This window comes from Bradyrhizobium sp. Ken01, assembly GCF_055807355.1.
Window position 1 is genome coordinate 1 of sequence record NZ_JBVVPC010000047.1, and the last position, 57,007, is coordinate 57,007.

Below are 57,007 nucleotides of genomic sequence, written 5' to 3' on the forward strand. Positions count from 1 at the left end.
ACAGAAGCAGGTTCCCGGCGAGAGGATGCCGCAAAAAGGGATTGACTAACCAAGGCCCGTTACAGAAGCCCGGATGAGCGAAGCGACATCCGGCAAGGCCAGAGCTTGGGTGAAGCCCCGGATATCGCTTCGCTCATCCGAGCTACGGCAGTCTCAGACCGGCGTCGGCTCGTCATGCACCGGATAGTCCGTATAGCCCTTCTCCTCGCCGCCGTAGAACGTCGCACGGTTGTACGGGGTGAGAGGGTAATCGTGCTGCAGGCGACGCGGCAAATCGGGGTTGGAAATGAAGATGCGGCCGAAGGCGATGAGGTCGGCATGCCCCTCCGCGATCGCGGCGTTCGCGGTCTCGCCGGTAAATCCGCCGGCGGTCATCAGCACGCCGCTATAGAGCGGACGGAACAGCAGCATTGCCGACGGCACGTTCTGCCAGTTGACTTCGGCGCGCCCCGAGCCGCTGGAGCGGGGTTCGATGAAATGCAGATAGGCAAGACCGAGTTTGTCGAGCGCCTTGACCACGTGCGTGTAGAGCGGCATCGGATCGGGCTCGCCGGAATCATTGGCGATGCCGTGGGGCGACAGCCGCACGCCGACGCGGCTCGCGCCCCAGACGTCGATCGCGGCCTCGGTCACTTCGAGCAGAAGCCGCGCGCGGTTCTCGATCGAGCCGCCATATTGATCGGTGCGCTGGTTGCTGCTTGATTGCAGGAATTGCTCGAGCAGATAGCCGTTGGCGCCGTGGATCTCGACGCCGTCGAAGCCGGCGGCCAGCGCGTTCTTCGCGCCCTGCCTGAAGGCCTCGACAATGCCCTTGACCTCGTCCGTGTCCAGCGCGCGCGGCGTCTCGTAGTCGGAGATCTTGCCGTCGGCGGTCATTGCCTTCATGCCTTCGGCCCTGATCGGGATCGCCGAGGCCGAGACCGGCAGCTCCCCGCCGTGGAAGGAGGAATGCGAGACGCGGCCCACATGCCAGAGCTGGAGAAAGATGATGCCGCCCTTGGCGTGCACGGCGTCGACAACCTTGCGCCAGCCCGCGATCTGCGTCTCCGAATAGATGCCGGGCGTCGCCGGATTGCCGCGACCATGCGAGAGCACAGGCGAGGCCTCGGCAATGAGCAGGCCGCCCTGGGTGGCGCGCTGACCGTAATATTCGGCGTTGAGCGGCCGCGGCGAAAAGCTCTCGCGCTCGGCCCGCATGCGCGTCAACGGCGCCATCGCGACGCGATGCGCGAGCTTGTACGGACCGACCTGCAACGGTTGAAACAACGCCTTGAATTTCATGCTGGCCCCAAAATGGTCGATGAGAGGCATGGACCATAAGAGAAAGGCTCGCAGCTCGGAAGCTGCATGCGGGGATGGCTGGCCAGCCAAAAGAGGCGACGGAATCAAAAGCCCCGGGGGTGGTCCCGGGGCTCGTTGCTTGCTCAGAACGGCAGGTCAGTATTTCGCAACGACCGCGCCTGGGCCGAACTTGTAGTTCAAGCCGACCCGTGCGATGTGGCCCGTGAAATTCGCGGTTGAGTCAAAGCCGCGCGCCGGGCCGGGGGCGATCGGGAACAGCGGATTGAAGATGGTGTAGTTCTCGCTGCCGAGATCGTAGTAGAGATATTCGAGCTTGACGCTCCAGTTCGACGCAAAACGGTACTCGCCACCGCCGCCGACCGTCCAGCCCACGCGCCAGCTTTCCACTGCGCCGGCGCTACAGATCACATTGAGGCAGGGCGTGCCGCTCCCACCCGTGGGATCCACGATCGACGTCGATGCCTTGACGTGCCCATAGGCAAGACCGCCGGTCGCGTACAGCATCAAGTCGGGCGTGACGGTGGCACCGATCCGGCCGCGCACGGTCCCCAACCAGTCGACCTTCTGATCTTGCGTGGTCATGATCGTCGGGAAGACCGGCAAGGTTCGGGTCACCGTTGAGCTACCCTTGATGTCGGCCGCCGCGATATCGGCTTCGACGCCCCACACCAACGAGCCCGTCTGCACATTGTAGCCGGCCTGCAAGCCGCCCATCACGCCACGCGCGTTTGTTGCGAGCGAGGCAGGGACAAGGCCGCCCGCCAGTGCGACGTCGAGCACGCCGGCGGTGAAGACCGGATCATGCGGCGCGAGATCGTTCGCACCATCGCCCCACCCATATCCGACATTCACGCCGGCGTAGAAGCCCGACCAGTTGTAGGCGACGGGCAGTGGCGAGGCCTTGTACGCCGGCGCACGTGCGGTCATGTCGGCCGCGAGCGCGGGGTACGCCGAGGCGACGCCCAAAGCCACAAACACGATCGGAGCAAAGCGAAGCATTGTCGATATTCCAATTCCGAAGATTGACGGTGACGAGAACTAACCGGCCAACATTCGAAATGGGATAGCAAGTCTTGTAAAATCGCGGACGACGCGCGCTTTCAAACCGCTTGTAGCGTCCGGGCAACAACCTTTGGTCGCCGCAAGCGGACTCGCGTCGCCGCAGGCAAGACTCGACCGCTGAAGTCCGGACGCGATGGCGCGTCAGGCCGTCTTGATCCAGACGGCCTTCACGTTGAGATATTCCTCGACGTGCTGCTTGCCGGATTCGCGGCCGTAGCCGCTCATCTTGTAGCCACCGAAGGGGACGGCCGGGTCCATCGCTTGGTAGCAGTTCACCCACACCGAGCCGGCACGCAGACTCTTCGCGACCGCATGCGCCTTGCTGACGTCCCGCGTCCACAGGCCCGAGCCGAGACCGAACGTGGTGGCGTTGGCGCGCTTGACCAACTCGTCCATGTCCTTGAACGCGATCGCGGAGATGACGGGACCAAAAATCTCCTCCTGCGCGATCCGCATATTGTCCTGAACGCCCGCGAACACTGTTGGCGACACGAAGAAGCCTTTTGCAAGCGCGCCTTCGGTGACGCGGCCACCGCCAGCGAGCGCCCGCGCGCCTTCCTTCTGGCCGATGTCGAGATAGCTGGTGACGCGCTCGAGCTGTTGCTCGGACACCAGTGGTCCGATCTGGGTGTTAGGATCGAGGCCGTTGCCGACCTGCAGTTTCTTGCCGAACTCGGCGACGCGGCCGACGAACTCCTCGTAGATCGACTGCTCGACAAACAACCGGGTGCCGGCGCTGCAGATTTGCCCCGAATTGGCAAACACCGCCATCGCGGCGCCCGGCACGGCCGCATCGAGATCGGCGTCCGCGAACACGATGTCCGGCGACTTGCCGCCGAGTTCGAGCGAGACACGCTTGAGGTTGCCGGCCGAGGCGCGGATGATCGACTGGCCGGTGACATGCGAGCCGGTGAAGGCAACCTTGTCGACGTCGTGGTGCGAGGCAAGCGCCGCGCCCGCAGTCTCGCCATAGCCGGGCACGACGTTGATGACGCCGGGCGGCACGCCCGCTTCCATCGCGAGCTCGGCGATGCGCAGCGAGGTCAGCGGCGCTTCTTCGGCGGGTTTGAGCACGACGGTGCAGCCGGTCGCGATCGCCGGACCGATCTTCCAGATCGTCGCAGTCAGCGGACCGTTCCAGGGAATGATGGCGCCGACGACGCCGATCGGCTCCTTCAGCGTATAGGAGAATATCTCGCCGGGCAGCGAGTTCTCGATGGTCTCCCCGTGAATCGCGGTGGTCTGGCCGGCATAATAGCGCAGCATGCCGACGGCGCGCAGGCGATAGGCGCGGGTACGGCTGAGCGGCGCGCCCATGTCGAGCGTGTCGAGCTGCGACAATTCGTCGAAATTCTTCTCGACGAGGTCGGCAAGCTTCAGGAGCAGGTTCTGCCGCTCGAACGGCTTGACCTTGCTCCACGGCCCTTCGAAGGCGCGGCGAGCGGCAGCAACCGCGCGATCGATATCTTCTTTCTCGCCCTCGGCCACTGTTGCGAGCAGTTCGCCGGTCGCGGGGTTGTGGGTCTCGAAGCGCTTGCCGGAGGCGGCATCGACCCACTTCCCGTCGATCAACATCTGCTTGTAGGACCCATTGGCGAACGGATGGCGCGTGATTGGAATAGCCTGCGACACAGCCATGGCTGAACTCCCTCTCAATTGATGGATTGGTTCGATCTGGGCGGGATCGTTGGTCGATAGAATACTGCGACGCCGGACAGGCGTAAAGGAGAGGCATAAAGTCGGCGCGGAACGAAGACCTCCCATGCCGACTTGTGCAGGGTCGCGCGAGTGCCATGTTATAGCACGACCGAGCCCCCTCCCCGGAGAACGATCGATGCCGCATCCCGCCATCGTCAAAGACAATGTTGCCGTAATCACCGGCGGCGCGTCCGGGATCGGATTCGCCGCGGCTTTGGCGTTCGCGCGCGACGGCATGAAGGTATGTATCGCCGATGTGGATCAGGCGCGGCTGACGGAGGCCGCAACAAGACTGTCATCCATAACGTCTGCCACACATGTGATGACCTTCGCGATCGATGTCAGCAAGGCCGAGAGCGTGGCGGAACTCGAGCGCGCCGTGCGCGAGCGCTTCGGCGACACCGACATCCTCATGAACAATGCGGGCATCCAGCCCGGCAGCACGTTGTTCGGCGAACCTGACAACTGGCAGCGCATCATCAGCGTCAATATGTGGGGCATCATCAACGGCTCGCGCATCTTTGCGCCCAGCATGATCGCGCGCGGCAGGGCGGGGCTCATCATCAACACCGGCTCGAAGCAGGGCATCACCACCCCGCCCGGCGATCCCGCCTACAACGTCTCCAAGGCCGGCGTGAAAGCTTTTACGGAAGCGCTCCAGCACGAACTGCGCAGCACTGCGGGTTGCCGCATCACTGCGCATCTGCTGATTCCCGGCTTCGTCTTCACGAACCTTACCGCGAAGGGCCGGACAGAGAAGCCGGCCGGCGCCTGGACGGCCGAGCAGACCGTGAACTTCATGCTGGCGCGGCTGGAGGCCGGCGATTTCTACATCCTGTGCCCGGACAACGACGTCCCGCGCGCGCTCGACGAAAAGCGCATGCTGTGGGCCGCCGGTGACATCGTGGAGAACCGCCCGCCGCTGTCACGCTGGCATCCGGACCATGCGGATGCATTCGCGAAATTCGTGAAGGGGGAGTAGGCGTTTTTCCTTCTTCCCTTGTGGGAGAAGGTGGCGCGAAGCGCCGGATGAGGGTTGCATCCGCACAGGGGGAGAGGGCGAAGAAACCTACAGCGTCTCTTGCTGATGCCCACAATTCTTGCAGGCGAACTTGATGCGGGTCTGGCCCTTTGGCGCCTGCACCCGGTTCGGGGCGCCGCACTTACCGCAGACGGCCTCGATGCGGGTATCACCCTGCTTGACGACGACGGTTTTCTTTTCCATCGATTCGCGGATCAGGCGCTCGGCCTCCTCACGCAGGGATTGTTTCGACAAAGCTCATCTCCGCCACAAATGCGGGCGAGGCTTATCCCACTTGCGGCGAAATCACAATCCGAAACGGCTACTCAGACCTCGACAATCACGTAGCTGTCCTCGACATGCACCGGAAACGTCTCGGCAACATACGGGCCTTTCTGGAGTTCCTCGCCGCGCTCCACCGCGACCGGATATGACCTTATCTTGACGCGTTTCGGATCGAACCACGACTGCCCATTGCGCATGTCGAACTCCCAGCCATGCCAGGGACAGCGCAGCATCTCGCCGACGCGCGAGCGCTGATAGATGCCGGGCTCGGGCGAGGTCAGCCGCGCAACACAGGCCGCTTTCTCCAGCGGCGCGCCTTCGTGCGGGCAGCGGTTCAGCAGCGCGAAGAACTCGCCATTGACGTGGAACACGACAATGTCGCGGCCGGCGACATCGACGACCTTGTTGCCACCGGGTGGGATCTCCGAGATGGACGCGACGATGTGACGGGCCATACCGTGCAGACCTTCTCAGAACTTGTAGACCGCGCGGGCATTGGTGCTGAAGATCTTGGTCCGCTCAGCTTCCGTCAGCGGCGTCTTGAAGGCGAAACGCGGATCGTCGAAATCCCAGTGCGGATAGTCCGACGAGAACAAGAGACGATCGATGCCGACCCATTCGATCAGCGAGCGCAAATGCCGGGCTTCGTCGGGTTCGTCGATCGGTTGTGTCGTGAACCAGAAATGCTCACGGACGTATTCCGACGGCTTGCGCTTGAGATGCGGCACCTCGCTGCGGAACCGCTCGAAATGCTGGTCCATCCGCCACACCGCGGACGGGATCCAGCCGAAGCCGCCCTCGATGAAGACGAACTTCAATTTTGGAAAGCGCTCCGGCACGCCCTCGATCACGAGACTGGCAAGCTGCGCCGCAATGGTGTGCGCGTTGGACTGGTGCTCCTCGACATAATAGGACGGCCAGCCGCCACCGGTCGGCGCATGCCCGCCATAGCCGCCGACATGGATGCCGAGCGGAAGACCTAGTTCTTGGGCACGCTCGTAGATCGGCCAGTAGCGGCGACGGCCGAGCGGCTCGTTGGCGCGTGGCGAGACGTTGATCTGGACATATTCGCCGATTTTCGCGCAGCGTTCGATCTCGGCAATGGCGAGATCGACGCCATCCTGGCCGACCAGGATCGAAGCCTTCAGGCGCGGGTCGCGATGCGACCAGAACGCCAGCTGCCAGTCGTTGATGGCACGCTGGATCGCGGCGCCGAATTCCAGGTTCTGCTGCGAGAAGATGAAGAGATCGAGCACCTGCAAAATCCCGAACTCGACGTCGAGCGGATCGAGGTGCTGCTTCTGCATGAAGGCGAGGTCCGAGCCGGGCGGCCCGCCCGTCGGCGGCCAGGCATCGCGGCGCGCGATCAACGGCGAGGAGCGCGGATAGGGCGTGGTGAACAGATAGGGCGTGCGCAAATGGCTGCCATATTCCTTTAGATGCTGCTGCCAGCGTTTTGGCAGGAACTCGTTGAGATCGTCGACCGAATGCAGGCTCGGATGGACGTCGCAATCGACGATGCGCAGCCGCGAAGCGGCGTGCTTCTCGTCTTCCCGCAGCGGGCGGTCGATGACCTCACTCATGCGAACCTCCAATGTCAGTTGGCGAGCGACAGCCGCGGAAACGTCTCCAGCGGGTTGTCGACGCACATCTTCGAGATGATGCTGCTCGGCAGGTTCGGCGGGATCGGATCGTCGCCGTCGAACTGCCAGTGCGGATAGTCGGACGCGAACAGGAACATCTTCTCAGAGCCGATCTGGTCGATGATGTCCTCGACGCTTCTGGCGTCGCCCGGCGCGTCGAACGGCTGCATGGTGACGCGAAAATTATCGCGGATGATCGCAGCCGGCTCGCGCTCGACCCAGGGCACCTCGACGCGCACCCCTCGCCAGGTCTTGTTGGCGCGCCACATGAAGGCCGGCAGCCAGCTCACGCCCGATTCTATCAGCACGACCTTGAGGCTCGGAAACTTGCCGAACACGCCCTCATAGATCAGGCTCAAGATCTGCGCCTGAAACGCCTGCGCCTCGACGAAGTAATATTCGTAGCGGTGCGACGGCCAGCCGGCCGAACTCGGCGCCTGCCGATATTGCGTGCCGGCATGGATCGCGAGCGGCAGCTTGTATTTCTCGGCGAGCCGATAGACCGGCCAAAAATGCCGCCGTCCCAAGAGCGTCTCGCCCTGCGCCAGCACGAGGATCGAGACGAAGCGGTGATCGCCGGCGCGGCGCTCGATCTCCTCGATCGCCAGATCCGGGTCCTGCATCGGCACCACGATCGAGGCGCGCAAGCGCGGATCGCGCGACAGCCACTCAGTCGCGATCCAGTCGTTGATCGCCTTGCAGAAGTCGGCCGCCATGTAGGGGTCGAACACGGCCTGCGCACCATACAGCACGTTGAGAATCGCGTGGCTGGCACCTAACTGCTCGAATGCGCCCTTCTGTACCATCGCAAGATCGGAACCAGGCTTTGCGCCGTTCGCCGGACGCCAGTCGGCGCGGCCGCTTAGCGGCATGCCGGGCGGATAGGAGGTGAGATCGAGCCCGTCGATGGCGCGGCTCACGACCTGCTCTTTCCAGTGATCGCTGAGATAGGGCAGTAGCGTCGTGCGCGTGCCACCAACCGCCGGGTGGATGTCGCAGTCGATCCGCGTCGCTGCCATGAGGTTCCTCGCCGAGACCTTGTAAGCACATCTTATTGGCGGCGTTCTTGTGCGCCGCCTGTGAAGACTGCCCCTGCCCGTGCTATTGCGCAAGAGCGCACGCCCGCGGGATCGTCATGGCTCTGTTGCATTTCGCAGGCGCGATATGAGGTGACGAAATGCGCTCCGGCGCCGAAGCAGCGGAGTGCATTGCTCCGCTGCTTCCTTGCGGATTGTCTATGCTTGTCAAGCCGCCTTGGAGACTTCCATCAGCAGACGTTCCGCCTTGGCATCCTCGATGCGGTTCACCATCCGGCTGCTTTCGTGATTGTCGCGGATGGTCTTGGTCAGAGTGACGCAGGTCTGGATCAGCATCACGATTCCCATGGTGAGATAGCCCTTCATCCAGAAATCGATCGGCAGGAAGAAGACGCCAACGGCGACGAGGAAGGCGGAGGCTGCGAAGGACACGTAAGTGAAGGTCACCCAGGCGCCGCTGTGGAGCTGGCCGTTCTGGTTCATGATGGTCTCCTGTTGGTTCGAATGATGATGGATTGGGATCAGACAGTCGGCGTACGCTTGGACCTCAACCGCGCCAGCACGTCGTCCGCGGTCGTCTTGAGCCGGAGGCCAAAACCCTGCTCGGCGAGTTTTTCGGCGGTGGCGAGCGGACCGGTGGCCGCATCGAGTTCGACCAGCGCGTCGTCGGCGGCCTGGGCTTCCATCTGCCGCTCACGAAGACGCCTCAAAGTGCTCTCCGCCTCCGGCAGCGTTGATTCGTAGGGACGTGCCGCCTCGATGCCGCTGCGGCGAAGCGAGCGCACCGCTTCCGAGGCACGGGCGACGCGGCGGCCGCGGTCGAGCTCGGTGATGCGGGCCTGCGCGCTTGCGACGTGCCGCTTCAGCCGGGCAATCTCGCTCGCGAACAAGGCGCGTGCCGTCAGCGCGGCATCGCGATCGGCCTCGAGGCCCGCGATGGCTTCGGCGGCGTCGTTGGCGAGATCCTCGCGGCCGCCATCGAGCGCCGCAACCGCGCGCGTCTCGAGATCGGCGATGCGGGTGACGGTCGCCTCGAGCTTGCGGCCTTCCTGCTGGTCCTGTGCGATCGCCAGCGCCAAGGTCCGTTTGCCGCGCTCGAGGGCGGCGGCCGCGTCGCGCATCTGTTGATCGAGGATCAAAAGGGCTGTCCGGTCTTCCAGCTCCTCGCCGGCGGCGGCCACGCTACCGCGGAAAAGTGTCACAACGGTCTTGAACATCTTAAGCTCCTTGTTATGAGCGTTGCTCACGGATGGTTTGTAGCAAGAAACTTGAACTTCGTTCAAGAAATATTTGAGCAACGCTCAGAAATTTGGTTGCAGATGACTAAGGCATTGGAACGCCGGGAGAAACTTCGATCCGATCTGATCCTGGCGGCGGAACGAATGATCGCCGACAGGGGACTGGCGGGCCTAAAAACCCGCGATCTCGCCAGCGAGATCGGCTGCGCCAACGGCGCGGTCTACAATCTCGTAGCCGATGTGGACGAGCTGATCCTGCGAGTCGGCTCGCGCACGTTGCACCGGCTCGACGAGGCCCTGAGCGCGGCGGAAGGCGCCGGCGAGCCGTCGCCTGAGAGGCTGGTCCGCATCGCCCTCGTCTATTGCGATTTCGCCGCGGAAAATCTCGAACTATGGCGTGCGCTGTTCGAGCACCGCATGGCAGCCGACAAGCCCCTCCCCGACTGGTCCATCGACGACCAGCTGCAGCTGTTCCGCCACGTCTCCAAGCCGCTGGCCGCGCTGTTTCCAAAACGCAGTCGGGAGGAGCTCGGCATCACCGCGCGCAGCCTGTTCTCGGCGGTGCATGGCATGGTGGCGCTGGGACTGGAGCAGAAACTGGTCGCGGTACCGCTGCCGGCGCTCCGGAAGGAAATTGCGGGCCTGGTGCGCGCGATGGTCGACGGACTGATCGCGCGGGCGGCGTAGATGCCGAGAGAACACGGCTCAACTGTCGGCGGCGCCTGACTAAAATTTCACCTGTCGCATCGCATGCGGCGCGCTTAGCGTCGCGAGGATTACGCCTCTCTCCGGAGCTCCAATGCCCCTCCTCATCCGCGGCGGCACCGTCGTCAATCATGATCATTCGCGCCGGGCGGACGTGCTGATCGACGGCGCGACCGTCGTCGCGGTCGGGCAGTCGCTCGATGCGCCCACCGGCAGCGAGATCGTCGATGCCGGCGGCGCCTACGTTATCCCGGGCGGCATCGATCCGCACACCCATCTCGAAATGCCGTTCATGGGCACGGTCACCGCGGACGATTTCGAATCGGGAACCAAGGCGGCGCTGGCCGGTGGCACCACCATGGTGGTGGATTTCTGCCTGCCCGATCCTGGCCAGTCGATGCTCGCGGCCTATCAGGAGTGGCGGCACAAATCCGAGAAGGCGGCTTCCGACTACGGCTTCCACATGGCGGTAACGTCGTGGTCGAAGCAGATCCATGACGAGATGGAGACCGTGGTCAAAACCTACGGCATCAACACCTTCAAGCACTTCATGGCCTACAAGGGCGCGCTGATGGTGAACGACGACGAGCTCTACAACTCGTTCGCTCGCTGCGCCCATCTCGGCGCCATGCCCGTCGTGCATGCGGAGAACGGCGACGTCGTCGCCTTGATGCAGGAGGCGCTGATCGCGCGCGGTGTCACCGGGCCCGAGGGACACGCTTATTCACGACCGCCGGAGGTCGAGGGCGAAGCCACCAACCGCGCCATCATGATCGCCGACATGACGGGGACGCCGATCTACATCGTGCATACCAGCTGCCGCGAAGCGCATGAGGCGATCGCGCGCGCACGTGCGGCGGGCAAGCGCGTCTATGGCGAGCCGTTGATCCAGCATTTGCTGCTGGACGCCGGTGAATATCAGAACAAGGACTGGGATCATTCCGCGCAGCGCGTGATGTCGCCGCCGTTCCGCGACAGGTCGCATCAGGATAGTCTTTGGGCCGGTCTGCAAGCTGGCTCGCTGCAGGTGGTCGCGACCGACCACTGCGCCTTCACCACCGAGCAGAAGCGATTCGGGCTCGGCGATTTCAGAAAGATCCCGAACGGCACCGGCGGCCTCGAAGATCGCCTCGCGCTGCTGTGGACCGCGGGCGTCACCACGGGACGGCTGACGAAGGAAGAGTTCGTCGCGGTGACCTCTGCGAACATCGCCCGCATCCTCAACATCTATCCGCGCAAGGGCGCGGTCGCCGTCGGCTCGGACGCCGACGTCGTGGTTTGGGATCCCAAGGCGAGCAGGACCATTAGCGCGAAACGGCAGATGAGCCGGATCGATTACAACGTGTTCGAGGGCTTTTCCTGCACCGGCGGACCGGCGGCGACGCTGTCGCGCGGCCGAATCGTCTGGAACGATGGCGATCTGCGTGCCGAGGCCGGCGACGGCCATTATGTCGAGCGCCCGGCGTTCTCGCCGGTGCATGTCGCCAATTCCACCTGGAAAGAGCTGACTGCCCCGCGGGCCGTGAGCCGCGGAGCGGTGACGCCGTAGGATTGAGGTGCGCGCAGCGTGCGACGCCGTGAAGCGCGGCCGATGGCATGCGCCTTGCCTCTTTATGGTGCAAATCTCTCAAGAGTGAGCCCCCCATGAGCGCATCATCATTCGAACTAAACCGCCGCAGCGTGCTCGGCGGCTTCGGCCTCGCCGGAATAACGGCCGTTGCGCCGCGTTTCGCCAGGGCGCAAGGGCGCGCCGAGACGCTGCTGGTGGTGCAGGAGCTCGGGCCGAACTCGCTCGACATGCAGGGCGTCGGCTCCAACCAGACCGTGAACGGGCTGTCCTGGAATTGCTACGATCGCCTGCTGAGCTACGCCTCCAAGACGCTCCCCGACGGCACGCTGTCTTACGACCGCGAAAAGCTCGCACCTGAACTCGCCGAGAGCTGGGAGGTTGCCGCCGACGGCATGTCCTGCACTTTCAAATTGCGGAAGGACGCGAAATTCCACGACGGCACGCCGGTCACCGCGAACGACGTCAAATGGTCGTTCGACCGCGCGGTGAAGGTCGGCGGCTTTCCGACCTTCCAGATGTCGGCGGGGTCGCTGGAAAAGCCCGAGCAGTTCGTCGTGGTCGACGACCACACGTTCCGCATCGACTATGTGCGCAAGGACAAGATGCTGCTGTTCAACGTCGCGGTGGTCGTGCCCTTCATCATCAACTCGGAGCTCGCGAAAAAGAACGCGACGGCGGAAGACCCGTGGGCGCTGGCGTGGCTCAGGAACAACGAGGCCGGCGGCGGCGCTTACAGGATCGAGAGCTGGAAGCCGGGCAGCGAGACCGTGCTGGCGCGCTTCGACGATTGGAAGAGCGGGCCTCTCCCGAAGCTCAAGCGCGTGATCGCGCGCGACGTCCCCTCCGCCGGCACCCGCCGCGCCATGCTGGAGCGGGGTGATGCGGATATCTCCAGCGGCTTCGCGCCGCGTGACTTCGAGCAGATCATTCGGGAGGGCAAGGTCAAGGTCTCGGGCGTGCCGATCCCGAATGCGCTCTGGTCCGTCGCGCTCAACGCGGCAAAGCCGCCGTTCGACAATGTGAAGCTGCGCCAAGCCGTCGCCTGGGCGATGCCTTATGAGCAGATCCAGAGCAGCGCGTTCTTCGGACGCGCCGTTCCGATGTATGGCGGAGCGGCGGACGTTTCAAAGCCAGTGTGGCCGCAACCGTTTCCCTACGTCACCGATCTCGACAAGGCCAAGGCGTTGATGAAGGAGGCGGGCTTCGAGTCAGGGCTGGAGACGACGCTGTCACTCGATACCGGCACCGCCACGGTCGGCGAGCCGACGGCCATCCTGATCCAGGAGAGCCTGGCCAAGATCGGAATCAAGGCGGCGATCGACAAGATTCCCGGCGCGAACTGGCGCACGACGCTGAACAAGAAGGAGCTGCCGCTCGCGCTCAACCGCTTCAGCGGCTGGCTCGATTACCCCGAATATTACTTCTACTGGAATTTCCACGGCAACAACTCGATCTTCAACATCTCCTCCTACCAGAACAAGGAGATGGACGCGCTGATCGACAAGGCGCGCTTCACCACGGATGCCGCCGAGTACGACAAGGTCGTTAAGGATTTCATCGCGCTCTGCATGCGCGACGTTCCCGTCATTCCGCTCAACCAGCCGATCCACGACGTCGCCATGCAGAAGGCCATCACCGGCTACGAATTCTGGTTTCATCGCGAGCCTGACTACCGTCAGTTCGCAAAGGGCTAGTTTTGACCCGCGACGCTCACAGGGCGTGAGGCGGCTCGCGCCTGCTCGGACGGGAACCCCCGCGCGAGCCGTGCCTCGCTCGCGTGCAGCATCGCCGTATCGAGCTTGCCCTGCCGCGATCCATCCAGGGCGCAAGTGAAAATCCGGTAGAATTGCGCGCCGTCATAGGCGACCAGCAGCAGGTCGACGCCCGCGTTGATGGCCTCGACCACGGCCTGACAGACGTCGTGCTGGTAGATCGCGCCCATCACCAGATCGTCGGTCATGACGACGCCCTGGTAGCCCCATTTGTCGCGGATGATCCCCTCGACGACACGCCTCGAATGCGAGGCGGCGCGATCGGGATCGACGGCCGTGAGCGTGACATGCCCGACCATGAGCGCGCTGTGCGAATGCGACAGCACCTCCCGGAACGGAAGCCAGTCGGTTGCCTCCAGCTCCTTCACCGGCGTGTCGAGATTGGCGCTGAAATGATGCGTGTCGGCGCGCACGCGCCCGATGCCGGGAAAATGCTTGAGCGTGGCGCCGACGCCGGATTCTTCCAGCCCGCGTACATAAGCGCTCGCGATCGCGGTGACGACGGCTGGATCGGTCGCAATCGCGCGCTGACCGATGAGTGTGTGAAAGTCGAGGCGATTGCGCCGGCCCGGCGGCTTGAGATCGAGCACCGGCGCGAGATTGAGGTTGACGCCGAGCCGGGCGAGGTCACGGCCGTGGATGCGGCCGAACTCGGCCGCTTTGGCTTGCTGGTCATCGGGGGCAAGGCCGGCAAGCGTCGCCAGCGCGGGCAGCTTCGTCAGCGGCGGCGCAAGGTGCCCGACGATGCCACCCTCCTGGTCCGCGGCGACCACCAGCGGCGGCAGGCCGGCGGCTTGCCGCTTGTCCTGGAGCGCCGCGATCTCGGCACGCAGCGCCTCCACGGTCCGGCCCCGGATGTTGTGCCGGGTGACGTAGATACCGCCGATCAAGCCTTGCTCGGCGAGGCGCGCGACCTCCGGGAAGGAAGAATAGCCGACCATGAAGTGAGATCCGAGCCCGCGTGCTTCGGTGGCGCTCGCCCCGAGCACGCCGTGCTTGCGCAGTTCAAATTTCAGGTGCGCCGCCGACATCAGGAGCGGCGGAACGCACCAGAGCATGACGAGCAGCTTGCCCGGGATGCTGCGCCAAAGCCCGCGACGCAGCAGCACGATGAAGATTACGACGCTTGTGACGACAAGTGCGATATTTCCAGCGCCGCGCAGCACGAGCAGATAAGGATCGTTCTTGTTCGCGGCCGCGAACGCGACGGGAGGCGCGGCAAGCCAGAGCAGAATGAGACCGATGCGGTTGAGGGATTGCATGATGCGTCACGTCCAATGTGATGAACGCATCGCACCTATCAAAGCGATCTGCGCCGCGTAAGGACCAAAAGCGCGCCTGCACATAATCTGCAAAAGACTCCTGAACTCGTGCAGACGACAATCCCGCCTTCTGCACAAACGACGTTCAGACTTCGTGATGCCACCCATCACGAAAGGTCATTTGAACATGACGAGCCTGGCTTCGACGATAGCAGCGGACCTCCAGCCGATCAGGCCTTCCTCCATTCTTGCCAAGCTTGGCCTCGCACTGGCACTGGTTGCGCTCGCCGACTGGCTGTTCTATGGCCCGCGTATCGGGCTATCGCTGACGCTCTTTGCGATCGCGACGGCTTGCGTGTCGGTGCTGTTCAATCATGCGGCACTGGACCTGCGACGCGACATCACCAGCATGGCCATTCTCGTCGCCGGTCTCGTGCCGGCGACAGAGGAGTTCAACACGCTGTCCTTCCTGATCCTCGTCGCGGCGCTGCTGATGGCACTTCTGCTCGCAACTAATTCGAGGACGACGGACCTCGCGGACCGCGCCCGGGCGCTACGAAACTTTGTCCTGTTTGGTCCCTTCAGGGTCTTCCCCGAAGCGCTTCAAATCTTCAACATGTCGACACTCACTCGGAGCATCGCACTCTGGCTTCTGCCTGCCGCGCTGAGCACTGTGTTCATCGCACTGTTCGCCGCAGCCAATCCGCTGATCGAGCAATGGGTGTTCCTGCTCAATCCAAAGCTCATCCTCGACTATGTCAGCATCCCGCGTGTGCTGTTCTGGACCATGATGCTGTCGCTGGTCTGGCCGTTCATCCATGTGCGCTGGCGGCGCAGGACGATTGTCACCACGACTATCGCCGATACCCCCGTGCCGCCGCCGCTGCAGTCGCAAGTCTCAGCTGAGTTTCTGGGCCCCTCCACCATCCTGCGCTCGCTGATCCTGTTCAATCTTCTGTTCGCGGCACAATCCATTCTCGACGGCATCTATCTCTGGGGGCATGTCGCGCTGCCGGCCAACATGACCTATGCGGCCTATGCTCATCGCGGCGCCTATCCGCTGATTGCGACCGCGCTGCTCGCCGCCGCCTTCGTGCTGGTGACGATGCGCCCGGGCGGTCCGGCGGAGAAATCGAAGATCATCCGGCCGCTGGTCTATCTCTGGGTGGGACAGAACGTCCTGCTAGTCGCCTCCTCCATCCTTCGCCTCGAACTTTACGTCGACATCTACATGCTGACCTATTGGCGCATCGCAGCCTTCATCTGGATGGGGCTGGTGGCGCTAGGGCTGATCCTGATCGTCGCCCGTATCGTGCTCGGCAGGTCCAACCAATGGCTCGTCGGCGCCAATCTGATCGCGTTAACGATCGCGCTGTATGGCTGCTCGCTGATGAACTTCGATGCGTTCATCGCCGACTATAATCTGAGTCACAGCAACGAGATCTCGGGTAAGGGCTTGAGCATCGACGCCAACTATCTCCTCACACTCGGGCCGCAGGCGCTGCCTGCCATCGGCAAGGTCATCGCTCATCGCCCGGGCGACAACTGCCTTGTGTCGCGGCGCGATCGGCTTGTAGAAGTCCAGCGTCAGGATCTAGCCTGGCGGAGCTGGAGCTTCCGGAGCTGGCGGCTTCAGCGCAGGCTGGACGCGCTGGCGAACGATCAGCCGGTGGGTTGACGAGGCAGCGGAGAGATTCTTGGTGCATCGCATTCTCATCGTCGACGACGAAGGCCATATTCGCGAGGTCATCCGCGTCGCTTTGAAGAAAGCCGGCATGGACGTGATCGAGGCGCGCGACGGCAAGGAGGCGCTGACCCGCTTTGCCGCCGACAGGCCTGACTTGATCGTGCTCGACATCGGCATGCCCGAATTCGACGGCCTCGATGTCTGCCGGGAAATCCGCAAGAGCTCCGACGTGCCGATCCTGTTCCTGTCGGCCCGCGACGAGGAGATCGACCGCATTCTCGGCCTCGAGATCGGCGGCGACGACTACGTGACGAAGCCATTCAGCCCGCGCGAGCTGGTGGCGCGGGTCAACGTCATCCTGCGCCGTCTCAGCCCGCGCAATGGCGAGGCCAAGGCGGGGCCGTCGGCACTCGCGCAAGGCGGCCTGCTGATCGATGCCGAGCAGCATGTCGCGTCGTTCGCCGGCACACCGCTGAAGCTGACCGCGATCGAGTTCGGCATCTTGCGCGCCTTCCTGACCCGGCCGACCTCGGTGTTCAACCGCGAGCAGCTGATGCGGGCGGCCTACCAGCTCAACATCCAGGTCTCCGACCGCACCATCGACAGCCACATCCGCAACATCCGCGCCAAGCTCGCGGCGCTGGCCTGCGACAACGTCATCGAGACCATCCACGGCGTCGGTTTCAAGCTCGGCCGCTGCGAGAAAGAGGCATGAGCGCGGCGCCGGACAAGTGGCGGCCCTCGCTCACCCTCGTGATCTTCACGGTGCTGGCGACCGTCGGCGTGCTGCCGCTGGTCGGCCTGTTCTTCTTCCGTCTCTACGACAACCAGCTGATCCGCCAGACCCAAGCCGAGCTGATCGCGCAGAGCCGCGTGCTCGCGACGATCTATGCGCAGGAAGTCGCAGCAAAGCTCGATAGCGGCCTCACGCTCGGTGCGGAGGTGCCGTCAGGCGTGCTGCCTGATCCGGGCGACCAGGTCACGCCAATCCGGCCCGCGCTCGATCTCACCGCCAACGACCTGCTGCGGCGGCGACCCGAGGCGCTGACGGCGGCCCAGCCGGCGCAACCCGGCTATGTCGAGATCGGCGCAAGACTGACGCCGATCATCCGCGAGACCCAGAAGGTGACGCTGGCGGGCTTTCGCATCCTCGATCCCCAAGGCGTGGTGATCGCGGGGCGGCAGGAGATCGGGCAATCGCTCGCCCACATCGAGGAGGTCGCCGACGCGCTGCACGGCCAATACCGCGCCACGCTACGCAACCGCGTGCCCGACAAGCCGCCGCCGTCGATCTATTCCTTCAGCCGCGGCCTCGGCGTCCACGTGTTTTCGGCAATGCCTGTTATCGTCAACAACCGGGTTGCGGGGGTGATCTACACGACGCGGACCCCAAGCAACATCTTCGACCATCTCTACCAGGAGCGGGCCAAGTTCGTGCTGGCGGGGCTTGCCGTGATTCTCGGCACGATCGCCATTGGCCTCGTATTCTCGCGCACCATCACGCTGCCGATGCGCGAGCTGATCGATCGCGCCACCAGAATAGGCCGCGGCGACCGTGAGGCGTTCAGGCCGCTCCGGCATTACGGTACGCGCGAGTTCGCGCAGCTCTCACACAGCTTCCTCGGCATGGCCGAACAGCTGGCGCGGCGCTCGGACTATATCGCGACATTCTCGGCCCATCTCACCCACGAACTGAAATCGCCGCTGACCTCGATCAAGGGCGCCGCCGAGCTGTTGCAGGATTCGGTTCAGGGCAAAGCGGGCAGCCTGACGCCGGCCGAGCAGGAGACGTTCATCGCCAACATCCTGTCCGACACCCATAGGCTGGAAGCGATGGCGCAGCGGCTGCGCGAACTCGCGCGTGCCGAAAGCCTGCCGCAAAACGAGCGCACGGAATTGGCGCCCGTGATTGCCGACCTCAGGAGCCGGTTTCCCGTGAGCTCAATCGAGGCCAGCGGCAGCCTCGACCTGATGATCGGCATGTCGGCTGAGAAGGCGCTGATCGTGCTGTCGCATCTCGCCGACAATGCGATGCGGCACAAGGCGGGGACCATCAGGCTGGAGGCGATCGACGAGCGCACGACCCTGCGTCTGACGGTAAGCAATGACGGCGAGCCGATCTCGGCGCCGAACCGCGACAGGATCTTCGACGCGTTCTTCACCACCCGCCGCGACCAGGGCGGCACCGGGATGGGGCTGGCGATCGCGCGCGCAGTCATGGCGAGCCATGGCGGCTCGATCAGGCTCAAGCCGACCGATCGGGGCGCAGCGTTCGAGCTGCAGTTTCCAATGGGCTAGATCGCGAACACCCAGGCGGCGACGATGGTGCCGATGGTGACCAGACCGGCGATGGTCCAGCCGGCGGCGTATTCCAGCTCAGGATGACCGGTCGCCCGCATGATCTCTGCCGGATCGGCGGTATGCTTCTCTGCCATGACAGCCTCGCACGTTACTTTCCGCGTCATATGTAAGTCGCATCGGCCGCTATTAGGTTCCATCACGGAAATGCGAGGAATGACGCAGCTTGGTTTGTTCGCCAATCCGCAAGCAGGGCCTGCCGGCCTTCGCTACATCGAAGACTTCGTCGAGGCCGCCGTCGAGCAGGCGCTCATCGGCCGCATCGCAGCATTGCCGCTCCAGCGCTTCCAGTTCGGCGCCTTCGAGGGCAACCGCCGGGTGGCGTCCTTCGGCTATCGCTATGACTATTCGCTGCAGCGGCTGGCCGAGGCCGAGCCGATCCCGGGCTGGGTGCTCCCCTTCGCGCGGCAGGTCGAGGCATGGGCGGGCCTCGCCAGCGGCAGCGTGCGGCAGGTGCTCTGTACCGAATACGAGGCTGGCGTCGGCATCGGCTGGCATCGCGACAAGCCGCATTTCGACAAAGTCCTCGGCCTGTCGCTCGGCTCGTCCTGCAAATTCCGCTTCCGCCGCCGCAGCGGCGACAAATGGGAGCGCCACACGCTCGAAGCCCGGCCGCGCTCGCTTTACATGATGGACGGCGAGGCGCGGTCGCAATGGGAGCACAGCATCCCACCGGTCGAGGCGCGCCGCTATTCCATCACCTTCCGGACGATGAAGCAGGCCTGACAGGCCGGCCAAAACAAAAAGCGCGAAAACAACCCCATGCACAGTAGAACGGCCGTGTCGGTGCGAGGCTCGGCCGCGCGACATAACCGTTTGACACCTCGGGGCAAAACAGCCGCACCGCGCAATGGTGCAAGGCCCGGCGAACTTGCCTTCTAATTCGCGTTTACATGCTAAGCTGGTTCCACGCGCCGCCCGAAGGGAAGCCGCGATAGCAGGTCCAGGGAGGCAAGATGAAAGCCGGTCGATTGATCCTCGTCTGCACCCTCGTTGTCGCTACCGCCTCCGGCGTCGCCGATCTCCGACGCGACGCCCGCAAAAGTCTCGGGCTCGACGGCGCTGGCGCTCGCGGGGGTGATCGCGCCGCTGTCGTCGGTGCTGTCCGGCGCCGAGAAGAAGGCGATGGCGATGCTGTTCGCCGCCAACAGCGACATTCCCTACAAGAAGCCGATCGTGGTGACCGCCGATCGAATCGTCTGTCGCGCCGGCAATGTCGACATCACCGTGCGGAACTGCGAGGTCACCTTCGGCAAGAAGACCAGGACGGTGAACGGCTCCACGGCCAGCGAGATCTTCGCCACCGAAGCCTTGGCCGGCATTCCGCCCGACGGCGCCGCAGGATCGAATTTCGAGAGCCTGACCAAGCTGAGCTGCACGATCGACCCCAATGCCATCCGCCGAAAGGACGGCACCGGGGCGGATTGCACCTTCCAGCCGGGAAATTGATCCACGCGCGGAGACGAGCCGGGAGAACCATGGGTGCCGTGAAATCGCCTCATGACCAGCTAACTAATAAGGCGAATTGAAAAGACGGGCCAAACGCGCGAGCCCATATCGGGCACGCAGGGCCAACACCGACATGAAGAATTTCCTCGCATTTTTTCTGATCCTGGGCGTGACGGCAGCCTCCGCGCACGGCCCCCTACCGATGTGGCCGGCCGCGCCATCCGACGTTGTCCGGGTCGGCCTCACCGACAACGACACCACCGCGGGCGGCACCGCGCGGCTGTGCGAGCAGGTCACCTTCTCGCGCGGCCTGCGCTACGGCGAGAGCGAAGCCAATGTGCTCGATGTCGCCACCGCCACGACCAAGGCGGATACGCCGCGGCCGGTGCTGCTATTCGTGACCGGCGACACCTTCACCGGCGACCGCGCCGCGCCGGAGCTGTCGCGGCAGATCCAGGACCAGGCCATGTGCTTTGCTGCCCGCAACGACATGATCGGCGTGCGCGTCAACTACCGGCTGGCGCCCTCGGCGACGTGGCCGGCGGGTGCGACCGACGTGGCGGCGGCGCTGTCCTGGGTCCACGGCAATATCGACCTGTTCAACGGCGACGCCCGCGAAATCGTTGCGGTCGGCTACGGCGCCGGCGCCTTCCATGTCGCCACCCTGCTGGCCCATCCCGAACTCCAGACCGACCGCGCCGACGTCGCGGCGCTCGTGCTGGTGTCCGGGGTCTACCGCGCCGGCAAGGACGCGAGCGATAGCGAGAAGGCCTATCTCGGCAGCGACGCCAGCCAGTACAACAAGCGTTCGGTCTTCCCCGGCATCCTCAATGTCGACATCCCGATCGTGCTGGCCTGGGCGGCGGATGATTCCGCCGGCATCACGACGCAGGGCGAAACCCTGAAGAAGACGCTCTGCGGCGCCGGCCATTGTCCGCGTAGCGCACTGCTGCGCAGCCGCGACGGCATCGCAAGCGCCTTCGGCCTCGACGGCTCCGGCGACAGCCTCGCCGAGCCGACGCTGCTGCTGGTGCATCAACTCGAGGCGCGGGGCTTGCCGTAGCGGCCGGTTGGTGGCGGTACGCTAACGACACAGACCTTTTGCTGGGCTACCCCTCTCCCCCGCCCTCCCCCTCAAGGGGGGAGGGAGCGCGTGGCTTCTCTGTACGCTCATCGTTATGAAGCCAATGAGTCAAAATGCACTCGCCACAAGCAAGGTGTGTTCCCTCCCCCCTTGTGGGGGAGGGTTAGGGAGAGGGGTGCCACACGGCACGCTCTCTCGATTGTCGGCGCGTCAGCACGCTTGCCCCTTTCCTCGGGCAGACAGCTGCGTTGCAGAAGAGGCCGTTCAAGCCACAGCTTCGACAAACGCTTGACCTAGATCAACTCGCCTTGCTGCGGATCGAGCCGACCTCGTTGGGGGCCAACGACAAGGTGTTGAGTATGGGCGTCACCGGCAGAATGCTGTTCGTTTCGATGATCGCGTTCGCGTCGCTCGGCGCGATGTCCGAGCAACGCGCCGATCAACCCACCGCGGGCAACGAAATCCGCATCGGCAATGTCATGCCGTATTCGGGACCGCTCTCGGAGTTCGGCGCCATCGGCCAGGCGGAAGCGGCCTATTTCGACATGGTCAACGCGCGCGGCGGCATCAACGGCCGCAAGATCCGTTTCATCACCCGCGACGACAATTCCGACCCGACGACCGCGCTGGAGCTGACCCGCAATCTTGTCGAGAAGGACGACGTGCATCTGATGTTCGGCTCGTTCGGCACGCCGGGCAATCTCGCCGCGCGCTGGTATCTGAACGCGAAGAAAATTCCGCAACTGTTCGTCGCCTCCGGAGACGAGGAGCTGAGCCAGGCCAAGGCGTTTCCCTGGACCATGGGCTGGCAGCCGTCGTACCGGTCGGAGGGGCGCATCTACGCCAACTATCTCCAGGCCTATTATCCCAGGAAGAAGATCGTGGTGCTCTGGCAGAACGACCAGTTCGGGCGTGCGCTTCTCAAGGGCATGGAGGAAGGACTTGGCGATCTGAACCGTCTCGTCCTCGTCGACATCGCCTTCGACATCAATGACGAGCATCTCGACGGGCACGTCTCGATCCTCAAGCGGGCCGGCGCCGATATTTTCGTCTTTCTCGGCGTACCGTCGACGGCGTCCAAGGTGATCAAGCTGGCGGCGGCAATGAAATGGCGCCCGGTCTTCATCGTCAATGACGCCTCGGCCTCGATCGCCAATGCGATGGCGCCCGCAGGCCTGGAGAATTCCTCCGGCGTGATCTCGGCGGCCTTCCTGATGGACCCGAGCGATCCCGCGTGGAAGGACGATCCAGCCATGAAGGACTGGTTCACTTTCATGGACAAGTACCATCACGACGAAAGCACCAACAGCAGCGCTGCACTCTTTGGCTACGCCGCGGCAGAGGCGCTGACGCAGGTGCTGAAGCAGTGCGGCGACGACGTATCGCGCGAGAACATCATGCGTCAGGCGGCTTCGCTGAGGAATTATCAGCCCTCGGTCGCCCTGCCCAACATCAGGATGAACACCTCGGCAAACAGCTACCTGCCGATCAGGCAGATGCGGCTGGTCCAGTTCGACGGCCGCTCCTGGCAACCCTTCGGCGACGTGATCGAGACGGCCTTCACGGAAGGCGCGGCGCGGTGAGGTGACTGACGCCCACCTGCTGCTGGGCTACCCCTCTCCCCCGCCCTCCCCCACAAGGGGGGAGGGAGCCGAGCGGAGTACGGAGCAACGTCGTACCATGATCGACGTCCGCGATCGTTGGACAATGTCGCCACATCAAAAGTGCGTTCCCTCCCCCCTTGTGGGGGAGGGTTAGGGAGAGGGGTGCCACACGGGGACTCTCTCGATCAGAAAAGCCGCTATGTGAGTTCGCTCCTCACGCCGGCTTCAGCGAGGCCAGCGCGTTCTCCAGCAGCGAGCGCACCCGCGCCGCGTCGCCGGATTTGACCACGGCGGGATCGAGATAGAGCTCCAGCCCCGGGGCACGCTCGGTGATGATCCCGCTCCTTTCGGCCGCCGCATCGTTCAGCGCGTCGACCGAATAGGGAATGACTTCGCGGCTGATGCCCTTCATCGTGATCGCGGGCAGCGCGTGGGCGCGGACGATGTCGCTGACCAGCGCGAAGGTCTCGTAGCTCAGCACGATGCCGCCGGGCTCGGCGATCGATTGCAGGCGCGCGGCGAGGTTCGCCTCGGCACCGATGATGGTGTAGTCCATGCGGTCGCTGCTGCCGAAATTGCCGACATTGCAATAGCCCGAATTGATGCCCATGCGGGCCTTGAACGGCAGCTCGATGCCGGAGGCGCGCCATTTCGCATTGAGCTCGGTGAGACGGTGCTGCATGCGCCAGGCCATCTGGAGGCAGGCCTGCGCGTCGGCGCGGTCGCCCTTGGTCTCGGGATCGCCGAAGAAGATCAGCATGGCATCGCCGATGAACTTGTCGATGGTGCCGCCAAATTCGTGGGCGACCGCCGACATCTCGGTGAAATATTCGTTGAGGAGCTGGGTCAGCAACTCCGGCTGGAGCCGCTCCGCCGTCGCGGTGAAGTTCTGGATGTCCGAGAAGAAGATGGTGAGCTTCTTGCGCTCGGTGTGGATGGTGACGTCCTTCTGGCCGGAGAAGATGCTCTTGTAGACCTGCGGCGGGATATAGCGCGAGATCTTCATCGATAGCGAAGCCAGGAAGTCGTTGGCGGATTCGAGCTCCTTGTTCATGCCCTTGATGCGGCTGGCCTGGCGGCGCTGCAGCGAGAGGAACGATAGGCCGCTGCCGGCGGCGATCAGGAAATAGGCCAGCAGGAACTTGAACGAGAAGATGTTGGCGGCGATCGGCTGGGCGATGATCACCTCCTGGATGCCTCTGACGTCACCGACTTTCCAGTCTTTCTTCGGGCTCTCGGGATGGCTGTTGTGGCAGCTGACACAGGCTGGGCCCATCGTGACAGGCGCGATCAGCCGGACCTTGTCGTTGAACAGCGAGGTCTCCGTCTCGACGATCTTCTGCTCGGGGTCGGCGCGCAGGGCTTCCAGCGCGTCTTTCTCGAATTTGTCGAGCTGGTGCGAGGCGCGGTTCTGGAACGGGAAGTCCGAGACGAAACGGTAGGTGATGTTCTCCTGCTGCGCCCCGATTACTCGGCCAAGCTCCAGCGACAGCGTGGCCGGGATCGGGATCGCGCCGGGGACGGATTCGTAGTTGTGAACGACCTTCGTCGAGCCATTTGGATTGGCGAGGATGCGGCCAACCACGTTGGACGCGTAATAGCTGCGGACGCTGGTAATGACCGAATTGAGATCGACGGCCTGCCGACGCAGCGCCGTCTTGCTCAGCTCCGTGAGATCCAGCCACACGGCCAGCGGCAGGGCGAGCAGCAGGAAGGCGATCGCGGCACCAGTCAGGATGCCGCTCTTGCGCTGCTCTTCGGCGACCTCTTGTTTCACTCTTTGGCTCCGTTGTGAGCGTTCTTGTCTTGGACCCGAGGATTTGCGGCACAGAGCCAACAAACGCGCTCCCGCGCAACCCCATTTCATGGTGGTCGCGCCAAGCCGCTTTTCGTTTCATCGCGAATGTTTAAAGATCGGCGTTAATCTGTACTCACTCCGCCGGGAGATCCAGCAAATGACCGAGACCATCCACATCAAGCGCTTCAATGCGCGCTCCGTGATCGTGCCGATGAAACTGCCGCTACAGACCTCGACTGGGGCGGTCGCAAAGGCGCCGCTGGTGCTGATCGACTGCGAGACCGACCTGGGCGCAACCGGCCACGCCTATCTGTTCTCGATCACCCCATCGGCCTTGAAGCCGCTGGCGGCGATGGTCGCGGAAATGTCAGAGCTGCTTGCGGGCGACGAGCTGCTGCCGTTCGAGATCGAGCGCAAGCTGACCCAGCGCTTCACGCTACTGGGGCTCGCTGGCCTGCAGCGGCTGGCGCAATCCGGCATCGATATGGCGGCATGGGACGCGCTGGCGCGCGCACGCGACCTGCCCCTCGCGCGCCTGCTCGGCGGCACACCGAAACCGGTCAGGGCCTACAATTCGAAGGGGCTCGGCATCATGCCGGCGGGTGCCGCGGTGGAGGAAGCCCACAAGTTGCTGGCCGAGGGCTTTCAGGCCGCGAAGATCCGCGTCGGCCGTCCCGATGCGCGGGAAGACCTGAAAGCGGTGCGGGCGGTGCGCAAGGCCGTCGGCGACGACGTGACCTTGATGTGCGACTACAACCAGGCGCTGACGGTCACCGAGGCCATCCGCCGCGGCGAGATGCTCGACGATGAGGGCCTGACCTGGATCGAGGAGCCGATTCGTCACGACGATTATGAGGGCAACGCCCGTATTGCGGACGCGCTGCGCACGCCGGTCCAGATCGGCGAGAATTTCGACAGCGCCTTCGCGATGCAGACCGCGCTCTCAGCGGAAGCCTGCGACTACGTGATGCCCGACGTGCAGCGCATCGGCGGCGTCACCGGCTGGGTCCGCGCCGCCGCGCTGGCGCACGCCGCCGGGATCGAGATGTCGACTCATCTGTTCTCGGAAATCAGCGCGCATCTTTTGTGCGTGACGCCGACCGCGCATTGGCTGGAATATGTCGACTGGGCCGACGCGGTGCTGGCGACCCGTTTGCAGATCAAGGACGGCTTTGCGCTGCCGGGCGAGGAGCCCGGCAACGGGATCGCGTGGAACGAGGCGGCGGTGACGAAGTATCTGGTGAGTTAATCGTTGAAAGCGAGGCCTTTCGCCGGTTCGCCCGGAGCACCGGGCTCGGCAATTCCCGCGCAATTGCCCTGCGGCTTTTGTCCGGCGAGCATGCCGCGGAAGAACGCGAGCGCATCCGGGAAGGCCGCGTGGAGGCCACCATTGTGTGTCGCGCCGGGATAGGTCTTCCAGACCACGTCGTTGCCGGCCGCGCACAGCGCCGCAACTTCGGCATATTGCCGCGTCGGGACCAGCGTGGAATCGGCAAGACCGGTCCCGAGCAGCACTGGCACCTTCAGGCGCACGGCCTTCATGTCCGTGATCGGCGTCAGCCGCGCCATCACATTGGCGATGGGCTCGACATAGACGTTCTCGGCGGTAATGCCGTCCTTGCGCGCGACCTCGCGCATCTCAGGCGTGCAGCTTTCACGCGCCGCCTTCAGGACCGGCCTGCCCTTGTCGGAGACGAGATCGTCGGCCGACGGCGCGCCATCCGGCAACGAGCCGCCGAGCAGCATCAGCGACGTATAGATCGGCGAGGCGATCGCGGTCGTCTGCGGCGGCTTGTAGGGACCATCGGGGAACGTGGACACCAGGCCCGTGGCCACGGTGGCGATCAGCGGCACGTCGGGCGCATAGCTTTCCGCGATCACGGTCGCGCCCATGGCCGCGCCCGAGCCTTGCGATTGTCCTGTGACGAAAACCTTTGAAGCGAGCTTGTCGCGATATTCGGCAAGCGTGGCACGCACGCCATCGAGCACGGAGCGCCCTTCCGCCTCCCAGATCAGATAAGGATGCGGTCCCGCTCCGCCGAGCCCCTGATAATCGGTCGCCACCACCGCAAACCCGTTCTCGAGCCAGCGCTGGATGTAGGTGGCATCGCGCGGCTTGTGCCCGGTCCAGGACGGTGCACAGGAATCCGACACGCCGAGCGTGCCATGCGCCCAGGCAACCAGCGGCCAGCCTCCGGCCGGCTGCTCGCCCTTGGGCAGGTAGACCGTACCGCTCACCGGCACGATACCGGCATGCCAGCGCAGATCCGTCGACGTGTAGAGGATGCGTTCGGCGACAGCGGCGCTCGTGATCTCCGGCTGCGCCAGCATCGGCTCCTTGCGCAGCACCACGCCGGGACTTTCGGGGAGGGCTTGGGACCAGCGATAAAAGCCGGACAGGTCCTGATCGCCGACTTTCGGGCCCACCGGCAGCGACGAATCCGCGTGTGCTTGCGCCATCGCGAGGCCTGTGACGACGGCGAGCGCCATCACGAATTTCGGACTCGGGGTTTTGAACATCGGCGTCTCCAGTTCCCTTGCAGTGTGCCGCATTTTTGTTGGCGGGTTGATTGCCGCAGCAATGCACTTTCCGCGTCGATTATGGAGACGATCGCGCGCGGGTCCAAGTCTATTTCAGGCAAGTCTTTTGCAGACACGTCTTTTCGGACACGTCTGTTCAGAGATGGGCAGATGCCGATCTGCGTAGCTACCAGGTTTCCGCGCCGGGGATTTTCTTGCGCACCGCCCGGCGCTGGATCCAGATGCAACGGCGCACGGCCGTATTGGAGCGGCCGACTGCGGATATTCCTTGGCCGGCCTGCAGCAGTGGCGCCACGCTTTCGCGCAGCGCGCGGCAGCGCTGGAGCTCAGCCTGCCAGTCGATGATGGCTGCGTCGGCCCGCGACGCAATCAGCGCCAGCGCAGCCACGGCAAGACAGCTCACCCGCATCATCTGGTGTTCCTCACTGTGATCCCTCTCCATCCCGCCGGTAGCGGAAGTCGCAATGGCCGGCTCCCTGCATGATCGTCTGCGTCCGCGTGAGCTTGACGTCGGAGCCGAAACCTTCCGCGGCCGCGAAGTCGGCGGTGCAGATCAGGAGAAAGCCGAGTTCGGGCTCGCCAAGCGCCTTGTAGAACTCGGCATAGGCGCAGCGCGTGACGTCGAAGGCGAATGAATCCTGCGACTGTTCGATGATGTCATAGGCGAGCGCGTCGTCGCGAGCGTAGGTTTTGAACGCCGACGACACCGCCTTGCCGAGATCGCTCTCGTTCTTGGCTTTCCAGAATTCCTCGCCGAAATAGCGATAGAGATCGCCGAGGGTGTTGCGCACCAGCGCGTTGGCACGCGCCTCGCCGAGCTCGGCCTGGAGCGCCTTGACGAGGGGCACGAGCACCTGCGCCTGCATCTTTGCTTGCTCGATGACGGAAATGCTCATGGGCGGCCCCGCGTCTGAGACGACGGTAGCACATCGATGTTGCTATAGGAGGTTGTGGCGTGCGGGACCGAGGTCCCGACGAAACGTCCGTCTACGCTCTTCGAGCTACGCCGGACACGCTTCGCCGCAATGACATTGGTGGCTTGCCCAGCCGTAGCTCGCGGCGGCAGCCCGCCTGCGCCCTTTGGGCTTCGGCGTGGCATCCTTCACTCGCTTCGCGAGCGAAGATTGCGGCTTGCCGAGCCGAAGCTCGCGGCAAAAAGTCCGCCTGCGCCCGTTGGGCTTCGGCGCGACATCCTTCTCTCGCTTCGCGAGCGAAGGATGGTGGGCGCGACAGGGATCGAACCTGTGACCCCTACCATGTCAAGGTAGTGCTCTCCCGCTGAGCTACGCGCCCTAGATGTCGTCTAGATCGGGTCGGGTCCCTATAACGGCTCAGGGGAGCCGGTGCAAGGACGGAAGGGGGCCGATTTAGGCCGCCAGCATCTTGTTCACTTCACTGACCAATTCGCGCAAATGCACGGGCTTGGACAGCACCTTGGCGTTCTTGGGGGCGTCCGAATCCGAGTTCAGGGCAACCGCGGCGAAGCCGGTGATGAACATGATCTTGATGTCGGGGTCGAGTTCCGAGGCCCGGCGGGCGAGCTCGATGCCGTCCATCTCCGGCATCACGATGTCGGTGAGCAGCATCTCGAACGGCTCTTCCCGCAGCCGCTGGTAGGCGGCCATGCCGTTATCGTGGGACGAGACCTGAAAACCGGCGTTTTCCAGCGCCTTGACCAGGAAACGGCGCATGTCGTTGTCGTCTTCGGCGAGCAGGATCTTTGGCATGGCGGAAATGTCGAATCCCCAGAGGATATCAGCAGAGGTCACTAAGCCCGACGGAGGGTAAATATGGGGTGAAAATATTTACCCTGAGCCGGCTGTGCTTGCCGGCCCCCTTGTGAACCTGAAAGCAGTTCGAAGCAATCGAGCCGTACCTGCTGGTCCCCATCTCGCTGCCCGCAGGGTTAAGACATGTTCCAGCGCAGATCTCATCTTTTCGCTTGGCAGGATGGTTGCGATTCCGGACAATGACGACACATAAGAGCCGCCTGATCGGCCGAATCAATGCGTTGAGACCGGTGCCGGGGCTTGTTGGATCGTGCGGCGCTAAGGGCGAAGCCTGATACCGAGAGGCAAAGCCTGATTGCCAAGGGACGAAGCCTGACACCAAGGGATGAAGCCTGAGAAGATGACCCGGTTTGACGGCGACAAGTCGCCAGCGTTCGAGATCGTTGAGCCCGCGCAATGGCGCGCGCCGGTTATCTTCAACTCGCCCCATTCGGGCTCGACCTATCCGGACGAATTCCTCAGCGCCTCCAGGATCGACCTGCCGACGCTGCGGCGTTCCGAAGATTCCTTCATGGACGAGCTGATCGGCCATCTCAGCGAGCGCGGCTTTCCGACCGTGCGGGTCAATTTTCCGCGCTCCTATGTCGACGTCAATCGTGAGCCCTATGAGCTCGATCCCCGGATGTTCACCGGGCGCCTGCCGAGCTTTGCCAACACCCGCTCGATGCGGGTCGCCGGCGGGCTCGGCACCATTCCGCGCGTGGTCGGCGACGGCCAGGAGATCTATCGCGAGCGCATCATGGTCGACGACGCGCTGGGACGGATCGAGACGCTATACAAGCCCTATCATCGCGCGCTGCGCCGGCTGATCAACAAGGTGCACCAGATGTTCGGCACCGTGGTCCTGGTCGACTGCCATTCGATGCCCTCGGTCGGCGTCTCCCGCGATGAGCCGCGCCGGCCCGACATCGTGATCGGCGACCGCTACGGCACGAGCTGCACGCCGCTATTGCCCGATCGGGTCGAAGAGACCATGGCCGGGCTTGGCTATTCGATCGGCCGCAACAAGCCCTATGCCGGCGGCTTCATCACCGAGCATTACGGCAACCCGGCCAGTGGCCTGCACGCCGTGCAGCTCGAGCTCAACCGCGCAATCTACATGGACGAACGGCGGCGCGAGCGCAGTCCGCGCTTTTCGCAAGTGGCGTCGGACTTCGGCGTGCTCGCCGACGTGCTGGCGACCACGGTCCCGTTCGGCGATCTCGGCCCGTTCCAGGCCGCGGCGGAATAGGCGCGACGTTTCCTTGGAAGGATTGTGTTGGGTGCGATCAGCGCGAGCGCGTTTCGCGGCGCGCCTTGAAATGAAAGCCGACGCTGAAAGAAATGAGAGGCTGAAAGAAAAAAGGGCCGCTTCTAATGAAGAAGCGGCCCAAGTCTAGGGAGGAAACGCCCAAGGAGGGCAGCAGTAACGCGAGAAGCGCTACCGCACCGCAACAATATGCGGCCGCGACGCACAAAGTGCAAGGGCTTTCGAGCGGTTTCCCATGCAATGAGGACATAGCTCGGTTGCTTCCAGAGAAACCCAGATTCAGTTCCTTTGATAAGGAAATTCAATGGGTTGATAGTCATTTGCATACCAACGAGGCAGATCCGGAACTAAGGTTTCAACTCAATGATCGATATTTGCCCAGCGAGGGTCTTTGACGAGGCGAACGCTTCCCGCATCCAAAATACCAGGGTGCAAAACCAAGACAGCGCTGCACGATCCTTCCGATTTGAGCTAGGCAGGAGTGAGCTTCACCCGACTTTCGCTTTTTGAGGATACGCCGTGACGGTGATCGATTTCTCCGCCTTCATCGGACGGCTCGCCACCGCCTCCGGCGAAACCATCCTGCCATTCTTCCGCACCTCGCTGTCGATCGAGGACAAGAGCAAGACCAAGGATTTCGACCCCGTGACCGAGGCCGACCGCGCCGCGGAAGCGGTGATGCGGCGTCTGATCAAGGCCAACTTTCCCCAGCACGGCATCGTCGGCGAGGAATTCGGCAACGAGCGCGAGGATTCGGACTATGTCTGGGTGCTCGACCCCATCGACGGCACCAAATCCTTCATCGGCGGCTTTCCGATCTGGGGCACGCTGATCGCTCTCCTGCACAAGGGCACCCCGGTGTACGGCATGATGCACCAGCCCTTCATCGGCGAACGCTTTTCCGGCGACAGCGGCTCGGCACACTATAAGGGCCCCTCCGGCGAGCGCCGGCTCCAGGTCCGGCGCTGTGCTTCGCTGTCGGAGGCGACGACCTACACCACCAGCCCGCTGCTGATGAACGAGCGCGACCGCGCCATCTTCGGCCGCATCGAGAAGGGCGCGCGGCTGTCGCGCTATGGCGGCGACTGCTACTCCTATTGCATGCTGGCGGCAGGTCACGTCGATCTCGTGGTCGAGACCGAGCTGAAGCCCTACGACATCGCGGCCCTGATCCCGATCGTGACCGGCGCCGGCGGCGTCGTCACCACCTGGGAAGGCAAGCCGGCGCAGGGCGGCGGCCGCATCGTCGCGGCCGGCGACGCCAGGGTTCACGAAGAAGCACTGAAACTGCTGAACGGATAAGCGATACAGGAGCCTGCATGACCAACCGGCGCACGCTCCTTTTCGCCGCCTTGCTTCTGTTTCCGACACTCGCCTGCGCCCAGAATTTCCCGGCCAGGCCGATCAAGCTGATCGTGCCGTTCCCGGCCGGCGGCCCCAACGACATCATCGCGCGGGTGATCGGCCAGCGCATGTCGGAGCTGTCAGGGCAGCCGGTGCTGATCGACAATCGCGGCGGCCAGGGCGGCGTGCTCGGCACCGATGCCGTCTCCAAGGCTGCACCCGACGGCTACACCATCGCGATCTCCAGCGCCGGCGCGCTGGCGATCAGCCCGAGCATGGAAAGGGTCGCCTACGATACGCTCAACGACCTCACGCCGGTGACTCTGGTCGCAACCGTGCCGGAAATGCTCGTTGTCGCCACCAACGTCCCCGCAAAGGACATCGCGGAATTGATCGCGCTCGCCAAGGCGCAGCCCGGAAAACTCAACTTCGCCTCCTCCGGCCCCGGCAGCCTGCCGCATCTCGCCGGCGAATTGTTCAAGCTGACGGCCAGGATCGACATCGTGCATGTGCCCTATCGCGGCGCGGTGCCCGCCGTGAACGATCTGCTGGGCCAGCAGGTGCAGATGACGTTTCTGGATCTCCCCGTGCTGCTGCCGCAGGTCAAGGCGGGCGCCCTGCGACCGATCGCGGTTGGCTCGGCCGAGCGTTCGCCGACGGCGCCTGACGTGCCGACCACCGCGGAAGCGGGCTTTGCCGATCTGCGCATCGAGAACTGGTACGGCATGGTCGCGCCAAAGGGCACGCCGAAGGAGATCGTCACCGCGCTGCATGATCTGGCCACGAAGGCGATGGCGGATCCCGCGGTGAAGGAAAAGCTCGCCGCCCAAGGGGCAACGCTCGTTGGCGATGAGCCGGAGCATTTTCGCGCCTTGATCGCCGACGAGACCAAGAAATGGGCGAAGGTGATCAAGGACGCTGGCGTGGAGACGGCGAAGTAGTGCAGAACTCACACCGCCGCCGCCCTCAGATGCTCCACCAGCATCTTCGCCGGGCGTGGCAGCGTCTTGAAGCTTCGCGCGCAGATCACGAGTTTGCGGTTGGCCCAGCTATCGCGCAGGCGGACCATGGCAAGCGGCATCAGTTTCGCGCAGCGGCGGGCCGCGGCTTCGGGCACCAGGGCAAGGCCAACGTCGGCGGCGACCATCTGGCAGATCGCATCGAAGTCGCGCAGTCGCGCGCGGTAATGCGGCCGCATGCCGAGCCGCGCGGCGTGTTTCGAAATATGCACCTGAAGCGCGGTGGCGCTGGTGAGCCCCACGAAGTCGCAAGCGCCCGCCTCCTGAAAATCGATCGCGCGGCGGCCGGCGAACGGGCCGCGTCTGGACGTCACCAGCGTCAGGCGATCCTCGCTGAAGGCGAAGCGCTCGATATGATCGGGCAGCGCGTGCTCGGCGGCGAAGCCGAGATCGGCCGCGCCTGCAGTGATCGCAGCCGCGATGTCGGTGCTCTCGCGCTCCTCGATGTCGATGGCGACGTCACGATGCTCGCGCAGGAAGCCGGCGAGCGCCTTCGGCAGATGCTCCGAGAGGCCGGAAGTATTGGCGAGGAAGTGCACACTGGCGCGCACGCCGCTGGCAAAGCCGGCCAGATCGCCGCGCATGGCGTCGATCTGGTGAATGACGAGACGGGCGTGATCGAGCAGGCTCTCGCCGGCCGAGGTCAGCTCAACGCCGCGACGCCCGCGCTTGAGCAGCGCGACGCCGAGCGCATCCTCCAGCCCCTTGATGCGCGCGCTGGCCGAAGCCAGGGCCAGATGCGACCGCTCCGCGCCACGGGTGATGCTGCGCTGGTCGGCGACCGCGATGAACAGTTGGAGGTCGACGAGGTCGAAGCGCATCCCGGTCCCTTCAGCCTTCGTCTCAGACAAAGGCTTTCTCCGTAACCTACAGATTGTGCCGACGCGTGGCATCGGTCAATGTGCAGATATGATCGACCCGCTCCTCATTCTCATCGCCGCCGTTTTCCTGATTGCCGGATTCGTCAAGGGGGTGGTCGGGCTCGGCCTGCCGACGGTCTCCATGGGCCTGCTCGCGGTGAGCATGGCGCCGAGCCGCGCGATCGCCATCGTGATCGTGCCCGCCATCCTCACCAACATCTGGCAGACTTTCGTCGGCCCCCATCTGCGCGACATCCTGAGGCGGCTGTGGCCGCTGATGATCGGCACCGTGATCGGGTGCTGGCTCAATGCCGGCGCGCTCACCGGCCCACATGCGCGCTACGGCACGATCGTGCTCGGCGTCCTCCTGGTCATCTACGCGATCATCGGGCTGAACAAATTCCAGTTCCACGTTGCGCCAAAGAACGAGAAATGGGTCGGCGGCGTGGTCGGTGTGGTCACCGGCGTGATCTCGGCCTCGACCGGCGTGCAGGTGATCCCCTCGATGCCGTTCATGCAGGCGATCGGCATGGAGAAGGACGAGCTGGTGCAGGCGCTCGGCGTGTTTTTCACGACAGCGACACTGGCGCTCGCCTTCAATCTCACCGCGGGCGGATTGCTGACGCCGGCCAATGCGGTGCCGGGCGCCGTCGGCATGGCCTGCGCGTTTGCCGGCATGTATATCGGCCAGACGGTGCGGGCGCGGATGCCGGCGGAAGCGTTTCGCCGCTGGTTCCTGATCGCGATGATCCTGCTCGGCCTCTATCTCGCCGGCAGCGCGGTGCTGAAGGAATTCGCGTAAAGGGCGTTACCGCGTCTCCAGCATGGCGACGCGGATACCGAGATAGATGAAGAGGCCGCCGAGGGCACGGTTGACCCAGGCGACCGCGCCTTCGGAGCTCCGCAAGCGGTGGGCGGCCCTTGCCGCGAACGCCGCCAGCACCAGGCACCACAGCGTTCCCGTGCAGATGAAGATCAGGCCGAGCGTCAGAAAAGCGAGCGGCTTGTGCGCCGAGTCGGCTGCGACGAATTGCGGCAGGAAGGCCAGGAAGAACAGCGCGACCTTGGGATTGAGCGCGTTGGTGAAGACGCCCTGGAGGAAAACCCGCCGCAGCGAGCTTTGCACCGGCTCGTCGATGGCCGAGGCCGGCACCGGGCGCGACCATAGCATCTGAAGCCCGGTCACGACGAGATAGGCTGCTCCGACCAGCTTCAGGATCGAGAACGCGGTCGACGAGGCCATCAGCAGGGCCGAAAGGCCGATCGCTGCGCCCGCGACGTGGAAAAAGCAGCCGCAACTGATGCCCAGCGCGGCCGCGGCGCCACCTCGCCAGCCCAGCTGCATGCTGCGGCCGATCACATAGACCGTATCAGGCCCCGGCGTGATGTTGAGCAGCACGCCTGACAGGACGAAGAGCCAGATTTCGTGAATGCCCAGCATGTGTTACGTGCCTCCGTCGCCCAACCATGGCCCAAGAGGCCGGCTTAGTGGGTTCGCTCGTCCCCGTCCACTGCCGGGATTGCCGAGGATTTACCTCGAATTTGCAATGCGGTTCGTACTTTCGCTCAGCCTCATCTGCTCTATAAGGAACGGGTTCTTTGAACGTGGGATTCGAGGCAACTGCCACGCCGTGGCCGGTCCTCGATCTCTTCCAAGTCTCTTGCAAGTCTCTTGGAGCTCCGGAATATGGAAAGACGTCTGGCTGCCATTGTCTGCGCCGATGTCGCCGGCTATTCGCGCATGATGGGCACCGATGAGGCCGGCACCCATGCCGCCTTCAAGGCCCATCGCAGTGCGATCCATCCCATCATCCTCAATCACGGCGGCCGCGTCGTCAAAAACACCGGCGACGGCTTCCTGCTGGAATTCCCCTCGATCGTCGGCGCCACCGAGGCCGCGATCGCGATGCAGACGCTGATGGCGGAGCGCAATCACCATCTGCCCGCCGATCGCGCCATGCAGTTTCGCCTCGGCATCCACATGGGCGACGTCATCGCCGACGAGGACGAGGTCTTCGGTGACGATGTCAACATTGCCGTCCGCCTCGAATCCGTGGCGAGCCCCGGCGGCTTCGCGATCTCGGCCAAGGCCTACAAGGAGGCCGGCAAGCATCTCACCGTGCCGCTGGTTGATGCCGGCAACCACCGCTTCAAGAACATCAAGGATCCGATCGGGGTCTGGACCTGGACGCCTGAGGGTGCACCGGCGCTTGCGCCCGCGCTGAGGGAGGCATCCGCCCTCTCGCAGCAGTATCGCACCGCGATCGTCGGCGTGCTGCCTTTCGCCAATCTCAGCGACGCACAGGACGAGTATTTCTCCGACGGCCTGACCGAGGATTTGATCCACGCGCTGTCGCTGCAATCCTTCTATCGCGTGCTGAGCCGCAACTCGACCTTCGTGTTCAAGGGTAACAACGTCAGCACTCGCCTGATCGCGCGGGAGATCGACGCCAGCTATCTGATCCAGGGTTCGGTGCGGCGTGCCGGAGCCAAGATCCGCGTCACCGCCGAGCTGATCGCGCCGGAGACCGGCGAGCAGCTCTGGACAGGCCGCTACGACCGCGACATCGGCGATCTCTTCGCGATGCAGGACGAGATCACCACCAACCTGTCCGCCGCCATCGCCACCGAGATCGTCCGGGCCGAGGCCTCGGCGCCGGCGCGGCTCTCGACCGACGTCACCGCCTGGGACCGCTTCCTCAAAGGGCTGTCGCACTATTATCGGCAAACCAAGGAAGACCTGGCTATCGCCGTCGACCTGTTCCGGGAGGCCATCAGGCTCGAGCCCAAGCTGTCGATTGCGCACGCCTATCTCGCCACGATCCAGATCCAGAGCATCCACTTCGGCTGGGTCAAGGGCACGCGCGAGATGTGGGCCGAGGCGATGAAGCTTGCCGAAACCAGCGTTCGGCTCGACCCACGTTCGTCATTTGCGTTCTCGATCCTGTCCTGGACCCACGCGCTGGAGGGCCATTACGAGGCCGCGATGGACGCCGCCAAGCGCGCCGTCGCGCTCAACCCCTACGACAACGGCGCGCGCGGCGTGCTCGGCATCTGCCATTTCGCCATCGGCGAGCACCGCGAGGCGATCGAGTTGTTCTCGATGGCCGCGCAGCGCGACAACAGCGATCCGCGCTACCAATGGGCCGCGCTGAACGCCTTCAGCCATTATCTGCTGGGCCAATATGACGCGACCCTGTCATGGGCCCGGGAACAGCTCTACATCAACCCGAACCATTTGCAGGCGCTGGCGATCCGCGCCGCGGCGCTGGCGCAATTGGGACGCGCCGGCGAGGCGGTCGAGGCGACGCGCGTGCTCATGGCTAACTACCCGACCCTGAATGTCGACCGTCATTTGCGCAATTTCCACTGGAAGCGGCCCGAGGACCTCGCCCATTACCGCACCGGACTCTTGAATGCGGGCGTGCCGCTCGGCAAACTGACCCTGGTCTCGAGCGACGTCAAACCCGTCGTCGAATCCTGAGGGCCAGCCGCGGCCACGCGGCAATGTCCCCTCCGCCTTTGATTGACACGACAGTGAATTCAGCCACACTCCGCTACACGCTGAAGTAGTATAATGTATTGTCGGTTTGTCAGAACTTTCCGCGCTCTATCGCCGCGTCTGTATTTCACGATTCGCCGTTTTCAGGATTTTGGGCCATGCATGACTCCGCTCCGAAGCCCCCCTTCGACCCCTCGATCCAGGTCTCGCCGAACAATCCTTGTCCATTCCTCCGCGGCCTCGTCGGCGAGGGGTTTGTTGACGGCGGAACCGTCCCGCTCGGCACGCTGTCGCAAACGATCGCGAATGCGAGCGGCGAGACCGGGCTGAAGAAGGTCTCGGCCCGCATCCAGGTCCGCGGCGTCGCGCTCATCGCCAACGGTCTCGGTCACATCCTGAAGAGCATATTTTCGGGCGCGCAGCTCGACGCGTTGCGTGGCGGCCCTCTCGACAAGCGCGGTGCCGGCTCGCGCGTCCTCGGCGTCGACGGCAAGGTCGATGAGGACGAGCTCGCGCGATTTGCGAGCTTCGGCCGGAACTACCAGGATCCGAACGGCGGCGGCTCTGAGCCCGGTCTCAACGCCTCGGAAATCGGCGTCTTCATGCGCGACAACCTGAAGCGGGCCGGCAGCGCCGCGCGCTGGTACTACCCCCTGCTGATGAAGTTCGAATGGCCGATCCTCCTGAAGATCGTGGGCAAGGGCGCGGGTGAGGACCGCTATCTCAGCGTGGCCGACGTGCGCACTCTGTTCAACGAGCGGCAATTCCCTGCTCGCATCAACCAGCGGCTCGTCTCGCAGCCGGTGTCGACCTGCCAGCGCGTGGTGCGGGGCGCCTTCAAGGTTGCGGCCCTGCTCGTCGTCCTCGGTCTCGCCTTGCTCGTTGCGGTCGCCGAATTCCCCGACCCGGTGCGTGCCATGCTGCCGCAAAAGGGAATTCTCGTGAATCTCCTGCCGCCGCCCTTGCCCACGATCCCCGAAACGAAGGCGGCCTTTTGGCTCGAACAGAACTGGTCACTGAAGGACAGGCACTGGTTTCACCATGCCAGCCAGGGCACCGCGACCTTCCCGGTGCCCTATGAATGGTTCATGGCCCTGGAGCAGCCGCGCCTGCATCTGTTCTCTCGGCCGGGCATGATGACGGACAGCGCCTATCTCGAGCGCTTCGGGTTCATTCCGAGCCCGCAGTCGATCCAGACCGACGCGACGTCACTGCGGCGCTTCGGCTACGCCAATGTCTACGAGACGACGCAGGTGCCGGACTGGTCGACCAGATGGACGCCGGCGGAGAACGTCGACGGCCTGCCGGTCGGCTTCGCACGGATGACCGGTGTCGTCGATCCCGCGACGGGCCGTCGCGAGGAGGACAAGATCGGGCTGACCTGCGCGGCCTGCCATACCGGCCAGATCCACTACCAGGGCGTGGACGTACGTTTCGACGGCGGCCCGGCCATGACCGACCTGAAGAAGCTCGAGCTCTCCACCGGCCTGTCGATCGCCTACACGCTCTACGTGCCGTTCCGCTTCCAGCGCTTCGCCGATCGCGTGCTCGGCCCCGATGCCAGCAAGACCGACCGCAACGCGCTCAAGCAGAAGCTCAGCGCGATCGGCAACTTCCTGATCGACTGGGCGCAGCTCCAGCAAAAGACGGTCGAAGCCAAGAAGACCTGGAACGGCAGGCAGCAGCAGGACACCGAGGAGGGGTTCGGTCGCCTCGACGCTCTCAATCGCATCGGCAATCAGGTGTTTTCTCAGGATCTCGCGCTGAGCGGGCTCAAGGGATTCGAGAAGAACCTGCACGCCCAGGATGCCCCGGTCAGCTATCCCCCGATCTGGACCGTGCCTTGGTTCAAGTTCGCCCAGTACGACGCCTCGATCGAGCAGCCGCTGATCCGCAACGCCGGCGAAGCCCTCGGCGTGACCGCGCTGCTCAACCTGTCCGACGCCTACCCGGAGGACAGGCTGTGGCGCTCCTCGGTTCATATCAACACGCTCGGCTGGATCGAGGACATGCTCAGGGGGCCAGATCCGTTCAAGACGGCAGATCCCTCCACCGGTCCGAAGTTCGGCGGCCTGCTGGCGCCGAAATGGCCCTCGCAGATCCTCGGCGACAATTGGAGGCTCGATCAGAAGAAGATCGACAATGGCCGCAAGATCTACGCTGAGATGTGTTCCGGATGCCATTTGCCGGCGATCGACACCCCGGCTTTCTGGTCTTCGGGACATTGGGAGCCGAGCGGCGACAGCAAGGTGCTGAACGCGGTGACGATCCCTCTCGACGAGATCAAGACGGATCCCGAACAGTCGCTCGTGCTCAGCAACAGGATCGTCGATTTGCCCGGCTTCCTGAAGGTGAATACGGCCGACCTCCAGAAATGGTGGCAATGCGACGTCTCGACCGCGAGCTCGCCGACCGAGATGGTATATGCGCTCGGGCTGATGACGGTGGTGGATCTCGTCGCCCGCAAATGGATGGACGACGAGAAGACTCCGGACGCCGAGCGGGCGAAATTGTGGAATCTGGCGCGCAAGAACTGCCTCAATCCGGTGGGGGGAGCACGCTATCGGGCACGGCCGCTGAACGGCATCTGGGCCACGGCGCCCTATCTGCACAACGGTTCGGTGCCGTCTCTCTACTGGCTGCTGAAGCCTGCGAGCGAGCGCCCGCAAAAATTCTGCATGGGCCGCCGCGACTATGATCCCATCACCGTCGGCTTTGCGGTCACCGCCGACGAGAAATGCAAGACGGGTGAAACCGAATTCTCGGCGGGCTCGGAGAAGGATCCGATCCAGGGCAACAGCGTGCTCGGCCATTCCTTCGAGCGCAAGCCGGGCGAGGAAAAACGTCCCGGCGTCATCGGTCGCGTGTTCAAGGACGACAACGAGCGCTACGATCTGATCGAGTATCTGAAAACGCTGTAGTCGAGCTCTGTCCCAAGCACGCCGCCCACATCCTGAGGAGCCCGCACAAGCGGGCGTCTCCAAAGATAGCCGCGGGCGAGAGCCGGGCCTTCATGGTTCGAGACGCGCGTTCCGCGCTCCTCACCATGAGGGTCTTGCGAACTAAGCGAGGCGAGGGAGCGCACCTCGCGCGCAGCAGCCATTCACTTCAAATCCTCACTTGAACAGCGGCGTGCCCGGCACGAAGGCGTCGAAGGCTGCCCAGAATTGGGAGCGGTAGCGGTCCTGCTCCTGGAGAATCTCGTGCTTGGCGCCGGCGATCACGAGATGGGACCCGGCGCGCAAATGATAGGCGAACTCCTCGATCGCCGCGATCGAGACCACGGTGTCGCTGGAGGCCGCCAGCATCAGGATCGGCTGACGGATCTCGGACGGGTAGTTTTTGCCCTTGAAGGTGTTCATCGCGCGGAAGGCGGTATCGGCCCACGCAACCGTCGGTGACGCCAGCCCGAGGGTCGGATCCTCCTCCAGGATCGCGGCATTGCGCGCATAGCGCACGGGATCGCTGGTCAGCGGATTGTTGATGAAGGGATTGAGCCCGGTGATCTGGTCGCTGCCGCCGGGAACATAACGGCCGCCCATCCCCAACACGCGCATCGTCTTCAGCAGAGCCCGCGCCGGAAACGAGGTGGCGCGGCCGGGGAGGTCGATCATCGGCGCAGACAGCACCATGCGGTCGAACCAGCGCTTGCCCGCATGCGCCACCCGCAGCATCACCGTGCCGCCCATGGAGTGGGCGAGCGCAAAGAAGGGTGGCGGGCAATCCGGCAGCACCACCTGCTGCACGAAGGTCTCGACGTCGATCTCGAAATCCGCGAAGTCGCGGACATAGCCCTTGCGCGGATCGCGCAGGCGACGCGAGGAGTGGCCCTGCCCGCGCCAGTCGATCATCGCCACCGCAAAGCCGCGGTCACGCAAATCGCGCACGGTCTCGAAATATTTCTCGATCTGCTCGCTGCGTCCGGTGAAGACGCAGACGGTGCCCTTGCGGTTCGCCGGCGGCGCCCAGCGCGCAAAGCGCAGCTCGACGCCATCAGGGGTTTTGATGGTGCCGCTGACGACGTCTTCGGGAACGGGATTGGATGGTATCGAGACCAGCGTCATGATGGGGAGGGCTTGGGCACGAAGTGCTGCAAATCAGGGGGCGGGAGCGCCGAAAAGGCTAAGTATCCGCCCTCTTGAACGCCGTTCTCCTCAACCCATATCACCTTGGTGCAGGCCGCTACCAGTGTTTCGGAACCGGAACATCAGGCTGCACACAGACGAAAGCCCGGCCCGATTGGCGGGCGGGTTACTCAACAGTCGCTCAATGGAGGACTTGACCATGCGTACCTACGACCTCACCCCCTTCTACCGTTCCACCGTCGGCTTCGACCGCCTCTTCAACCTGCTCGACCAGGCCGGTTCGGACGGCAGCCCCGGTTATCCCCCCTACAATATCGAGCGCACCGGCGAGAACGACTACCGCATCACCGTTGCGGTCTCGGGCTTTGCCAAGGATGAGCTCTCCATCGTCGCGAAGGAAAACACGCTGACGATCAAGGGTGAGAAAGTCGCCAACGAGAACTCGAAGGCCGAAGTGCTGTACCGCGGCATCGCCGCGCGTGCCTTCGAGCGCGCCTTCCAGCTTGCCGACTTCGTGCAAGTGAAGAACGCCTCGCTCGAGAACGGGCTGCTTCACGTCGACCTCGTCCGTGAGATTCCCGAAGCGAAGAAGCCCCGCCAGATCGCGATCAACACCGGTGCGCAAGGCGCACAGGTGATCGAGAACTCGGTAGCCGCGTAAATCACGTCGGCCACTTCCAGGTTGCGAAAACGCCCCGGTGCCCCGGGGCGTTTTTTTGTTGGGCTCTCCTCGTCCCGGCGAGAGCCGGGGGAATCCTGCCGCGAGATCGATCAATCGTGCGCGGAAGAAATACCGAACGACGGATCTGCCATACCTTGCCAGAGGGATGGTCTCGGCCGTCGCCGGGACGTCATCGATTGCTGAACGGCCGTGCTGGACTGTTGCGCCGCATCACAGAGCGGTGAATTGGCGTAACGCCGTCGGCCCGCGCGTCGTCCTTTGGCTATCGAACCCAAAACAAGACGGAGAATGATCATGACTTTCTGGCGCAGCTTTTTCGTCGCCATGAGCCTGCTGGCGGCCCCGCTCACCCTTGCTCACGCGCAGACGCCGCAGACCGTGAAGGCCAAGAACGTCGTGCTGGTGCACGGCGCCTGGGCCGACGGCTCGAGCTGGTCGGAGGTGATCCCGATCCTCCAGGCCGCGGGCCTCAACGTGACTGCCGTGCAAAATCCGTTGTCGTCGCTTGCTGACTCCGTCGAGGCGACCAAGCGCGTGCTGGCCGAACAGGATGGTCCGACCGTGCTGGTCGCGCATTCCTGGGGCGGCACCGTGATCAGCCAGGTCGGCACCGACCCGAAGGTCAGCGGCCTCGTCTATGTCGCCGCACGTGCGCCCGATGCCAACGAGGATTTCGTCGCGCTGTCGAAGCAGTTTCCGGCGGGACCGGCACGCGCCGGCGTCGTCGAGCGCGACGGCTACACAAAACTCTCGGAAGACGCCTTCCTGAAGTATTTTGCCAATGGCGTGAAGCCGGAGCAGGCCAAGGAGCTCTACGCCGTGCAATGGCCGACCGCCGCCTCGATCTTCGCCGGTCGCACCACCGAGGCGGCATGGCACTCCAAGCCGAGCTGGTACGCGGTGTCGAAGAACGACTACACCATCAATCCCGATCTCGAACGCTTCCTCGCCAAGCGCATGAACGCAACCACGATCGAACTCGATGCAGGCCACCTCTCGCTGGTGTCGCATCCGAAGGAGGTGGCGAATTTGATCCTGGAAGCGGCGGGGTATGGCCGGAGCTGAGCGGCGGTTGCAGTGATGCAAAAGGCGCCTGAGTGCTCAGGCGCCTTTGCTTTGTTCCACTCTCTCCCCAACGTCGTCCTGGCGAAGGCCAGGACCCATTACCCCAGGGAAGAGTTTGGCGAAAATTCGGAGTTCGGTACTCCCGCGTCATTCAAATGATGCACCTCGCGGTATGGGTCCTGGCCTTCGCCAGGACGACACCGTTGGTGTGATGCGGGCCATCGCATCAAACGCCCGCGCTTAGTCCAGCCCCTGTGCCGCCGGCATCTCCTGCGTAGGCAGGATCGTCGCGGCAGGCTTGACCTGACCCACGGTTGGCGCGGCGGCTTGCGGTGCGACCTCAGCGGGCTTGGACGGCACGGCGGCCGCGGTCTGCGTCACAGGCTGTGCCTGCGGCGCCTGGGCCTGCGGCGTCGCAGGCTCGGCCGGCTTGGCGGCGACGACCGGGGCCTCACGCGGCGGAGCCGCCTTGGGCAGCGGCACGGAGCGGCTGGCGACATGCGGGATCGGGGCCGGTGGGCGGGGCGGGCCACTGCGGACCATGGTCGGCGGCGGCAGCGCGCTTTGCGGACGGTAAGGCGCAACCGTAGGCTGCTCGTAGCCCGGCGCCATGCCGTAGGCGTCGGCAGCCGGCATGAAGCGCAAGATCCTTCCGTCGCGGGCATCGATCACGAGCCGGCCGTCCTCCCCGCGGCGGTCGATCACTGCGATGGTGTAGACACCGCCGCGCAGGCGCGGGATGCCCAGTGGAGAGAAGCCATTTTCGCGCAGCACCGCGTAGACCTCGGTCGATGGCAGCAGCACCGGAGCCGGCCCGCGCTCTTCGTAGCCATAGCCATAGCCGTAGCGCGGCGGCGGCGGCGCGGCCTCCGGCGGCGCATAGGGTCCGTCGAAATCCGAGACTGCGATCATCGCCCCTCGTGCTGGAACCTGCGCTTGAGCCGCGGTCGCAGCCAGCGCCAGCGTGGCGGCGGCCACACATCCTGTGAAAAACTTCATGGTCGAGACGCTCCTGTCAGGCCCCCCGGATGGATCGCACTCTTTCGCTTCTTGTGGCGTGGCGCGTCTTCCAAAGGGTTGATCCGAAGCTTCATTGGGGATTCCGGCGTCGGCAGGGCCGGATCGGGGCGCGTTTGCTTCAAAACCGGGGCCGCGCAACTTTTGGAAAGCGATTGATTGATCCATGGGGAATCGGGACTTGCGCGCGCTTGTGTGATAGACAAAAATTTGGCAAGGTGACGGTTAGGACAGGAAGACTGTCTCAATTTTGCTTGCGGTTCCGGCATAGGGATTGCAACGAAATCGGTGCTTTCGAGCGCCAAGAAGGCAACAGGCAAAGCCGTTCTCGGGGACGAAGAACGCCTTGGCCTGAATTTAAGAAAATGCGGCTCGCGAGCGAACGAGCGGTGACCCAGAAGCGGGTGCCGCGGGACGCCCAAGGTGCGCCGAAGATGGCGGTGAGGCAGCTTGCCGCATGGAGAGGACGAGGACATGAACGGGTCGCAAGTCGAGCGCGGAAACATCGTGGCAGAGCAACTGTCGGCGACGGTCGCCTCGAAAACGGCCGATCCGATTCAGGAACACAATTCACGCCCGCCGGCCGTAGGCCTGTACGATCCGAGCCTGGAGAAGGATTCCTGCGGCGTCGGCTTCATCGCCAACATCAGGGGCCAGAAGTCGCACGAGATCGTCGCGGACGCGCTCAGCATCCTCTGCAACCTCGAGCACCGCGGCGCCGTCGGCGCCGACCCGCGCGCCGGTGACGGCGCCGGCATTCTGGTGCAGATCCCGCATGCTTTCTTCAGCCGCAAGGCGAAGGAGCTCGGCTTCGCGCTGCCCAATCCCGGCGAATACGCCATCGGCGCGCTGTTCATGCCGCGCGACACCGCCTGGCGCAACGTCATCAAGAGCATCATCGCCGACCAGATCAAGGAAGAGGGCCTGACACTGCTCGGCTGGCGCGACGTGCCGACCGACAATTCCTCGCTCGGCGTCACCGTTAAGCCGACCGAGCCCGCCTGCATGCAGGTGTTCATCGGCCGCAACGGCACCGCCAAGACCGAGGACGATTTCGAACGCCGGCTCTACATCCTGCGCAAGTCGATCTCGCAGGCGATCTATCAGCGCCGCGACCGCGGCCTCGCCGGCTATTATCCCTGCTCGATGTCCTGCCGTACCGTAATTTACAAGGGCATGTTCCTCGCCGACCAGCTCGGCAAGTACTATCCCGATCTGCACGAAAAGGACTTCGAGAGCGCGCTCGCGCTCGTTCACCAGCGCTTCTCGACCAACACCTTCCCGGCGTGGTCGCTGGCGCATCCCTACCGCATGATCGCGCATAACGGCGAGATCAACACGCTGCGCGGCAACGTCAACTGGATGGCGGCGCGCCAGGCCTCGGTGAGCTCCGAGCTGTACGGCAAGGACATCAACCGGCTCTGGCCGATCTCCTACGAAGGCCAGTCGGACACCGCCTGCTTCGACAACGCGCTCGAATTCCTGGTGCAGGGCGGCTACTCGCTGCCCCACGCCGTCATGATGATGATTCCGGAGGCGTGGGCCGGCAATCCCTTGATGGATGAGAAGCGCCGCGCCTTCTACGAATATCATGCAGCCCTGATGGAGCCGTGGGACGGCCCCGCCGCGATCGCCTTCACCGACGGCCGCCAGATCGGTGCCACGCTCGATCGCAACGGCCTGCGGCCCGCGCGCTATCTCGTCACCAAGGACGACCGCATCGTGATGGCGTCCGAGATGGGCGTGCTGACGATTCCCGAGGACCAGATCATCACCAAGTGGCGCCTGCAGCCCGGTAAGATGCTGCTGGTCGATCTCGAGCAGGGCCGCCTGATCCCCGACGACGAGATCAAGGCCGAGCTCGCCAGAAGCCATCCCTACACCGAGTGGCTGGAGCGGACCCAGATCGTGCTGGAAGAGCTGCCGAAGGTGCCGACCACCGGCGTGCGCTCCAACCTGTCGCTGCTCGATCGCCAGCAGGCGTTCGGCTACAGCCAGGAAGACATCACCATTCTGATGACGCCGATGGCCTCCACCGGCGAGGAAGCCGCAGGCTCGATGGGCAACGACACGCCGATCTCGGCGCTGTCGGCCAAGGCCAAGCCGCTGTTCACCTACTTCAAGCAGAACTTTGCGCAGGTCACCAATCCGCCGATCGACCCGATCCGCGAGGAGCTGGTGATGAGCCTCGTCTCCATCATCGGACCGCGGCCGAACCTGTTCGACCTGCAAGGCCTTGCCACTACCAAGCGCCTCGAAGCGCGCCAGCCGATCCTGACCGACGCGGACCTCGAAAAGATCCGCTCGATCTCCGAGGTCGCCGAGTCGCACTTCAAGTCGCGCACGCTGGACACCACCTTCCACGCCGGCCTCGGCGCGGCCGGCATGGACCAGGTGCTGGACGAGCTCTGCGCGCGCGCCGAGAGCGCGGTGCGCGAAGGCGTCAACATCATCATCCTGTCCGACCGCATGGTCGGCACCGACCGGGTTCCGATCCCGTCGCTGCTGGCCTGCGCCGCCGTGCATCATCATCTGATCCGTACCGGATTGCGCACGTCTGTCGGCCTCGTCGTCGAATCCGGCGAGCCGCGCGAAGTGCATCACTTCGCCTGTCTGGCCGGTTACGGCGCGGAAGCGATCAATCCGTATCTGGCGTTCGAAACCATCATCGCGATGAAGGACCGCCTGCCCGGTTCGCTCGATGACTACGAGATCGTCAAGCGCTACATCAAGTCGATCGGCAAGGGCCTGCTCAAGGTGATGTCCAAGATGGGCATCTCGACCTACCAGTCCTATTGCGGCGCGCAGATCTTTGACGCCATCGGCCTGAAGGCGGAATTCGTCGGCAAGTTCTTCGCCGGCACGCACACCCGCGTCGAGGGCGTCGGTCTTGGCGAGATTGCCGAAGAGGCGGTGCGCCGTCATGCCGACGCGTTCGGCGATGCGCTCGTCTACAAGACCTCGCTCGATGTCGGCGGCGAATATGCCTATCGCAGCCGCGGCGAGGACCATGCATGGACCGCCGAGTCGGTGGGGCTGCTCCAGCACGCCGCCCGCGGCAATTCGCTGGAACGCTACCGCGCTTTCGCGAAGATCCTCAACGAGCAGTCGGAGCGTCTCCTGACGCTGCGCGGCCTGTTCCGGATCAAGAACGCAGACGAAGAGAAGCGCAAGCCTGTCGCCCTCGACCAGGTCGAGCCGGCCAAGGACATCGTCAAGCGTTTCGCCACCGGCGCGATGAGCTTCGGCTCGATCTCGCGTGAGGCGCACACCACGCTCGCGATCGCCATGAACCGGATCGGCGGCAAGTCGAACACCGGCGAAGGCGGCGAGGAAGCCGACCGCTTCAAGCCGATGCCGAACGGCGACAGCATGCGCTCGGCGATCAAGCAGGTCGCCTCGGGCCGCTTCGGCGTCACCACGGAGTATCTCGTCAACTCCGACATGATGCAGATCAAGATGGCGCAGGGCGCAAAGCCCGGCGAAGGCGGCCAATTGCCCGGCCACAAGGTCGACGCCACCATCGCCAAGGTCCGGCATTCGACGCCTGGCGTCGGCCTGATCTCGCCGCCGCCGCACCACGACATCTACTCGATCGAGGATCTGGCGCAGCTCATCTACGACCTCAAGAACGTCAATCCGGACGGCGCGGTCTCGGTCAAGCTCGTCTCGGAGATCGGCGTCGGCACGGTCGCCGCGGGCGTCGCCAAGGCGCGCGCCGACCATGTCACCATCGCGGGCTTCGAGGGCGGCACCGGCGCTTCGCCGCTGACCTCGATCAAGCACGCGGGGTCACCGTGGGAGATCGGCCTCGCCGAAACCCACCAGACGCTGGTGCGCGAGCGGCTGCGCAGCCGTATCGTGGTCCAGGTCGACGGCGGCTTCCGCACCGGCCGCGACGTCGTGATCGGCGCGCTGCTCGGCGCCGACGAGTTCGGCTTTGCCACCGCGCCGCTAATCGCGGCCGGCTGCATCATGATGCGCAAGTGCCATCTCAACACCTGCCCGGTCGGCGTCGCGACCCAGGACCCCGTCCTGCGCAAGCGCTTCACCGGCCAGCCCGAGCATGTGATCAACTACTTCTTCTTCGTCGCCGAGGAGGTCCGCGAGCTCATGGCCTCGCTCGGCTTCCGCAGCTTCAACGAGATGATCGGCCAGGTGCAGCTGCTCGACCAGACCAAGCTGGTCGCGCACTGGAAGGCCAAGGGCCTCGACTTCTCCAAGCTCTTCGTCAAGCAGAAGGAAGAGAAGGGCCAGAAGATCTATCACTCCGAGCGCCAGAACCATCATCTGGAAGCGGTGCTCGATCGCACGCTGATCGAGCAGGCGACGCCTGCGCTCGACCGCGGTGCGCCGGTGAAGATCGAGGCCAAGATCAACAGCACGAACCGCTCCGCGGGCGCGATGCTGTCGGGTGCGGTCGCCAAGATCTACGGCCATGCCGGCCTGCCGCATGAGACCATCCATGTCAGCCTCAAGGGCACCGCGGGCCAGGCCTTCGGCGCCTGGCTGGCGCAAGGCGTCACCTTCGAGCTCGAAGGCGAAGCCAACGACTATGTCGGCAAGGGCCTCTCGGGCGGCAAGATCATCGTCAAGCCGCCGGCCAACAGCGGCATCGTGCCGGAAGAGAGCATCATCGTCGGCAACACCGTGATGTACGGCGCCATTCAAGGCGAGTGCTACTTCCGCGGCATCGCCGGCGAGCGCTTTGCCGTGCGCAATTCCGGCGCCGTGGCGGTGGTCGAGGGCGCCGGCGACCATTGCTGCGAATACATGACCGGCGGCATCGTGGTCGTGCTCGGCAAGACCGGACGCAACTTCGCGGCCGGCATGTCCGGCGGCATCGCCTATGTGCTGGACGAGACCGGCGACTTCGACAGGCTGTGCAACATGGCGATGGTCGAACTCGAGCCGGTGCTGTCGGAGGAGCTGATCAACGCCGGCACCTATCACCACTCCGGTGACCTCGAGGCGCACGGCCGGGTCGACGTGTTCAAGGACCTGCTCGCCTCCGACGTCGAGCGGCTCCACGTCCTGATCACGCGCCATGCGAAAGCGACCGGCTCCAGGCGTGCCGCCGACATCCTGACCAACTGGAAGGACTGGCTGCCCAAATTCCGCAAGGTGATGCCGGTCGAATACCGGCGCGCGCTGCGCGAGATGGCCGCCAACGCGGACGCCGAGCCGAAAATCGCGATCGGGGCCTGAGCATCACACCCCGTCATTGCGAGCGCAGCGAAGCAATCCAGACTTTCTACTCGGAAGCAGACTGGATTGCTTCGTCGCAAGAGCTCCTCGCAATGACGGTGAGGAAACAACAAACGATTAGACGGCAGGGACTTCGGGTTTAATGGGCAAGATCACGGGTTTTCTCGAAATCGAACGGCATGACCGCAAGTACACCCCGGTCGCCGAGCGCGTGAAGCATTTCCACGAGTTCGTCGTCCCCCTCTCCGAGAAGGAAACGCGCGACCAGGCCGCGCGCTGCATGAACTGCGGCATTCCCTATTGCCACGGCACCGGCTCGGTCTCGCCAGGCACGCCCGGCTGCCCGGTCAACAACCAGATCCCGGACTGGAACGACCTCGTCTATCAGGGCAACTGGGAAGAAGCCTCACGCAATCTGCACTCGACCAACAATTTCCCGGAGTTCACGGGACGCATCTGCCCGGCGCCGTGCGAAGCATCCTGCACGCTCAATATCGACGACAACCCCGTCACCATCAAGACCATCGAATGCGCGATCGTGGACCGCGCCTGGGACAATGGCTGGCTGAAGCCCGAGATTGCCGCCCACAAGACCGGCAAGAAGGTCGCGGTGATCGGCTCGGGTCCGGCCGGCATGGCCTGCGCGCAGCAGCTCGCACGCGCCGGCCACGACGTACATCTGTTCGAGAAGTTCGCCAAGGCCGGCGGCCTGCTGCGTTACGGCATCCCCGATTTCAAGATGGAGAAGGGCGTCATCGACCGCCGCGTCAAGCAGATGGAAGGCGAAGGCGTCACCTTCCACTACAACAGCCATGTCGGCGGCGACGGCAATGTCGATCCGCGCGAGATGCTCAACGAGTACGACGCCGTGGCGCTGACCGGCGGCGCCGAAGCCCCGCGCGACCTGCCGATCCCCGGCCGCGACCTCGCCGGCATCCACTACGCCATGGACTTCCTGCCGCAGCAGAACCGGCGCGTGTCCAATGAGCCGTTGAACGGCGTCCAGGAGATTCTCGCCGCCGGCAAGCATGTCGTCGTCATCGGCGGCGGCGACACCGGATCCGACTGCATCGGCACCTCGCTCCGCCAGGGCGCGCTCTCCGTGACCCAGCTCGAGATCATGCCCGCTCCGCCGGAGCACGAGAACAAGGGCCTGACCTGGCCGAACTGGCCGCTGAAGATGCGGACGTCGTCGAGCCAGGCCGAAGGCGCGGTCCGCGAGTTCGCCGTGCTGACGCAGAAGTTCACGGGCGAGAACGGCAAGGTCAAGAAGCTGCATTGCGTGCGCGTCGACGACAAGTTCAAGCCGATCGCCGGCACCGAGTTCGAGCTCGATGCCGACCTCGTCCTGCTCGCGATGGGCTTCGTCCATCCCGTGCACGAGGGCCTGCTCAAGATGCTCTCGGTCGAGCTCGACCCCCGCGGCAACGTCAAGGCCAACACGCTCGACTACCAGACCTCGCGCCCGAACGTGTTCACCGCCGGCGACATGCGCCGCGGCCAATCGCTGGTAGTCTGGGCCATCCGCGAGGGCCGGCTGTGTGCCAGGTCGATTGATACGTTCCTGATGGGGAAGACGGATCTGCCGCGGTAGGCGCTAGCTCCGCCGCCAGATTTGCAGACGGTGTCATCGCCCGCGAAAGCGGACGATCCAGTATCCCAGAGACATTTGTTATCGACCGAGCGGCCGCGGCGTACTGGATGCCCCGGTCAAGCCGGGGCATGACAGCGGAGTGAGCGGCAGCGAGCAGACTTCAGTCAAGGACGTGCGGAAAGTGCCGTGCGTCCCACTCGTCAAGTCGGAACAGCACCTTACCGTATTCGAGAAGCTTGTCGCTCGGTCGATAGGGACGCGTCGAAACCTCAACGTCCGATGCTACTTCACTTGGCATCAAGTTAAAGTGCTCGTTGGTCTCACTCAGGGCCAGCAGTTCCTTGACTAAAAGGTCTCGGCCTTCGGGATTAAGCCATAGCTCGAATTCACCGGCCGAATTGATGTCTAAAGTAATTCGAGGTGCCATAGTGGCTTCTCCTCAATTCTGCAGCCTCACCCCGACCATCACCACCGTGCCCTGCGAGCTTGACCCCGGTTGGTTCGAATCCAGGATGTCGTGGCGGAGCGTGCCCTTGATCCAGATGTTGCGGTTGAGCTTGTAGATCAAATTGCTTTCGAACGAGTAGGTCTTGTCATTGCGATTCTGGCCCTGGTAGTCGTAGGTGCCGTAGGTGAATTTGCCCACTGCCGTAAGCCAGCGGCGGAAGTCGTGATCGACTTCGATCCCGTAGGTATGCACCAGCACGCCGGAGGAGCCGGGGATGGTGGTCTCGGCGATCTGCGTGTCGGTGGCGAATTTCACCGTGGTGAGGCCGCTTGCGTTCCAGATCAGCGAGCCCGAGGTCAGGAAGCCCGCGAGCTGGCTCAGGCGCGGGTCGACATAGTTGCGCGCGGAATAGCCGACCGAGACCTCGCCGGTGAGGATGCGCGAGAATTCAAAGGACGTGCCGACCTTGGCGTAGCCGCCGTTCGAATCGCGGAAGAAGCCGTTGCGGTCGGCGGCCTGGTCGTGGACGCGGGTGTCGCCCTGGATCTCGACGAACGGCTTCAGGCCCGGCTTCAGCTCGTAGGAGAAGCGCCCCACGCCGCCATACTGGTTGAAGTCGCGGTCATCGTTGCTGAAGGTCGAGCCGTCGGTGAGTTTTGAGTTGGTGTAGGCGGTGCGATCCGCGGTGGCGCCGGCCGCGACCTGGAAGCGGTTGAAGGTCTGGTCGAAGCCGACGGTCGTGCCATAGGTCGCGTAAACAGGATATTTCTGCAGGCCGGCCTGCACGTTCGGGCTGCCGGGATTATCGGTGGCGAGCCGCAGGCGCAGCTGCGTGGTCAGCTTGAGATCGCGATTGACGTCGATGCGGCCGTCGACATGGCCGTTGAAGTCGGGGCGGTCGACCTCGACCGGCGAGGGCGAGGCAAAGCCGTCGATCGTCGCCGGCATGTTGTTGGTGTAGCCCGAGAACGAGCCGCGCAGATCCGCGACCAGCGCGTGGCGCTCCCAATCGGACACCACGAGCAGGTCGGGCGCGACGACATAGGCCGGCGAGCCGACCGGCTTGTTCAAACGCGCCGGGTTGGTGTCGTAGCCGGTGGAGAGCTCAAGCCCGCCCTTGATCAGGAAGCTGCCGGCATAGTCGCCGACCGCGCCGAACGCATCCTCGTCGAGCTTGAGGCGGCGGCGCAGCGGCTGGCCGGGGACGTTGCCGGCCAGCGCCGGCGGCACCGGCGTCTTGTGCGCGGTCTCGGACGGCGGCGGCGCGATGCGCGGCGGGCCGAGCGTCCGCTCAGGCGTCGCCGGGGGCACTGGCGAGCCGGGGCCGACCGGGCGCTTCGGCTTCGGTTGTCCGGGATAGAGCTTCGGCTGCTGTCGCTTGCGGTTGAGTGAATCGTAGCCGGAGGCGCTGGCGCCATTGGCAGCGGGCAGGCCGTAGATCGGGACCTGATTGGTCGGGTTTGGGTTGGTCGGGTTTTGGCTGTTCGGGTTCTGGCCTGGGCGCGCCGGCGTCTGCTGGCGCTTGCGCAAATCGGCGTTGGGGTCGGGCAGCGTCGGCAGTGCATCCGACGGTGCCTGCGGCACGCCCGCGGTGCGGCGCGTCGGCAGCGTGTCGGGCGAGGCGAAGCCACCGCGGTTGGGACTGAACAGGTCTGGGGTGAGGCTCTGGGCGGCCACGGGGGCGCTTCCGAGGACCGTCAGCGCAAAGCACGGCAAAGCCGCGCGCAGGAAATGCGCGCGCTTGCTCCGGCTCGTGCCTGGAGACGACCCCACGATGGAAGAACTCCAACGAAATCAAACACTTTCGCGATTGCCCCCACCGATCGACGGGAACCATCGTTAATGGAGTTAAAACAATTATGGTTAACGACCGGTTGAGGGTTGGGGCGCCCTCGTCGCCTCGAAGGCCGTGGCGTGCTAAGCAGGCGCCAACGGGCGAACACCCCTCCTCCCTGGACCAGAACATGCCGAGTTCGAAACCGCTGATGACCCAATCATCCGGCCCCATTCCCGACAGCGTCGAATCCGCACTCCGCACGCTGGAAACCGAGAGCGGCGGTATCAATGCGCTCGCCGTCGCCCTGCGCGGCCCGCTTGGCGCGAGCTTCGCCCAGGCGGTCGATCTGATCCGCAACGCGAAGGGCCGCGTCATCGTCACCGGGCTCGGCAAATCGGGCCATATGGGGCGCAAGATCGCGGCAACGCTGGCCTCGACCGGCACGCCCGCCTTCTTCGTGCACACCGCCGAAGCCGCCCATGGCGACCTCGGCATGATCACCACCGACGACGTCATCATGGCGCTGTCCTGGTCCGGCGAGCAGCCGGAGATGAAGACACTGGTGAACTATTCCGCCCGGTTCGCCATCCCGATGATCGCGGTGACGTCAAACGCGGCATCCTCGCTGGGACAAGCGGCCGACATCGTGATCGAGTTGCCGAAAGCGCGCGAGGCCTGCCCGCACAATCTGGCGCCGACCACCTCGACGTTGATGCAGGCTGCGATCGGCGATGCGCTCGCGATCGCCCTGCTCGAAGGCCGCGGCTTCACCGCGCTGGAGTTCGCGCACTTCCACCCGGGCGGCAAGCTCGGCGCCATGCTGAAATTCGTCCGCGACTACATGCGCACCGGCGCGGAGATCCCCCTCAAGCCGCTCGGCACCAAGATGTCGGACGCGGTGATGGAGATGTCGGCCAAGGGCCTCGGCTGCGTCTGCATCGTCAACGATGCAGCCGAGGCTGTCGGCATCATCACCGACGGCGATTTGCGCCGCCACATGCGGCCGGACCTGCTGACAGCGTCGGTCGATGACGTCATGACCAGGCAGCCGAAGACCGTGCCGCCCTCGATGCTGGCCACCGAGATGATCGAGGTGCTCAACACCCGCAAGATCACGACACTGGTCGTGACCGAGGCGGACAAGGTGGTGGGTATCGTGCACCTGCACGATCTGCTGCGGGCGGGCGTGGCGTAGCGCGTCCCTTTCTCTTTCGTCATTGCGAGCGCAGCGAAGCAATCCAGACTGCCTCCGCGGAAAGATTCTGGATTGCTTCGCTACGCTCGCAATGACGGCGGTTAGAGCGGCGCAGGAAATCTTGCCGCCGTCTCCTCCAGCGGCAACCGCAACCCGTTCGCCAGATACGACACCGTGCGGTAGAAGCCGCACAGCAACATGATCTCCAGGATCTGCGCCTCGTCGTAATGCGCCGACAGCGCGGCGAATTCGGCGTCGTCAAGCGACGCACGGTGATGCAGCGCGTCAACGGCGGCGATCAGCGCCTGCTCGGCCGGGGACCAGCACGGCGACGTCGCATCGCCCTGCATGGTGGCACGCACCTCCGGCTCACTCAGTCCCGCCGGCGCGGCAAAGATCGCGACGTGCACGCCCCATTCATATTCGCATTTGTTCAGCGCGCAGGTGCGGTCAATGACGATCTCGCGCTGGCGCAACGAGAGCGGGCCGGGATCGAGCAGGCCGCCGGCGCGAAACTTGTCCCAGGCGCGGGTGTGGCCCGCCATCACCTGGAACAGCAGCAACGGCGGCGCACCGCGCATGATGCGGTCGAACTGCGCCTGGATCTCCGGGGGATAAGGCGGGGTAAGCGGGGCAATGCGCGGTGTGGCCTGGGACATCAGCCGTCTCTCTTGCTACATTTGTTGTAGCGATACGCTACACTATTTGTAGCGACACGCAAGAGGGCGACGATGGCGAAACAGACCTCCTCCAGATCGCGCAGCGTCCGTGGCTCGCGCTCCGGGCGACCGATCATGGCGCTGCTCGACATCCTGGGGCGACGCTGGAGCCTGCGAATCCTGTGGGAGCTGCGCGATGCCCACCTCACCTCGCGCGCATTGCGCACCGCCTGCGACGAGGCCTCGCCGACGGTGCTGCAGGCGCGGCTGGACGATTTGCGCGAGGCCGGATTCGTGGAGCTGGGCGAAGCCGGCGGTTACGGGCTGACGGCGCTCGGGCGGGAATTGTGCGAGACGTTCATGCCGCTGCACCAGCTTGCGGAGCGGTGGAAGAAGGGTTGAGACTGCTGTTCTCCCTCTCCCCGTTCTTACGGGGAGAGGGTTGGGGTGAGGGGCTGCTCCGCAAACAAGGTGAGAGACGGACTCGCCGAGACTCCCCCTCACCCGGATTGCATCTTCGATGCAATCCGACCTCTCCCCGCAAGCGGGGCGAGGTACGATAAGACTACGCCGCCGCCACTGTCAGATTCGCACCGTCCACTTGCACCACCTTCACACGCGTGCCCGCCGGCGTATCGGGGCCCGCGATGCGCCAGACCGTGTCGCCGATACGCATGGTGCCGTTGCCGTCGACGATCGGCTTCTCCAGCGTGAACTCGCGGCCGAGCAGCGCATCCGCGCGCTTGTTGAGGAAGGGGCTGGCGGCAATTGCATCCGGCTTCGGCCGGGCGAGCCGGCGCCATACCGGCACGGCGGCGACGGCGAAGATCGCGAACATCACGAGCTGGATCTGCCAGGATATCGCTGCTCCGAACGAGATCAGGCCGACCAGCAACGCGGCGAGCCCGAGCCAGAACAGGAAGATTCCCGGCGCCAGCACCTCCAGCGCCATCAGGACGAAGCCGAAGATCAGCCAGTTCCAGGTGCCGAGCGATACGAACATGTCGGTCATGACACGACCTCTTTGAAATGGCGCATGCCCTTGTCGGAAAACCGGTGTCCACTTTTCCGGGGCATGCGCTTTACCCCTGCCGCGGCGGCACCGCCGGCGGCGTGCTGCCGGTGGTCGTCGGCACCGAACCGCGACGAGCGGCGGCAGCGGCGGATGCCGCACTCTCGCCGAACGTCGCCTTCGCAATCTCGCCGATGCCGGCGAGCGAGCCCAGCATGCTCATCGCTTCAACCGGAAGCATGATGACCTTCTGGTTCGGCGACTCAGCGAGCTGCCCGAACGCCTTGATATATTTGTCCGCGATAAAATAATTCAGGGCCGCGACGTCGCCCTTGGCGATGGCTTCACTGACCATCTGCGTCGCCTTGGCCTCGGCTTCCGCAGACCGCTCGCGTGCTTCGGCGTCGCGGAAGGCGGCCTCGCGGCGACCTTCCGCCTGGAGGATCTGGCCCTGCTTGGCACCCTCGGCGCGCAGGATCTCGGACTGGCGTGCACCTTCAGCCTGAAGGATGTCGGCGCGTTTGACGCGCTCGGCCTTCATCTGTCGGCCCATGGCTTCGACGAGGTCTGCCGGCGGCACGATGTCCTTGATCTCGATACGATTGACCTTCAGGCCCCAGGGTGAGACGGCGGCATCGACCACACGCAGCAGGCGCTCGTTGATTTCGTCACGGTGCGACAACACCTGGTCGAGATCCATCGAACCCATCACCGAACGGATGTTGGTCATGGTCAGCACCGTGACGGCTTGGGTCAGGTTGGAGACCTCGTAGCTCGCCTTGGCGGCGTCGAACACCTGAAAGAAGGCGACGCCGTCGACCGTCACGGTGGCGTTGTCCTTGGTGATCACCTCCTGCTCGGGAATGTCGATCACCTGCTCCATCATGTTGATCTTGCGCCCGACGCGATCGAAATAGGGCACGATCAGATTGAGCCCGGGGCTCAGCGTCTGGGTGTATTTGCCGAACCGCTCGATGGTCCAATCATAGCCCTGCGGCACCGTCTTTACGCCGGCCACCAGCGTGACGATGACGAGCAAAACCAGGACAATCGCGAAAATGTCGAAACCGCTCATATTTCCTCCAAGGCGGAAAGGATTGTCGGGAAAAGGCCTTTTCCGCGCTGTCATTGGTCGGGATCACGACCCTACCGGTTCAGCGGTCGCGATTCACGTCGGTATCAGCACGATTCTGCACAAGACGCGCTTGGAGGGAACGGCCATGATATGTATTTCCGAAAGGCTCTTGAAACGTGCGGGCGCAAACCTAGCGGCGAAAGTTAACGAATCCGGACATGTCGTCCGTCACAGCCGAATTCATTCGATGACTTCGTTCGCGATTGCGAGCAAGCCCGGCGGAAGCGTGACGCCAAGCGCCTTGGCCGCC

The 57,007-nt window shown here is 64.3% G+C and carries 49 protein-coding genes, 1 tRNA gene and 1 pseudogene (1 of these 51 cut by a window edge); 24 read left to right on the forward strand and 27 right to left on the reverse strand.

What is annotated here, in order from left to right:
* Positions 1-153 precede the first annotated feature (153 nt).
* The 3 genes from AC0L3S_RS31710 to AC0L3S_RS31720 form a co-directional block, all read right to left on the reverse strand.
* Positions 154-1,281 carry an alkene reductase gene (locus AC0L3S_RS31710; RefSeq protein ID WP_473283552.1) on the reverse strand — a complete coding sequence of 376 codons (1,128 nt, stop codon included), beginning with the start codon at positions 1,279-1,281 and terminating at the stop codon, positions 154-156.
* Between the two features lie 156 nt (positions 1,282-1,437).
* Positions 1,438-2,301: an outer membrane protein gene (locus AC0L3S_RS31715; protein ID WP_473283554.1), complete on the reverse strand. Its 864-nt coding sequence runs from the start codon at positions 2,299-2,301 to the stop codon at positions 1,438-1,440.
* Positions 2,302-2,505: 204 nt separating this feature from the next.
* Positions 2,506-4,002, reverse strand: a complete 1,497-nt coding sequence (locus tag AC0L3S_RS31720; protein ID WP_473283556.1) for an aldehyde dehydrogenase family protein — start codon at positions 4,000-4,002, stop codon at positions 2,506-2,508.
* Positions 4,003-4,198: 196 nt separating this feature from the next.
* Between AC0L3S_RS31720 and AC0L3S_RS31725 the strand changes: the two genes are divergently transcribed.
* Positions 4,199-5,044, forward strand: coding sequence for an SDR family NAD(P)-dependent oxidoreductase (locus AC0L3S_RS31725; protein ID WP_473283558.1), 846 nt, complete (start codon positions 4,199-4,201; stop codon positions 5,042-5,044).
* A gap of 87 nt (positions 5,045-5,131) precedes the next feature.
* Here the strand turns inward: AC0L3S_RS31725 and AC0L3S_RS31730 are convergent, their stop codons facing one another.
* From AC0L3S_RS31730 to AC0L3S_RS31755, 6 genes are all read right to left on the reverse strand, one after another.
* A complete protein-coding gene (locus AC0L3S_RS31730; RefSeq protein WP_007615092.1) occupies positions 5,132-5,338 on the reverse strand; it encodes a hypothetical protein in 207 nt (68 codons plus the stop codon).
* Between the two features lie 71 nt (positions 5,339-5,409).
* On the reverse strand, positions 5,410-5,823 hold the full coding sequence (locus AC0L3S_RS31735; RefSeq protein WP_007615093.1) for a Rieske (2Fe-2S) protein: 414 nt from the start codon (positions 5,821-5,823) through the stop codon (positions 5,410-5,412).
* A gap of 15 nt (positions 5,824-5,838) precedes the next feature.
* Positions 5,839-6,951 carry an amidohydrolase family protein gene (locus tag AC0L3S_RS31740; protein WP_473283561.1) on the reverse strand — a complete coding sequence of 371 codons (1,113 nt, stop codon included), beginning with the start codon at positions 6,949-6,951 and terminating at the stop codon, positions 5,839-5,841.
* Between the two features lie 14 nt (positions 6,952-6,965).
* Positions 6,966-8,030, reverse strand: a complete 1,065-nt coding sequence (locus AC0L3S_RS31745; protein ID WP_473265690.1) for an amidohydrolase family protein — start codon at positions 8,028-8,030, stop codon at positions 6,966-6,968.
* A gap of 225 nt (positions 8,031-8,255) precedes the next feature.
* Complete coding sequence (locus AC0L3S_RS31750; RefSeq protein ID WP_473265689.1) at positions 8,256-8,531, reverse strand: YiaA/YiaB family inner membrane protein; 276 nt, start codon at positions 8,529-8,531, stop codon at positions 8,256-8,258.
* A gap of 38 nt (positions 8,532-8,569) precedes the next feature.
* Positions 8,570-9,265: a PspA/IM30 family protein gene (locus tag AC0L3S_RS31755; protein WP_473265688.1), complete on the reverse strand. Its 696-nt coding sequence runs from the start codon at positions 9,263-9,265 to the stop codon at positions 8,570-8,572.
* 102 nt (positions 9,266-9,367) lie between these two features.
* Here AC0L3S_RS31755 and AC0L3S_RS31760 point away from each other — a divergent pair, with 102 nt between their 5' ends.
* The 3 genes from AC0L3S_RS31760 (at position 9,368) to AC0L3S_RS31770 (ending at position 13,255) form a co-directional block, all read left to right on the forward strand.
* Complete coding sequence (locus AC0L3S_RS31760) at positions 9,368-9,973, forward strand: TetR/AcrR family transcriptional regulator (protein ID WP_473265711.1); 606 nt, start codon at positions 9,368-9,370, stop codon at positions 9,971-9,973.
* A gap of 112 nt (positions 9,974-10,085) precedes the next feature.
* Positions 10,086-11,540 carry a dihydropyrimidinase gene (gene hydA, locus AC0L3S_RS31765; protein WP_473283563.1) on the forward strand — a complete coding sequence of 485 codons (1,455 nt, stop codon included), beginning with the start codon at positions 10,086-10,088 and terminating at the stop codon, positions 11,538-11,540.
* Positions 11,541-11,635: 95 nt separating this feature from the next.
* On the forward strand, positions 11,636-13,255 hold the full coding sequence (locus AC0L3S_RS31770; RefSeq protein WP_473283565.1) for an ABC transporter substrate-binding protein: 1,620 nt from the start codon (positions 11,636-11,638) through the stop codon (positions 13,253-13,255).
* On the opposite strand, the gene AC0L3S_RS31775 is transcribed toward AC0L3S_RS31770, so the two are convergent.
* Positions 13,252-14,595 carry a glycoside hydrolase family 3 N-terminal domain-containing protein gene (locus AC0L3S_RS31775; RefSeq protein WP_473283567.1) on the reverse strand — a complete coding sequence of 448 codons (1,344 nt, stop codon included), beginning with the start codon at positions 14,593-14,595 and terminating at the stop codon, positions 13,252-13,254. The two genes, AC0L3S_RS31770 and AC0L3S_RS31775, sit on opposite strands and share 4 nt — an antisense overlap.
* Before the next feature lie 187 nt (positions 14,596-14,782).
* Here AC0L3S_RS31775 and AC0L3S_RS31780 point away from each other — a divergent pair, with 187 nt between their 5' ends.
* Genes AC0L3S_RS31780 through AC0L3S_RS31790 form a run of 3 tightly spaced genes read left to right on the forward strand, consistent with a single transcriptional unit; the run spans position 14,783 to position 18,580 of the window.
* The gene (locus AC0L3S_RS31780; RefSeq protein WP_473283569.1) at positions 14,783-16,273 is read left to right on the forward strand and encodes a DUF4153 domain-containing protein; all 1,491 of its coding nucleotides are present in this window, start codon (positions 14,783-14,785) and stop codon (positions 16,271-16,273) included.
* Positions 16,274-16,292: 19 nt separating this feature from the next.
* The gene (locus tag AC0L3S_RS31785) at positions 16,293-16,997 is read left to right on the forward strand and encodes a response regulator (RefSeq protein WP_473283571.1); all 705 of its coding nucleotides are present in this window, start codon (positions 16,293-16,295) and stop codon (positions 16,995-16,997) included.
* Positions 16,994-18,580 carry an ATP-binding protein gene (locus AC0L3S_RS31790; RefSeq protein ID WP_473283573.1) on the forward strand — a complete coding sequence of 529 codons (1,587 nt, stop codon included), beginning with the start codon at positions 16,994-16,996 and terminating at the stop codon, positions 18,578-18,580. The genes AC0L3S_RS31785 and AC0L3S_RS31790 overlap by 4 nt, the downstream gene beginning before the upstream one ends.
* Here AC0L3S_RS31790 and AC0L3S_RS31795 read toward each other — a convergent pair.
* Positions 18,577-18,717: a hypothetical protein gene (locus tag AC0L3S_RS31795; protein ID WP_007597071.1), complete on the reverse strand. Its 141-nt coding sequence runs from the start codon at positions 18,715-18,717 to the stop codon at positions 18,577-18,579. The two genes, AC0L3S_RS31790 and AC0L3S_RS31795, sit on opposite strands and share 4 nt — an antisense overlap.
* Before the next feature lie 79 nt (positions 18,718-18,796).
* Between AC0L3S_RS31795 and AC0L3S_RS31800 the strand changes: the two genes are divergently transcribed.
* The 4 genes and pseudogenes from AC0L3S_RS31800 (at position 18,797) to AC0L3S_RS31815 (ending at position 22,756) form a co-directional block, all read left to right on the forward strand.
* Positions 18,797-19,366, forward strand: a complete 570-nt coding sequence (locus AC0L3S_RS31800) for an alpha-ketoglutarate-dependent dioxygenase AlkB (RefSeq protein ID WP_473283575.1) — start codon at positions 18,797-18,799, stop codon at positions 19,364-19,366.
* A gap of 230 nt (positions 19,367-19,596) precedes the next feature.
* Positions 19,597-20,089, forward strand: a pseudogene (locus tag AC0L3S_RS31805) (hypothetical protein).
* 133 nt (positions 20,090-20,222) lie between these two features.
* The gene (locus AC0L3S_RS31810) at positions 20,223-21,152 is read left to right on the forward strand and encodes an alpha/beta hydrolase (RefSeq protein WP_473283577.1); all 930 of its coding nucleotides are present in this window, start codon (positions 20,223-20,225) and stop codon (positions 21,150-21,152) included.
* A gap of 380 nt (positions 21,153-21,532) precedes the next feature.
* Positions 21,533-22,756: an ABC transporter substrate-binding protein gene (locus AC0L3S_RS31815; protein ID WP_473283620.1), complete on the forward strand. Its 1,224-nt coding sequence runs from the start codon at positions 21,533-21,535 to the stop codon at positions 22,754-22,756.
* Positions 22,757-22,991: 235 nt separating this feature from the next.
* Here AC0L3S_RS31815 and AC0L3S_RS31820 read toward each other — a convergent pair whose 3' ends face one another.
* A complete protein-coding gene (locus AC0L3S_RS31820; protein ID WP_473283579.1) occupies positions 22,992-24,554 on the reverse strand; it encodes an adenylate/guanylate cyclase domain-containing protein in 1,563 nt (520 codons plus the stop codon).
* Positions 24,555-24,732: 178 nt separating this feature from the next.
* Here AC0L3S_RS31820 and AC0L3S_RS31825 point away from each other — a divergent pair, with 178 nt between their 5' ends.
* Positions 24,733-25,824, forward strand: coding sequence for an enolase C-terminal domain-like protein (locus AC0L3S_RS31825; RefSeq protein ID WP_473283581.1), 1,092 nt, complete (start codon positions 24,733-24,735; stop codon positions 25,822-25,824).
* Here the strand turns inward: AC0L3S_RS31825 and AC0L3S_RS31830 are convergent.
* From AC0L3S_RS31830 to cpdR, 5 genes are all read right to left on the reverse strand, one after another.
* On the reverse strand, positions 25,821-27,095 hold the full coding sequence (locus tag AC0L3S_RS31830; RefSeq protein ID WP_473283583.1) for a lipase family protein: 1,275 nt from the start codon (positions 27,093-27,095) through the stop codon (positions 25,821-25,823). The genes AC0L3S_RS31825 and AC0L3S_RS31830 overlap by 4 nt on opposite strands.
* A 187-nt stretch (positions 27,096-27,282) precedes the next feature.
* The gene (locus AC0L3S_RS31835) at positions 27,283-27,528 is read right to left on the reverse strand and encodes a hypothetical protein (protein WP_473265675.1); all 246 of its coding nucleotides are present in this window, start codon (positions 27,526-27,528) and stop codon (positions 27,283-27,285) included.
* 10 nt (positions 27,529-27,538) lie between these two features.
* Positions 27,539-28,012: an L-2-amino-thiazoline-4-carboxylic acid hydrolase gene (locus AC0L3S_RS31840; protein WP_473283585.1), complete on the reverse strand. Its 474-nt coding sequence runs from the start codon at positions 28,010-28,012 to the stop codon at positions 27,539-27,541.
* Between the two features lie 322 nt (positions 28,013-28,334).
* Positions 28,335-28,409 (reverse strand) — tRNA-Val (locus tag AC0L3S_RS31845).
* 74 nt (positions 28,410-28,483) lie between these two features.
* Positions 28,484-28,843 carry a cell cycle two-component system response regulator CpdR gene (cpdR, locus tag AC0L3S_RS31850; protein ID WP_007597092.1) on the reverse strand — a complete coding sequence of 120 codons (360 nt, stop codon included), beginning with the start codon at positions 28,841-28,843 and terminating at the stop codon, positions 28,484-28,486.
* 403 nt (positions 28,844-29,246) lie between these two features.
* Between cpdR and AC0L3S_RS31855 the strand changes: the two genes are divergently transcribed.
* The 3 genes from AC0L3S_RS31855 to AC0L3S_RS31865 all read left to right on the forward strand — a co-directional run bounded on the left by AC0L3S_RS31855 (position 29,247) and on the right by AC0L3S_RS31865 (position 32,440).
* Positions 29,247-30,137, forward strand: coding sequence for an N-formylglutamate amidohydrolase (locus AC0L3S_RS31855; protein ID WP_473283588.1), 891 nt, complete (start codon positions 29,247-29,249; stop codon positions 30,135-30,137).
* Positions 30,138-30,674: 537 nt separating this feature from the next.
* Positions 30,675-31,457 (forward strand): histidinol-phosphatase, encoded by a 783-nt coding sequence (hisN, locus tag AC0L3S_RS31860; protein WP_473265672.1) that lies wholly within the window; start codon positions 30,675-30,677, stop codon positions 31,455-31,457.
* Positions 31,458-31,474: 17 nt separating this feature from the next.
* On the forward strand, positions 31,475-32,440 hold the full coding sequence (locus tag AC0L3S_RS31865; protein WP_473283591.1) for a Bug family tripartite tricarboxylate transporter substrate binding protein: 966 nt from the start codon (positions 31,475-31,477) through the stop codon (positions 32,438-32,440).
* Between the two features lie 8 nt (positions 32,441-32,448).
* Here AC0L3S_RS31865 and AC0L3S_RS31870 read toward each other — a convergent pair whose 3' ends face one another.
* On the reverse strand, positions 32,449-33,339 hold the full coding sequence (locus AC0L3S_RS31870) for a LysR substrate-binding domain-containing protein (protein WP_473283622.1): 891 nt from the start codon (positions 33,337-33,339) through the stop codon (positions 32,449-32,451).
* Between the two features lie 88 nt (positions 33,340-33,427).
* Between AC0L3S_RS31870 and AC0L3S_RS31875 the strand changes: the two genes are divergently transcribed.
* Positions 33,428-34,180: a sulfite exporter TauE/SafE family protein gene (locus AC0L3S_RS31875; protein WP_473283593.1), complete on the forward strand. Its 753-nt coding sequence runs from the start codon at positions 33,428-33,430 to the stop codon at positions 34,178-34,180.
* A gap of 6 nt (positions 34,181-34,186) precedes the next feature.
* On the opposite strand, the gene AC0L3S_RS31880 is transcribed toward AC0L3S_RS31875, so the two are convergent.
* Positions 34,187-34,819, reverse strand: a complete 633-nt coding sequence (locus AC0L3S_RS31880; protein ID WP_473265669.1) for a LysE family translocator — start codon at positions 34,817-34,819, stop codon at positions 34,187-34,189.
* 246 nt (positions 34,820-35,065) lie between these two features.
* On the opposite strand from AC0L3S_RS31880, the gene AC0L3S_RS31885 reads away from it, so the two are divergent.
* On the forward strand, positions 35,066-36,862 hold the full coding sequence (locus AC0L3S_RS31885) for an adenylate/guanylate cyclase domain-containing protein (RefSeq protein ID WP_473283596.1): 1,797 nt from the start codon (positions 35,066-35,068) through the stop codon (positions 36,860-36,862).
* A gap of 176 nt (positions 36,863-37,038) precedes the next feature.
* Entirely contained in the window at positions 37,039-39,801 is a 2,763-nt protein-coding gene (locus AC0L3S_RS31890) for a di-heme-cytochrome C peroxidase (protein WP_473283599.1), read from the forward strand.
* 195 nt (positions 39,802-39,996) lie between these two features.
* Here the strand turns inward: AC0L3S_RS31890 and AC0L3S_RS31895 are convergent, their stop codons facing one another.
* On the reverse strand, positions 39,997-40,944 hold the full coding sequence (locus tag AC0L3S_RS31895; protein WP_018453339.1) for an alpha/beta fold hydrolase: 948 nt from the start codon (positions 40,942-40,944) through the stop codon (positions 39,997-39,999).
* Positions 40,945-41,164: 220 nt separating this feature from the next.
* Here AC0L3S_RS31895 and AC0L3S_RS31900 point away from each other — a divergent pair, with 220 nt between their 5' ends.
* Both AC0L3S_RS31900 and AC0L3S_RS31905 read left to right on the forward strand, forming a co-directional pair.
* A complete protein-coding gene (locus AC0L3S_RS31900) occupies positions 41,165-41,626 on the forward strand; it encodes an Hsp20 family protein (protein ID WP_007597127.1) in 462 nt (153 codons plus the stop codon).
* A 315-nt stretch (positions 41,627-41,941) separates the two neighbouring features.
* Positions 41,942-42,712 (forward strand): alpha/beta fold hydrolase, encoded by a 771-nt coding sequence (locus AC0L3S_RS31905; protein WP_473283602.1) that lies wholly within the window; start codon positions 41,942-41,944, stop codon positions 42,710-42,712.
* Positions 42,713-42,952: 240 nt separating this feature from the next.
* Here the strand turns inward: AC0L3S_RS31905 and AC0L3S_RS31910 are convergent, their stop codons facing one another.
* Positions 42,953-43,711 carry a hypothetical protein gene (locus tag AC0L3S_RS31910; RefSeq protein ID WP_473283605.1) on the reverse strand — a complete coding sequence of 253 codons (759 nt, stop codon included), beginning with the start codon at positions 43,709-43,711 and terminating at the stop codon, positions 42,953-42,955.
* 492 nt (positions 43,712-44,203) lie between these two features.
* Here AC0L3S_RS31910 and gltB point away from each other — a divergent pair, with 492 nt between their 5' ends.
* A complete protein-coding gene (gene gltB, locus AC0L3S_RS31915) occupies positions 44,204-48,937 on the forward strand; it encodes a glutamate synthase large subunit (protein WP_473283608.1) in 4,734 nt (1,577 codons plus the stop codon).
* A gap of 142 nt (positions 48,938-49,079) precedes the next feature.
* On the forward strand, positions 49,080-50,531 hold the full coding sequence (locus AC0L3S_RS31920) for a glutamate synthase subunit beta (RefSeq protein WP_473283610.1): 1,452 nt from the start codon (positions 49,080-49,082) through the stop codon (positions 50,529-50,531).
* 160 nt (positions 50,532-50,691) lie between these two features.
* On the opposite strand, the gene AC0L3S_RS31925 is transcribed toward AC0L3S_RS31920, so the two are convergent.
* Together AC0L3S_RS31925 and AC0L3S_RS31930 are read right to left on the reverse strand one after the other, a co-directional pair.
* A complete protein-coding gene (locus AC0L3S_RS31925; protein WP_473283613.1) occupies positions 50,692-50,958 on the reverse strand; it encodes a hypothetical protein in 267 nt (88 codons plus the stop codon).
* 12 nt (positions 50,959-50,970) lie between these two features.
* On the reverse strand, positions 50,971-52,752 hold the full coding sequence (locus AC0L3S_RS31930) for an outer membrane beta-barrel protein (protein ID WP_473283615.1): 1,782 nt from the start codon (positions 52,750-52,752) through the stop codon (positions 50,971-50,973).
* A gap of 191 nt (positions 52,753-52,943) precedes the next feature.
* Here AC0L3S_RS31930 and AC0L3S_RS31935 point away from each other — a divergent pair, with 191 nt between their 5' ends.
* Positions 52,944-53,951: a KpsF/GutQ family sugar-phosphate isomerase gene (locus tag AC0L3S_RS31935; RefSeq protein ID WP_473263734.1), complete on the forward strand. Its 1,008-nt coding sequence runs from the start codon at positions 52,944-52,946 to the stop codon at positions 53,949-53,951.
* A 101-nt stretch (positions 53,952-54,052) separates the two neighbouring features.
* Here AC0L3S_RS31935 and AC0L3S_RS31940 read toward each other — a convergent pair whose 3' ends face one another.
* Entirely contained in the window at positions 54,053-54,610 is a 558-nt protein-coding gene (locus AC0L3S_RS31940; RefSeq protein ID WP_473263735.1) for a carboxymuconolactone decarboxylase family protein, read from the reverse strand.
* 72 nt (positions 54,611-54,682) lie between these two features.
* Between AC0L3S_RS31940 and AC0L3S_RS31945 the strand changes: the two genes are divergently transcribed.
* On the forward strand, positions 54,683-55,012 hold the full coding sequence (locus tag AC0L3S_RS31945; protein WP_473263736.1) for a winged helix-turn-helix transcriptional regulator: 330 nt from the start codon (positions 54,683-54,685) through the stop codon (positions 55,010-55,012).
* Positions 55,013-55,175: 163 nt separating this feature from the next.
* Here AC0L3S_RS31945 and AC0L3S_RS31950 read toward each other — a convergent pair whose 3' ends face one another.
* From AC0L3S_RS31950 to AC0L3S_RS31960, 3 genes are all read right to left on the reverse strand, one after another.
* Positions 55,176-55,622: an NfeD family protein gene (locus tag AC0L3S_RS31950; protein WP_473263737.1), complete on the reverse strand. Its 447-nt coding sequence runs from the start codon at positions 55,620-55,622 to the stop codon at positions 55,176-55,178.
* Between the two features lie 70 nt (positions 55,623-55,692).
* Positions 55,693-56,697: an SPFH domain-containing protein gene (locus AC0L3S_RS31955; RefSeq protein WP_473263738.1), complete on the reverse strand. Its 1,005-nt coding sequence runs from the start codon at positions 56,695-56,697 to the stop codon at positions 55,693-55,695.
* Between the two features lie 240 nt (positions 56,698-56,937).
* Positions 56,938-57,007, reverse strand: the final stretch of a protein-coding gene (locus tag AC0L3S_RS31960) for an ABC transporter substrate-binding protein (RefSeq protein WP_473283618.1). It continues 908 nt past the right edge of the window; the window shows 70 of its 978 coding nt (coding positions 909-978); its start codon lies beyond the right edge, outside the window; it ends in the stop codon at positions 56,938-56,940.

Coding starts and splice junctions, on each gene's coding strand:
- AC0L3S_RS31800 (WP_473283575.1), top strand. CDS start 18,797: ATGACGCAGCTTGGTTTGTTCGCCAATCCGCAAGCAGGGCCTGCCGGC.
- AC0L3S_RS31790 (WP_473283573.1), top strand. CDS start 16,994: ATGAGCGCGGCGCCGGACAAGTGGCGGCCCTCGCTCACCCTCGTGATC.
- AC0L3S_RS31895 (WP_018453339.1), bottom strand. CDS start 40,944: ATGACGCTGGTCTCGATACCATCCAATCCCGTTCCCGAAGACGTCGTC.
- AC0L3S_RS31780 (WP_473283569.1), top strand. CDS start 14,783: ATGACGAGCCTGGCTTCGACGATAGCAGCGGACCTCCAGCCGATCAGG.
- AC0L3S_RS31745 (WP_473265690.1), bottom strand. CDS start 8,030: ATGGCAGCGACGCGGATCGACTGCGACATCCACCCGGCGGTTGGTGGC.
- AC0L3S_RS31840 (WP_473283585.1), bottom strand. CDS start 28,012: ATGAGCATTTCCGTCATCGAGCAAGCAAAGATGCAGGCGCAGGTGCTC.
- AC0L3S_RS31880 (WP_473265669.1), bottom strand. CDS start 34,819: ATGCTGGGCATTCACGAAATCTGGCTCTTCGTCCTGTCAGGCGTGCTG.
- hydA (WP_473283563.1), top strand. CDS start 10,086: ATGCCCCTCCTCATCCGCGGCGGCACCGTCGTCAATCATGATCATTCG.
- AC0L3S_RS31870 (WP_473283622.1), bottom strand. CDS start 33,339: ATGCGCTTCGACCTCGTCGACCTCCAACTGTTCATCGCGGTCGCCGAC.
- AC0L3S_RS31935 (WP_473263734.1), top strand. CDS start 52,944: ATGCCGAGTTCGAAACCGCTGATGACCCAATCATCCGGCCCCATTCCC.
- AC0L3S_RS31735 (WP_007615093.1), bottom strand. CDS start 5,823: ATGGCCCGTCACATCGTCGCGTCCATCTCGGAGATCCCACCCGGTGGC.
- AC0L3S_RS31775 (WP_473283567.1), bottom strand. CDS start 14,595: ATGCAATCCCTCAACCGCATCGGTCTCATTCTGCTCTGGCTTGCCGCG.
- AC0L3S_RS31950 (WP_473263737.1), bottom strand. CDS start 55,622: ATGACCGACATGTTCGTATCGCTCGGCACCTGGAACTGGCTGATCTTC.
- AC0L3S_RS31725 (WP_473283558.1), top strand. CDS start 4,199: ATGCCGCATCCCGCCATCGTCAAAGACAATGTTGCCGTAATCACCGGC.
- cpdR (WP_007597092.1), bottom strand. CDS start 28,843: ATGCCAAAGATCCTGCTCGCCGAAGACGACAACGACATGCGCCGTTTC.
- AC0L3S_RS31945 (WP_473263736.1), top strand. CDS start 54,683: ATGGCGAAACAGACCTCCTCCAGATCGCGCAGCGTCCGTGGCTCGCGC.
- AC0L3S_RS31720 (WP_473283556.1), bottom strand. CDS start 4,002: ATGGCTGTGTCGCAGGCTATTCCAATCACGCGCCATCCGTTCGCCAAT.
- AC0L3S_RS31835 (WP_473265675.1), bottom strand. CDS start 27,528: ATGATGCGGGTGAGCTGTCTTGCCGTGGCTGCGCTGGCGCTGATTGCG.
- AC0L3S_RS31815 (WP_473283620.1), top strand. CDS start 21,533: ATGGGCGTCACCGGCAGAATGCTGTTCGTTTCGATGATCGCGTTCGCG.
- AC0L3S_RS31795 (WP_007597071.1), bottom strand. CDS start 18,717: ATGGCAGAGAAGCATACCGCCGATCCGGCAGAGATCATGCGGGCGACC.
- AC0L3S_RS31865 (WP_473283591.1), top strand. CDS start 31,475: ATGACCAACCGGCGCACGCTCCTTTTCGCCGCCTTGCTTCTGTTTCCG.
- AC0L3S_RS31810 (WP_473283577.1), top strand. CDS start 20,223: ATGAAGAATTTCCTCGCATTTTTTCTGATCCTGGGCGTGACGGCAGCC.
- AC0L3S_RS31885 (WP_473283596.1), top strand. CDS start 35,066: ATGGAAAGACGTCTGGCTGCCATTGTCTGCGCCGATGTCGCCGGCTAT.
- AC0L3S_RS31905 (WP_473283602.1), top strand. CDS start 41,942: ATGACTTTCTGGCGCAGCTTTTTCGTCGCCATGAGCCTGCTGGCGGCC.
- AC0L3S_RS31830 (WP_473283583.1), bottom strand. CDS start 27,095: ATGTTCAAAACCCCGAGTCCGAAATTCGTGATGGCGCTCGCCGTCGTC.
- AC0L3S_RS31940 (WP_473263735.1), bottom strand. CDS start 54,610: ATGTCCCAGGCCACACCGCGCATTGCCCCGCTTACCCCGCCTTATCCC.
- AC0L3S_RS31750 (WP_473265689.1), bottom strand. CDS start 8,531: ATGAACCAGAACGGCCAGCTCCACAGCGGCGCCTGGGTGACCTTCACT.
- AC0L3S_RS31770 (WP_473283565.1), top strand. CDS start 11,636: ATGAGCGCATCATCATTCGAACTAAACCGCCGCAGCGTGCTCGGCGGC.
- AC0L3S_RS31760 (WP_473265711.1), top strand. CDS start 9,368: ATGACTAAGGCATTGGAACGCCGGGAGAAACTTCGATCCGATCTGATC.
- AC0L3S_RS31925 (WP_473283613.1), bottom strand. CDS start 50,958: ATGGCACCTCGAATTACTTTAGACATCAATTCGGCCGGTGAATTCGAG.
- AC0L3S_RS31710 (WP_473283552.1), bottom strand. CDS start 1,281: ATGAAATTCAAGGCGTTGTTTCAACCGTTGCAGGTCGGTCCGTACAAG.
- AC0L3S_RS31910 (WP_473283605.1), bottom strand. CDS start 43,711: ATGAAGTTTTTCACAGGATGTGTGGCCGCCGCCACGCTGGCGCTGGCT.
- AC0L3S_RS31740 (WP_473283561.1), bottom strand. CDS start 6,951: ATGAGTGAGGTCATCGACCGCCCGCTGCGGGAAGACGAGAAGCACGCC.
- AC0L3S_RS31755 (WP_473265688.1), bottom strand. CDS start 9,265: ATGTTCAAGACCGTTGTGACACTTTTCCGCGGTAGCGTGGCCGCCGCC.
- AC0L3S_RS31955 (WP_473263738.1), bottom strand. CDS start 56,697: ATGAGCGGTTTCGACATTTTCGCGATTGTCCTGGTTTTGCTCGTCATC.
- AC0L3S_RS31715 (WP_473283554.1), bottom strand. CDS start 2,301: ATGCTTCGCTTTGCTCCGATCGTGTTTGTGGCTTTGGGCGTCGCCTCG.
- AC0L3S_RS31855 (WP_473283588.1), top strand. CDS start 29,247: ATGACCCGGTTTGACGGCGACAAGTCGCCAGCGTTCGAGATCGTTGAG.
- AC0L3S_RS31900 (WP_007597127.1), top strand. CDS start 41,165: ATGCGTACCTACGACCTCACCCCCTTCTACCGTTCCACCGTCGGCTTC.
- AC0L3S_RS31920 (WP_473283610.1), top strand. CDS start 49,080: ATGGGCAAGATCACGGGTTTTCTCGAAATCGAACGGCATGACCGCAAG.
- AC0L3S_RS31890 (WP_473283599.1), top strand. CDS start 37,039: ATGCATGACTCCGCTCCGAAGCCCCCCTTCGACCCCTCGATCCAGGTC.
- AC0L3S_RS31825 (WP_473283581.1), top strand. CDS start 24,733: ATGACCGAGACCATCCACATCAAGCGCTTCAATGCGCGCTCCGTGATC.
- AC0L3S_RS31875 (WP_473283593.1), top strand. CDS start 33,428: ATGATCGACCCGCTCCTCATTCTCATCGCCGCCGTTTTCCTGATTGCC.
- gltB (WP_473283608.1), top strand. CDS start 44,204: ATGAACGGGTCGCAAGTCGAGCGCGGAAACATCGTGGCAGAGCAACTG.